Annotated in this window: 59 protein-coding genes and 2 pseudogenes (1 of these 61 running past the window's edge); 35 read left to right on the plus strand and 26 right to left on the minus strand. The window is 61.5% G+C overall.

Annotation, left to right across the window (positions count from 1 at the left end):
- Positions 1-60: 60 nt before the first annotated feature.
- Together HX818_RS07855 and HX818_RS07860 are read right to left on the minus strand one after the other, a co-directional pair.
- Positions 61-546, minus strand: a complete 486-nt coding sequence (locus tag HX818_RS07855) for a GFA family protein (RefSeq protein WP_087694984.1) — start codon at positions 544-546, stop codon at positions 61-63.
- Positions 547-580: 34 nt separating this feature from the next.
- The gene (locus HX818_RS07860; protein WP_003215044.1) at positions 581-1492 is read right to left on the minus strand and encodes a LysR family transcriptional regulator; all 912 of its coding nucleotides are present in this window, start codon (positions 1490-1492) and stop codon (positions 581-583) included.
- Positions 1493-1694: 202 nt separating this feature from the next.
- Between HX818_RS07860 and HX818_RS07865 the strand changes: the two genes are divergently transcribed.
- From HX818_RS07865 to dctM, 8 genes are all read left to right on the plus strand, one after another.
- The gene (locus tag HX818_RS07865) at positions 1695-2513 is read left to right on the plus strand and encodes a MaoC family dehydratase N-terminal domain-containing protein (RefSeq protein WP_177019773.1); all 819 of its coding nucleotides are present in this window, start codon (positions 1695-1697) and stop codon (positions 2511-2513) included.
- A 31-nt stretch (positions 2514-2544) separates the two neighbouring features.
- Positions 2545-3708 (plus strand): acyl-CoA dehydrogenase family protein, encoded by a 1164-nt coding sequence (locus HX818_RS07870; RefSeq protein WP_177019774.1) that lies wholly within the window; start codon positions 2545-2547, stop codon positions 3706-3708.
- A 10-nt stretch (positions 3709-3718) separates the two neighbouring features.
- Positions 3719-5068, plus strand: coding sequence for an MmgE/PrpD family protein (locus HX818_RS07875; protein WP_177019775.1), 1350 nt, complete (start codon positions 3719-3721; stop codon positions 5066-5068).
- Positions 5069-5077: 9 nt separating this feature from the next.
- Entirely contained in the window at positions 5078-6274 is a 1197-nt protein-coding gene (locus HX818_RS07880) for a CaiB/BaiF CoA-transferase family protein (protein WP_087694990.1), read from the plus strand.
- A 14-nt stretch (positions 6275-6288) separates the two neighbouring features.
- Positions 6289-7104 (plus strand): CoA ester lyase, encoded by an 816-nt coding sequence (locus tag HX818_RS07885; protein ID WP_003215055.1) that lies wholly within the window; start codon positions 6289-6291, stop codon positions 7102-7104.
- A 222-nt stretch (positions 7105-7326) separates the two neighbouring features.
- Positions 7327-8310, plus strand: a complete 984-nt coding sequence (locus HX818_RS07890; RefSeq protein ID WP_177019776.1) for a TRAP transporter substrate-binding protein — start codon at positions 7327-7329, stop codon at positions 8308-8310.
- Positions 8311-8485: 175 nt separating this feature from the next.
- A complete protein-coding gene (locus HX818_RS07895; RefSeq protein ID WP_003215060.1) occupies positions 8486-9118 on the plus strand; it encodes a TRAP transporter small permease in 633 nt (210 codons plus the stop codon).
- Complete coding sequence (gene dctM, locus HX818_RS07900) at positions 9118-10398, plus strand: C4-dicarboxylate TRAP transporter large permease protein DctM (RefSeq protein WP_003215062.1); 1281 nt, start codon at positions 9118-9120, stop codon at positions 10396-10398. The genes HX818_RS07895 and dctM overlap by 1 nt, the downstream gene beginning before the upstream one ends.
- Positions 10399-10534: 136 nt before the next feature.
- On the opposite strand, the gene ampC is transcribed toward dctM, so the two are convergent.
- Complete coding sequence (gene ampC, locus HX818_RS07905) at positions 10535-11689, minus strand: class C beta-lactamase (protein ID WP_177019777.1); 1155 nt, start codon at positions 11687-11689, stop codon at positions 10535-10537.
- Positions 11690-11822: 133 nt separating this feature from the next.
- Here ampC and HX818_RS07910 point away from each other — a divergent pair, with 133 nt between their 5' ends.
- Together HX818_RS07910 and HX818_RS07915 are read left to right on the plus strand one after the other, a co-directional pair.
- Positions 11823-12698 carry a LysR family transcriptional regulator gene (locus HX818_RS07910; protein ID WP_177009468.1) on the plus strand — a complete coding sequence of 292 codons (876 nt, stop codon included), beginning with the start codon at positions 11823-11825 and terminating at the stop codon, positions 12696-12698.
- Between the two features lie 191 nt (positions 12699-12889).
- Positions 12890-13783 (plus strand): LysR family transcriptional regulator, encoded by an 894-nt coding sequence (locus HX818_RS07915; protein WP_087694998.1) that lies wholly within the window; start codon positions 12890-12892, stop codon positions 13781-13783.
- Here HX818_RS07915 and HX818_RS07920 read toward each other — a convergent pair whose 3' ends face one another.
- The 3 genes from HX818_RS07920 to HX818_RS07930 form a co-directional block, all read right to left on the minus strand.
- On the minus strand, positions 13784-14359 hold the full coding sequence (locus HX818_RS07920) for a DUF1349 domain-containing protein (protein WP_177019778.1): 576 nt from the start codon (positions 14357-14359) through the stop codon (positions 13784-13786). It lies immediately after the preceding gene.
- Between the two features lie 72 nt (positions 14360-14431).
- Positions 14432-15934 carry an APC family permease gene (locus HX818_RS07925; protein WP_087695002.1) on the minus strand — a complete coding sequence of 501 codons (1503 nt, stop codon included), beginning with the start codon at positions 15932-15934 and terminating at the stop codon, positions 14432-14434.
- Positions 15931-17193, minus strand: coding sequence for an aspartate aminotransferase family protein (locus tag HX818_RS07930; RefSeq protein WP_177019779.1), 1263 nt, complete (start codon positions 17191-17193; stop codon positions 15931-15933). Before HX818_RS07930 ends, HX818_RS07925 begins: the two co-directional genes overlap by 4 nt.
- Positions 17194-17417: 224 nt before the next feature.
- On the opposite strand from HX818_RS07930, the gene HX818_RS07935 reads away from it, so the two are divergent.
- Positions 17418-18602, plus strand: coding sequence for a DUF2252 family protein (locus tag HX818_RS07935; RefSeq protein ID WP_177019780.1), 1185 nt, complete (start codon positions 17418-17420; stop codon positions 18600-18602).
- A gap of 140 nt (positions 18603-18742) precedes the next feature.
- Here HX818_RS07935 and yghX read toward each other — a convergent pair whose 3' ends face one another.
- Positions 18743-19630, minus strand: a complete 888-nt coding sequence (gene yghX / locus HX818_RS07940) for a YghX family hydrolase (protein ID WP_063029644.1) — start codon at positions 19628-19630, stop codon at positions 18743-18745.
- A gap of 44 nt (positions 19631-19674) precedes the next feature.
- Positions 19675-20169 (minus strand): PaaI family thioesterase, encoded by a 495-nt coding sequence (locus tag HX818_RS07945; protein WP_087695007.1) that lies wholly within the window; start codon positions 20167-20169, stop codon positions 19675-19677.
- Positions 20170-20287: 118 nt separating this feature from the next.
- Here HX818_RS07945 and HX818_RS07950 point away from each other — a divergent pair, with 118 nt between their 5' ends.
- Positions 20288-20842, plus strand: coding sequence for a YceI family protein (locus HX818_RS07950; protein WP_102369216.1), 555 nt, complete (start codon positions 20288-20290; stop codon positions 20840-20842).
- A gap of 3 nt (positions 20843-20845) precedes the next feature.
- Here HX818_RS07950 and HX818_RS07955 read toward each other — a convergent pair whose 3' ends face one another.
- Positions 20846-21736, minus strand: a complete 891-nt coding sequence (locus HX818_RS07955) for a DMT family transporter (protein ID WP_177019781.1) — start codon at positions 21734-21736, stop codon at positions 20846-20848.
- Between the two features lie 91 nt (positions 21737-21827).
- On the opposite strand from HX818_RS07955, the gene HX818_RS07960 reads away from it, so the two are divergent.
- Positions 21828-23156 (plus strand): PLP-dependent aminotransferase family protein, encoded by a 1329-nt coding sequence (locus tag HX818_RS07960; RefSeq protein WP_177019846.1) that lies wholly within the window; start codon positions 21828-21830, stop codon positions 23154-23156.
- A 138-nt stretch (positions 23157-23294) separates the two neighbouring features.
- On the opposite strand, the gene HX818_RS07965 is transcribed toward HX818_RS07960, so the two are convergent.
- Positions 23295-23726 carry a nuclear transport factor 2 family protein gene (locus tag HX818_RS07965; protein WP_177019782.1) on the minus strand — a complete coding sequence of 144 codons (432 nt, stop codon included), beginning with the start codon at positions 23724-23726 and terminating at the stop codon, positions 23295-23297.
- Positions 23727-23981: 255 nt separating this feature from the next.
- Between HX818_RS07965 and HX818_RS07970 the strand changes: the two genes are divergently transcribed.
- Positions 23982-24452: a RidA family protein gene (locus HX818_RS07970; protein ID WP_003215091.1), complete on the plus strand. Its 471-nt coding sequence runs from the start codon at positions 23982-23984 to the stop codon at positions 24450-24452.
- A gap of 6 nt (positions 24453-24458) precedes the next feature.
- A complete protein-coding gene (locus tag HX818_RS07975) occupies positions 24459-25181 on the plus strand; it encodes a CPBP family intramembrane glutamic endopeptidase (protein WP_003215093.1) in 723 nt (240 codons plus the stop codon).
- A 6-nt stretch (positions 25182-25187) separates the two neighbouring features.
- On the opposite strand, the gene HX818_RS07980 is transcribed toward HX818_RS07975, so the two are convergent.
- A complete protein-coding gene (locus HX818_RS07980) occupies positions 25188-25553 on the minus strand; it encodes a hypothetical protein (protein WP_003215095.1) in 366 nt (121 codons plus the stop codon).
- 288 nt (positions 25554-25841) lie between these two features.
- On the opposite strand from HX818_RS07980, the gene HX818_RS07985 reads away from it, so the two are divergent.
- Positions 25842-26258 (plus strand): hypothetical protein, encoded by a 417-nt coding sequence (locus tag HX818_RS07985; protein ID WP_003215097.1) that lies wholly within the window; start codon positions 25842-25844, stop codon positions 26256-26258.
- Between the two features lie 18 nt (positions 26259-26276).
- Here the strand turns inward: HX818_RS07985 and HX818_RS07990 are convergent, their stop codons facing one another.
- Positions 26277-27086, minus strand: coding sequence for a helix-turn-helix domain-containing protein (locus HX818_RS07990; RefSeq protein ID WP_177019783.1), 810 nt, complete (start codon positions 27084-27086; stop codon positions 26277-26279).
- A 116-nt stretch (positions 27087-27202) separates the two neighbouring features.
- Here HX818_RS07990 and HX818_RS07995 point away from each other — a divergent pair, with 116 nt between their 5' ends.
- Positions 27203-27520 carry a DUF2834 domain-containing protein gene (locus HX818_RS07995; RefSeq protein WP_003215101.1) on the plus strand — a complete coding sequence of 106 codons (318 nt, stop codon included), beginning with the start codon at positions 27203-27205 and terminating at the stop codon, positions 27518-27520.
- On the plus strand, positions 27520-27942 hold the full coding sequence (locus tag HX818_RS08000) for an MAPEG family protein (RefSeq protein WP_177019784.1): 423 nt from the start codon (positions 27520-27522) through the stop codon (positions 27940-27942). Before HX818_RS07995 ends, HX818_RS08000 begins: the two co-directional genes overlap by 1 nt.
- Here the strand turns inward: HX818_RS08000 and HX818_RS08005 are convergent.
- From HX818_RS08005 to HX818_RS08015, 3 genes are read right to left on the minus strand one after another with little or no spacing between them, the layout of a single operon-like run.
- Positions 27932-28855 carry a sugar ABC transporter substrate-binding protein gene (locus HX818_RS08005; RefSeq protein WP_008436286.1) on the minus strand — a complete coding sequence of 308 codons (924 nt, stop codon included), beginning with the start codon at positions 28853-28855 and terminating at the stop codon, positions 27932-27934. The genes HX818_RS08000 and HX818_RS08005 overlap by 11 nt on opposite strands.
- Before the next feature lie 48 nt (positions 28856-28903).
- Positions 28904-30046, minus strand: a complete 1143-nt coding sequence (locus tag HX818_RS08010; RefSeq protein ID WP_003215107.1) for a phytanoyl-CoA dioxygenase family protein — start codon at positions 30044-30046, stop codon at positions 28904-28906.
- Entirely contained in the window at positions 30046-30891 is an 846-nt protein-coding gene (locus tag HX818_RS08015; protein ID WP_177019785.1) for an SDR family oxidoreductase, read from the minus strand. The genes HX818_RS08010 and HX818_RS08015 overlap by 1 nt, the downstream gene beginning before the upstream one ends.
- A gap of 123 nt (positions 30892-31014) precedes the next feature.
- On the opposite strand from HX818_RS08015, the gene HX818_RS08020 reads away from it, so the two are divergent.
- Entirely contained in the window at positions 31015-32040 is a 1026-nt protein-coding gene (locus HX818_RS08020; RefSeq protein ID WP_003215111.1) for a LacI family DNA-binding transcriptional regulator, read from the plus strand.
- 36 nt (positions 32041-32076) lie between these two features.
- The gene (gene iolG / locus HX818_RS08025; RefSeq protein WP_102369211.1) at positions 32077-33081 is read left to right on the plus strand and encodes an inositol 2-dehydrogenase; all 1005 of its coding nucleotides are present in this window, start codon (positions 32077-32079) and stop codon (positions 33079-33081) included.
- Positions 33082-33123: 42 nt separating this feature from the next.
- Here iolG and HX818_RS08030 read toward each other — a convergent pair whose 3' ends face one another.
- Positions 33124-34290 (minus strand): cystathionine gamma-synthase, encoded by a 1167-nt coding sequence (locus HX818_RS08030; protein WP_177019786.1) that lies wholly within the window; start codon positions 34288-34290, stop codon positions 33124-33126.
- Positions 34287-35663 carry a cystathionine beta-synthase gene (locus tag HX818_RS08035; RefSeq protein ID WP_003215116.1) on the minus strand — a complete coding sequence of 459 codons (1377 nt, stop codon included), beginning with the start codon at positions 35661-35663 and terminating at the stop codon, positions 34287-34289. The genes HX818_RS08030 and HX818_RS08035 overlap by 4 nt, the downstream gene beginning before the upstream one ends.
- A 265-nt stretch (positions 35664-35928) precedes the next feature.
- Here HX818_RS08035 and atzF point away from each other — a divergent pair, with 265 nt between their 5' ends.
- Both atzF and HX818_RS08045 read left to right on the plus strand, forming a co-directional pair.
- Positions 35929-37728 (plus strand): allophanate hydrolase, encoded by a 1800-nt coding sequence (gene atzF, locus HX818_RS08040; RefSeq protein ID WP_177019787.1) that lies wholly within the window; start codon positions 35929-35931, stop codon positions 37726-37728.
- Positions 37729-37730: 2 nt separating this feature from the next.
- Positions 37731-38417 (plus strand): GntR family transcriptional regulator, encoded by a 687-nt coding sequence (locus HX818_RS08045; RefSeq protein ID WP_008436291.1) that lies wholly within the window; start codon positions 37731-37733, stop codon positions 38415-38417.
- 148 nt (positions 38418-38565) lie between these two features.
- On the opposite strand, the gene dapA is transcribed toward HX818_RS08045, so the two are convergent.
- The gene (gene dapA, locus HX818_RS08050) at positions 38566-39429 is read right to left on the minus strand and encodes a 4-hydroxy-tetrahydrodipicolinate synthase (RefSeq protein WP_177019788.1); all 864 of its coding nucleotides are present in this window, start codon (positions 39427-39429) and stop codon (positions 38566-38568) included.
- Positions 39430-39552: 123 nt separating this feature from the next.
- Complete coding sequence (locus HX818_RS08055; protein WP_177019772.1) at positions 39553-39774, minus strand: hypothetical protein; 222 nt, start codon at positions 39772-39774, stop codon at positions 39553-39555.
- A gap of 96 nt (positions 39775-39870) precedes the next feature.
- Here HX818_RS08055 and HX818_RS08060 point away from each other — a divergent pair.
- A pseudogene (locus HX818_RS08060) lies at positions 39871-40352 on the plus strand (VOC family protein).
- A gap of 13 nt (positions 40353-40365) precedes the next feature.
- Here the strand turns inward: HX818_RS08060 and HX818_RS08065 are convergent.
- Both HX818_RS08065 and HX818_RS08070 read right to left on the minus strand, forming a co-directional pair.
- Positions 40366-41529: a GGDEF domain-containing protein gene (locus HX818_RS08065; protein ID WP_177019789.1), complete on the minus strand. Its 1164-nt coding sequence runs from the start codon at positions 41527-41529 to the stop codon at positions 40366-40368.
- A gap of 70 nt (positions 41530-41599) precedes the next feature.
- On the minus strand, positions 41600-42220 hold the full coding sequence (locus HX818_RS08070) for a LysE family translocator (RefSeq protein ID WP_177009454.1): 621 nt from the start codon (positions 42218-42220) through the stop codon (positions 41600-41602).
- A 241-nt stretch (positions 42221-42461) separates the two neighbouring features.
- Between HX818_RS08070 and HX818_RS08075 the strand changes: the two genes are divergently transcribed.
- Entirely contained in the window at positions 42462-43028 is a 567-nt protein-coding gene (locus HX818_RS08075) for a hypothetical protein (RefSeq protein ID WP_003215135.1), read from the plus strand.
- A 176-nt stretch (positions 43029-43204) separates the two neighbouring features.
- Here the strand turns inward: HX818_RS08075 and HX818_RS08080 are convergent, their stop codons facing one another.
- Positions 43205-44350, minus strand: a complete 1146-nt coding sequence (locus HX818_RS08080) for an EstA family serine hydrolase (protein WP_008436310.1) — start codon at positions 44348-44350, stop codon at positions 43205-43207.
- Positions 44351-44421: 71 nt separating this feature from the next.
- Complete coding sequence (locus HX818_RS08085) at positions 44422-45489, minus strand: fatty acid desaturase (protein WP_177019790.1); 1068 nt, start codon at positions 45487-45489, stop codon at positions 44422-44424.
- A 315-nt stretch (positions 45490-45804) separates the two neighbouring features.
- Between HX818_RS08085 and HX818_RS08090 the strand changes: the two genes are divergently transcribed.
- On the plus strand, positions 45805-46368 hold the full coding sequence (locus HX818_RS08090; protein ID WP_177019791.1) for a recombinase family protein: 564 nt from the start codon (positions 45805-45807) through the stop codon (positions 46366-46368).
- Between the two features lie 43 nt (positions 46369-46411).
- Here HX818_RS08090 and HX818_RS08095 read toward each other — a convergent pair whose 3' ends face one another.
- Together HX818_RS08095 and HX818_RS08100 are read right to left on the minus strand one after the other, a co-directional pair.
- On the minus strand, positions 46412-47470 hold the full coding sequence (locus HX818_RS08095) for an FAD-binding oxidoreductase (protein ID WP_177019792.1): 1059 nt from the start codon (positions 47468-47470) through the stop codon (positions 46412-46414).
- Positions 47471-47482: 12 nt separating this feature from the next.
- A pseudogene (locus tag HX818_RS08100) lies at positions 47483-47707 on the minus strand (AAA family ATPase); the annotation flags it as partial.
- 165 nt (positions 47708-47872) lie between these two features.
- Here HX818_RS08100 and HX818_RS08105 point away from each other — a divergent pair.
- Entirely contained in the window at positions 47873-48244 is a 372-nt protein-coding gene (locus HX818_RS08105; protein ID WP_177019793.1) for a hypothetical protein, read from the plus strand.
- Between the two features lie 39 nt (positions 48245-48283).
- On the opposite strand, the gene argC is transcribed toward HX818_RS08105, so the two are convergent.
- A complete protein-coding gene (gene argC / locus HX818_RS08110; RefSeq protein WP_177019794.1) occupies positions 48284-49216 on the minus strand; it encodes an N-acetyl-gamma-glutamyl-phosphate reductase in 933 nt (310 codons plus the stop codon).
- 112 nt (positions 49217-49328) lie between these two features.
- On the opposite strand from argC, the gene HX818_RS08115 reads away from it, so the two are divergent.
- From HX818_RS08115 to HX818_RS08155, 9 genes are all read left to right on the plus strand, one after another.
- Positions 49329-50222, plus strand: coding sequence for a LysR family transcriptional regulator (locus HX818_RS08115; protein WP_177019795.1), 894 nt, complete (start codon positions 49329-49331; stop codon positions 50220-50222).
- A 111-nt stretch (positions 50223-50333) separates the two neighbouring features.
- Complete coding sequence (locus HX818_RS08120; protein WP_256346334.1) at positions 50334-51410, plus strand: helix-turn-helix domain-containing protein; 1077 nt, start codon at positions 50334-50336, stop codon at positions 51408-51410.
- A gap of 188 nt (positions 51411-51598) precedes the next feature.
- Positions 51599-52096, plus strand: coding sequence for a DUF2589 domain-containing protein (locus HX818_RS08125; protein ID WP_008436324.1), 498 nt, complete (start codon positions 51599-51601; stop codon positions 52094-52096).
- Between the two features lie 19 nt (positions 52097-52115).
- The gene (locus HX818_RS08130) at positions 52116-52730 is read left to right on the plus strand and encodes a DUF2589 domain-containing protein (RefSeq protein WP_008436325.1); all 615 of its coding nucleotides are present in this window, start codon (positions 52116-52118) and stop codon (positions 52728-52730) included.
- Positions 52731-52817: 87 nt separating this feature from the next.
- Complete coding sequence (locus HX818_RS08135; RefSeq protein WP_008436326.1) at positions 52818-53090, plus strand: hypothetical protein; 273 nt, start codon at positions 52818-52820, stop codon at positions 53088-53090.
- On the plus strand, positions 53090-53392 hold the full coding sequence (locus HX818_RS08140) for a hypothetical protein (protein ID WP_008436327.1): 303 nt from the start codon (positions 53090-53092) through the stop codon (positions 53390-53392). Before HX818_RS08135 ends, HX818_RS08140 begins: the two co-directional genes overlap by 1 nt.
- Positions 53393-53399: 7 nt before the next feature.
- Entirely contained in the window at positions 53400-53615 is a 216-nt protein-coding gene (locus tag HX818_RS08145) for a hypothetical protein (protein ID WP_238544246.1), read from the plus strand.
- 26 nt (positions 53616-53641) lie between these two features.
- On the plus strand, positions 53642-54034 hold the full coding sequence (locus HX818_RS08150; protein ID WP_177019796.1) for a hypothetical protein: 393 nt from the start codon (positions 53642-53644) through the stop codon (positions 54032-54034).
- Positions 54035-54136: 102 nt separating this feature from the next.
- Position 54137 carries a 1-nt sliver of a glycoside hydrolase family 19 protein gene (locus HX818_RS08155; protein WP_177019797.1) on the plus strand. Its footprint extends 782 nt past the window's final position, so a 1-nt sliver of its 783-nt coding sequence is all that appears in the window; its start codon straddles the right edge of the window (only 1 of its three bases is visible, at position 54137); its stop codon lies off the right edge, out of view.

Genomic DNA, 54137 nt, shown 5'->3' on the forward strand with positions numbered 1-54137 from the left:
GGAACCAATCTCAGCCATCACCCAAATAACGGATATTCACTCACTCACTCACTTAATCAATCAACCCAGCCCCAACCGCTCATGCCACTCGGCAATCGACTCCTCTGGATACTCCTCAAACTCCAGGTCCCCCGCGCGAACACTCACCTCAACCCACGGCGCCTTCGACCCCAGCATCAAATGCGTATGCTCCGGCGGCACCGGCAACGGCGTATCAATCGCCGAAGCAAACGGATGAATCAACTCCGGCCACTGCGGACTGAACAACCACAACCCCGACCCACACTGCGAACAAAAATGCCGCTCAGCCGTACTCGCATGCGCCCGGCTATCCCCCGGCTCTTTCATCCGCGCGTGATAAATCGAAATCAACTTGCGCCCCCGCACCTTGAGGCTCCTGGCATCCCCCCCAAGGTTGATCGCATACCCGCCACCCCCCTGGGTCTTGCGACAAATCGAGCAATAACACCGCTGATAAGGGTAGGGATGCGCACTCTCAAGACTGAACGAAACCGCGCCGCAATGGCAGGAACCTTCAAGCTGCATGACCAGATCTCCTTCGCAAAAGGGCAACCTTAGCTTAGGCGCCCGGCAACCGTGGCGGTTCCATCTCGGGCATCAAGGTCGCGATCAACGCCCGAATCGTCCCCGGCAACGCCTCCAGTTCCCGCACCAGAATACTGCGCTCGCGCACTGCCCAAACTTCATCCAGCTTCACCGTCACCAGTTGCATGGTCCGGCTGTGCCGCACGGCGGCCGACTCGGGAATGATGCCGATCCCCACGCCCGCCTCAACCATCCGGCAGATCGCCTCGAAGCTCGACATTTGAATGCGCAACGACAAGTGCTTGCCCAGCCGCTCCACATGCTCACGCAGGAAACTCAGCAACGTGCTGCCGTCATGCAAGCCGATATGCTGATAAGCCAGGGTTTGCTCCAGCGTCACCGAAGGCAGGCCCGCCAGTGGATGCCCCTCCGGTACCGTCAGCACCAGGTGGTCGGTGCTGAAGTGCAGCACCTGCAAACCCGACGCTTCCACAGGCCCGGCGATGATGCCCATGTCGCTGGTGCCATCTAGCACGCCCCGCACGATATCCCGCGACAGCCGCTCCTGCAGGTCCACCGTCACGCCGGGGCGCTGGGACAGGAAGCCGGCCAGCACCTCCGGGAGAAATTCGGTCACGGCGGTGGTGTTGGCAAAAATGCGGATATGCCCGGCCGAGTCGATGCCGTATTGGGTGAACTCGCTTTTCAGGTAATCCACCTGGCGCATGATCAGCCGCGCATGGTGCAGCAGCCGTTCGCCCGCCGGGGTAATTTCCACACCACGGCTGTCGCGGTACAACAGGCGGGTGTCGAGCTGGCCTTCCAGGGCCTTTATCCGCGCACTGGCGGCGGCCGGCGAAAGGAACGCGCGCTTGGCGCCCTGGGTCAGGCTGGGGGATTCGGCGATATGGATAAACAGGCGTAAGTCAGCCAGATCAAAGTGCATGCAAGGCTCCGGGGCAGCGACGAAGAACCCATGTGGGAGCAGGCAAGCCAGCTCCCACATTGATCATCCGGGTTCTTGAGATCTTTTTATGGGCGATGGCATTCAGCATAGCCGAACGCTGCTTTATTGAAATGCAAATTCTCAGAACGGCCAGGGCCCAGCATGATCCGGTTCAGATTCCCTGCCCGAGGACATGCACCTGATGAGCGCCACAGACTGGATCGGCCGTAGCGAAACAGCCCACGACCACTTGAGCCACAACCTGCTCAAACGCATCGCCGCCACCTTTGGCGAAGCGGCACCGGCAGATGGCGAGCCGGTTCCGCCCTTGTGGCAATGGTGCTTCTTCCAGGACCCGCTGCCCGAGTCCGCCCTGGGCGGTGACGGTCATCCGGCCCGTGGCGGCTTCCTGCCGCCGGCCGATAATCGCAACCGCATGTGGGCCGGCGGGCGTATCGAGTTCTTCCATGCATTGCGTGCCGGTGAGGCCGCCACCCGCGTTTCGACCATCACCCGGGTGGAAGAAAAAACCGGTCGCACCGGCTCGTTGTTGTTCGTCACCGTGCGCCACGACTATTCCCAGGACGGCCGCCTGGCCCTGCGCGAAGAACAGGACATCGTCTACCGCGAACCCACGCCGCCCAAGCAGGGCAGTGGTGACGCGCTCCCCGAAGGCGCCTGGCGTGAAGCGGTCGACCCGACGCCAACCCTGTTGTTCCGCTACAGCGCCGTGACCTTCAACGGCCACCGCATTCACTACGACTACCCCTATGTCACCGGCACCGAAGGTTATTCGGGGCTGGTGGTGCACGGTCCGCTGATCGCCACCTTGAGCCTGCGCGCATTTTGCCGCGCCAACCCCGCGGCCACGTTGCGCCGTTTCTCGTATCGCGGCGTGCGTCCGTTGATTGCCCCGCAAGCCTTTGAAGTGGGCGGGCACATCACCGCGCCGGGCGTCGCGGAACTGTGGGCGGGCAACGCCGACGGCCTGGCCCAGCGCGCCGAACTGCATTTCGAATAAACCTCCAAGAACAACAGGCGGAGAGCCGTTAATGAACCCGAATGACAACGAAGAACTGAATGCCATCCGCGAAGGCGTGCGCGCACTCTGCGCCGAATTCGACGCCGCCTACTGGCGCAAGGTCGATGAAGAAAAGGGCTTCCCGGAAGCCTTCGTCAAAGCCCTGACCGACGCCGGCTGGCTGTCGGCAATGATCCCCGAAGAATACGGTGGCTCCGGCCTGGGGCTGGCGGAAGCCTCGGTGATTCTGGAAGAAGTGAACCGCTGCGGCGGCAACTCCGGCACCGTCCACGGCCAGATGTACAACATGTTCACCTTGCTGCGTCACGGCAGCGAAGCACAGAAACGCTTCTACCTGCCCAAGCTCGCCAGCGGCGAATTGCGCCTGCAGTCGATGGCCGTGACCGAGCCCACCACCGGCACTGACACCACCAAAATCAAGACCACCGCAGTCAAGCGCGGCGACAAGTACGTGATCAACGGCCAGAAAGTCTGGATCTCGCGGGTGCAGCATTCCGACCTGATGATCCTGCTGGCCCGCACCACGCCGTTGGCCGAGGTGAAGAAAAAATCCGAAGGCATGTCGATCTTCCTGGTGGACTTGCGGGAAGCCATCGGCAACGGCCTGACCGTGCAGCCCATCGCCAACATGGTCAACCACGAGACCAACGAACTGTTCTTCGACAACCTGGAATTGCCGCTGGACAGCCTGATTGGCGAGGAGGGCAAGGGCTTTCGCTACATCCTCGACGGCTTGAATGCCGAGCGGACGCTGATTGCCGCCGAGTGCATCGGCGATGGCCGCTGGTTTATCGAGAAAGCCAGCGCCTATGCCCGCGACCGCGTGGTATTTGGTCGGCCCATCGGACAGAACCAGGGCGTGCAGTTCCCGATTGCCGAAGCCCATATCGAGATCGAAGCGGCCGACTTGATGCGCTGGCGTGCCTGTGAGGAATACGACAGCGGCGCCAATGCCGGGGCCAGCGCGAACATGGCCAAGTACCTCGCGGCCAAGGCTTCCTGGGAGGCGGCCAACGCCTGCCTGCAAACCCACGGCGGCTTCGGGTTTGCCTGCGAATACGACGTGGAGCGCAAGTTCCGCGAAACCCGCCTGTACCAGGTTGCGCCGATCTCCACCAACCTGATCCTGTCCTACGTGGCCGAGCATCTGCTCGAACTGCCACGCAGCTTCTGAGGGCCCGACCATGAGCCATACCCAAGCGCTGTGTCGGTTCCTCGCCGAGTTGAATTACGCACAATTGCCGGATGCCGTACTCGCCCGCACCGAAGACCTGTTCCTCGACTGGCTCGCCTCGGCGCTGGCCAGCAAGGGCGCGCATCCGATCCCGCTGTTCGAACGTTATGCCCGCAGGATGGGCCCGGCTGATGGCCCGGCGCAGATCATCGTCAACGGCGGCAGCAGCAGTGCCTATTTCGCCGCGCTGGTGAATGGCGCGTCGTCGCACCTGGTGGAGCAGGATGACCTGCACAACAGCTCGGTATTGCACCCGGCGACCGTGGTGTTTCCGGCGGCATTGGCGGCGGCGCAAGACCTGGGCAAGTCCGGTCGCGAACTGCTGCTGGCCTCGGTGGCCGGCTACGAAGCCGGGATTCGCATCGGCGAATTCATGGGCCGCTCCCACTACCGGATCTTCCACACCACGGCCACCGTCGGCACCCTCGCGGCGGCGGTGGCCGTGGGCAAATTGCTCGACTTCAACCAAGAGCAATTCATCAACCTGCTGGGCAGTGCCGGCACTCAGGCGGCCGGGCTGTGGGAGTTCCTGCGGGACGCCGCCGACTCTAAGCAACTGCACACTGCCAAGGCCGCTGCCGATGGTTTGCTGGCGGCGTATCTGACAGCGGACGGGCTGACCGGTGCGCGCAATATTCTGGAAGGCGATCAGGGGATGGCGGCGGGCATGTCCACCGACGCCGACCCAGGCAAATTGTCCGATCGCCTCGGCAGCCGCTGGGCGCTGCTGGAAACGTCGTTCAAGTTCCATGCTTCATGCCGCCACACCCATCCGGCCGCCGATGCGCTGCTGGATCTGATGCAGCGCGAAGGGCTGGGCCATGAGCAGATCGCCCATGTGGAAACCCGCGTTCACCAAGGCGCCATCGACGTGTTGGGCCGGGTGACGCTGCCGCAGACCGTGCACCAGGCCAAGTTTTCCATGGGCACCGTGCTGGGGTTGATTGCCGTGCATGGCAAGGCCGGGCTGACCGAGTTTCACGAGCTGGCGCTGAGCGACGGGGACGTGGCGGCGTTTCGCGACAAGGTCTCCATGACCCTCGACGCCGAAGTCGACGGTGCCTATCCGCAGCGCTGGCTGGGCCGGGTGATCGTGACCACCGCCGATGGTCGCACCCTGCACGGCGCCATCGACGAACCCAAGGGCGACCCGGGCAACACCCTGAACCGCTTGGAGCTGGCCGACAAGTTCCAGCGCCTGACTCAATTCAGCGGTGCCCGCACACCCGCGCAAACCACCGGGCTGATCGAAAAGGTCTGGGACCTGCGCAACGCCGCGTCCCTGGCTCACTGGCTTTAAGGAACTGTCATGACCGCTAATCAACGACCGCTGGACGGCATCACCGTTGTCAGCCTGGAACACGCGATTGCCGCACCGTTCTGCACCCGCCAGTTGGCCGACCTGGGCGCGCGGGTGATCAAGATCGAACGTCCCGGGGCGGGCGACTTTGCCCGGGGCTATGACGAGCGCGTGCGCGGCCTGGCCTCGCATTTCGTGTGGACCAACCGTTCCAAGGAAAGCCTGACCCTGGACCTCAAGCACGACGATGCCGGGGACATCCTGGAAACCCTGCTGGCCGATGCCGATGTGCTGGTGCAGAACCTCGCACCGGGCGCGGCCGCGCGCATGGGTTTGTCATTCGAGGCGCTGCATGAGCGCTTCCCGCGGCTGATCGTCTGCGACATCTCCGGCTATGGCGAGGGTGGCCCGTATGAAAAGAAAAAGGCCTACGACCTGCTGATCCAGAGCGAAGGCGGCTTTCTCTCGGTCACCGGTGGCCCGGGTGAAGACCAGATGGCCAAGGCCGGCTGCTCCATCGCCGATATCTCCGCCGGGATGTACGCCTACAGCGGCATCCTCTCGGCGCTGCTGCTGCGGGGCAAGACCGGGCAGGGCAGTCGCATCGACGTCAGCATGCTGGAAAGCCTGGTGGAGTGGATGGGCTACCCGATGTATTACGCGTTCGACGGCGCGCCCCAGCCACCGCGCGCGGGTGCGGCGCATTCGACGATCTACCCCTACGGGCCGTTTCCCACCGGCGACGGCGGCACGGTGATGCTCGGGTTGCAGAACGAGCGCGAGTGGGCGGCGTTCTGCGACAAGGTGTTGCTCACCCCGGAATTGGCCACAGACGAGCGTTTCTCGGCCAACTTCAAGCGTTCGGAAAACCGCGACGTGCTGCGCCAGATCATCGTCGACCGTTTTGCGCAGATGAGCGCCGAGGGCGTGATCCAGCGCCTGGAAGACGCGCAAATCGCCAGTGCACGAGTCAACGACATGCAAGGCGTGTGGGACCACCCGCAGCTCAAGGCCCGGGACAGTTGGCGTGAAGTCGACAGCCCGGCGGGCAAATTACCGTCGTTGCTGCCACCGGCGCGCAATGCCGCGTTCACCCCGCGGATGGATGCGGTGCCGGGGCTGGGGCAGCACAGCCAGGGGATTCTCGACCAGCTGGGTTACTCCGCTGAAGCCATCGACGGCCTGCGTATCCGCGGCGTTATCTGACAAGGAATCGAACGATGCCAACCTCTCTTGTGCGCTCTGCGCTGTTTGTACCGGGCAGCCGACCGGAACGTTTTGCCAAGGCCCTGGCCAGTGGCGCCGATGCGGTGATTGTGGATTTTGAAGACGCGGTGGAAGAGCCGCTCAAGCGTCAGGCCCGGGACAACCTCGGGGTGTTTTTGCAGGCGACGCCGGCGGCGCGGGTGTGGGTGCGGATCAACGCGCCGGAGCATCCCGAGCATTTTGCCGATGTGGCGTTCTGTCAGGCCCACGCCGGGGTCGCGGGGGTGTTGCTGCCCAAGGTTGAAAGTGCGGCCCAGGTGGCCGTGGTGGCTGCAACGGGCAAGGCTATCTGGCCGATTATCGAGAGTGCGCGGGGTTTGCTGGCGGTGGCGGAAATCGCCCATGCGCCGCTGGTGGAGCGCCTGTCGTTTGGTGGCCTGGACCTGGCGCTGGACTTGAACCTGAGCAGCGGCTCCCCGGCCGCGCAATTTGCCCTGGACCAGGCTCGCCTTGCCTTGATCGTGCATTCCCGCGCCGCCGGGCTGGTGGCGCCGCTGGACGGCGTGCACCCGGCCATCGACGACCCCGAAGGCCTGCGCCGTTCGATTCGGCATGCCTATGAAATGGGCTTTGCCGGCGCGCTGTGTATCCATCCCAAGCAGGTGGCGGTGATTCACCAGGCGTTGGCCCCCAGTGCCGAGGATCTGGCCTGGGCCAAACGGGTGGTGGATGCCGGTGCCCATGGGGCCGGGGCGTATCAGCTGGACGGGCAGATGGTGGATGCACCGGTGTTGCTGCGGGCCCAACGATTATTAGCCGCGCAACCGTAGAAATGTGGGAGCGGGCTTGCTCGCGAAAGCGGCGGGTCAGCCAGTGCATCCGGTGACTGGCACACCGCTTTCGCGAGCAAGCCCGCTCCCACATTGGATCTCTGTCGTTTGCAAAATCGGCGTTCGTCCACGCCGAACGCAGGTATCTAAAATTCGAAATTCTCTATACGCGTGACATCAGGCACCTTGCCCTATAACACAACAATAAGAAGGTGATTTTCCATGCTCAAGCTTTCTCGGGCGCTGTTCTGCGCCGCCACCTTGTTTGCCGCGGGCCTGGCCCAGGCGGCCGACCCCATCGTGATCAAGTTCGCCCACGTCGTCGCGGAAAACACCCCCAAAGGGCAGGGCGCCTTGCTGTTCAAGAAGCTCGCTGAAGAACGCCTGCCCGGTCGGGTGAAAGTCGAGGTGTACCCCAACTCCTCGCTGTTCGGCGACGGCAAGGAAATGGAAGCGCTGCTGCTGGGCGACGTGCAGATGCTGGCGCCGTCCCTGGCCAAGTTTGAGCAGTACACCAAGCAAGTACAGATCTACGACCTGCCGTTCCTGTTCAACGACCTGGCGGCGGTCGACCGTTTCCAGGCGGCCCAGGGCAAGGCGTTGCTGACCTCGATGCAAGACAAGAACATCCTCGGCCTGGCCTATTGGCACAACGGCCTCAAGCAACTGTCGGCGAACAAGGCATTGCGTGAGCCCAAGGATGCCCGTGGCCTGAAGTTCCGCGTGCAGGCCTCCAGCGTGCTGGAAGAGCAGTTCAAGGCGATCCGCGCCAACCCGCGCAAGATGAGTTTTGCCGAGGTGTACCAGGGCTTGCAGACCGGCACCGTCAACGGCACCGAGAACACCTGGTCGAACTATGAAAGCCAGAAGGTCAACGAAGTGCAGAAGTACTTCACCGAATCCAACCATGGCCTGATCGACTACATGGTGATCACCAACGCCAAGTTCTGGAACGGCCTGCCGCCGGATGTGCGCACCACCCTGGACCAGGTCATGGTTGAAGTCACCGTCGAGGTGAACAAGCAGGCCGAGGCGCTGAACCAGTCGGCCAAGCAGAAGATCATCGACGCCAAGACCAGCGAAATCATCGAACTGACGCCGGAGCAACGCCAGCTCTGGCGCGAAGCCATGCGCCCGGTGTGGCAGAAGTTCGAAGGTGAAATCGGCGCTGACCTGATCAATGCGGCCGACGCGTCGAACCAGTAATTTGGAGAGCACCGAGATCAAATGTGGGAGCGGGCTTGCTCGCGAATGCAGTCTTTCAGTTGATGCATTCGGTGACTGACACACCGCCTTCGCGAGCAAGCCCGCTCCCACATTTTGATCCGGTTCCCGCCTCCAAGCCTTGCACACACCTATCTCCGCTTCGCGAGGTTTTGCCATGCAAACGCTAAGGCGCGTCTGGGAGCACCTGGAGGAAGGCTTTATCGCCATCCTGCTGGCCGCCATGACCCTGGTGACTTTTGTCTACGTCATGCTCAACAACATCTACACCCTGTTCTTTGCCCTTGCCGACAAGTGGGCGTGGAGCAGCGGTTTCTTCAACGCCCTGGGTGACCACACCATGGGCTGGGCCCAGGACATGACCTGGAGCGTGGCGCTGACCAAGGCCATGTTCGGCTGGCTGATTTTCTTCGGCATCTCCTACGGCGTGCGCACCGCCGGCCACTTGGGCGTGGACGCGCTGGTCAAGCTGACGCCGCGCCGGGTGCAGCGCCTGCTGGGCATGCTGGCTTGCCTGTGCTGCCTGGCCTACGCCGGGTTGTTCATGGTTGCCAGCTACAAATGGCTGAGTGCGGTCACCACCGCGCACATCGGCGCCGAAGACCTCGACAAGTTCGGCATCGACGTCGACGACATCGTGGTGATCGTGCCCATCGGCTTTGCCCTGGTGTTCATCCGCTATCTGGAAATTTTCTACCGCATCTTCACCCACCGCCAAACCGGGCTGGGCCTGGCCGACGAAGCCGGTGAAGCCAGCAAGTTGGCCGGCAGCCATGAGGAGCGTCACTGATGGCCGTTCTGTGTCTGTTTTTGCTGCTGTTCGTGTTCATGTTCCTCGGTGTGCCCATCGCGATTTCCCTGGGGTTGTCGGGCGCGGTGTCGATCCTGATGTTCAGCCCGGACTCGGTGAGTTCCCTGGCAATCAAGCTGTTTGAAACCTCGGACGCCTATACCTTCCTGGCGATTCCGTTCTTCCTGTTGTCGGGTGCGTTCATGACCACCGGTGGCGTGGCGCAGCGGCTGATCGACTTTGCCAACGCCTGCGTCGGGCATATCCGCGGCGGGCTGGCGATTGCGGCGGTGCTGGCATGCATGCTGTTTGCCGCACTGTCGGGCTCCTCGCCCGCGACAGTGGCGGCGGTGGGTTCGATTGCCGTGGCGGGCATGGTGCGCTCGGGCTACCCGAAGGAATTCGGCGCCGGGATCATCTGCAACGCCGGTACCCTGGGCATCCTGATTCCGCCGTCGATCGTGATGGTGGTGTACTCGGCCGCCACGGAAACCTCGGTGGGCAAGCTGTTCATGGCCGGGGTTATTCCGGGCCTGCTGCTGGGCTTGATGTTGATGGTCGCGATCTACATCGTCGCGCGCATCAAGAAACTGCCGGCCCAGCCACGGGCGACCTTTCGCGAGTGGCTGACCTGCGCCCGCCGGGCATTCTGGGGCCTGTTGCTGCTGGTGATCATCCTGGGCGGGATCTACAGCGGCATGTTCACCCCGACCGAAGCGGCGGCGGTGGCGGCGGTGTACTCGGCGTTTGTCGCGCTGTTCATCTACAAGGACATGAAGATCAGGGATTGCCCCAAGGTGCTGCTGGAGTCCGGGCGCCTGGCGATCATGCTGATGTTTATCATCGCCAACGCCATGCTCTTCGCTCACGTGCTGACCACGGAGCAGATTCCCCAGGAAATCACCGCGTGGGTGATCTCCGAGGGCCTGACGCCGATTGGTTTCCTGATCATGGTCAACGTGGTGCTGCTGGTGGCGGGCAGCTTTATGGAGCCGTCGGCGATCGTGCTGATCCTGGCGCCGATCTTTTTCCCGATTGCGATGAAGCTGGGGATCGACCCGATTCACCTGGGGATTGTGATGGTGGTCAATATGGAGATTGGCCTGGTGCATCCGCCGGTGGGGTTGAACCTGTTTGTGACCTCGGCAGTGACAGGGCTGACCCTGGGGCAGACCATCCGCGCGGCGTTGCCGTGGCTGATGATCCTGCTGGTGTTCCTGATCATGGTGACCTACCTGCCGTTCATCTCCCTGGCCTTGCCGCACTGGCTGGGGATGTAAACCCAACTTGAATCACGCCACAAAACAATGTGGGAGCGGGCTTGCCCGCGATGAGGGCGTGTCAGCCAGCACATGTGCCGACTGATACACCGCCATCGCGGGCAAGCCCGCTCCCACATTTGAGGTGTGCAGGGATTTATTTATCCATCGCACTCAAGATCGCATGGGCCACTTTCACCCGTTCGGCATTCGGGTAGTTCTTGTTCGCCAGGATCACCACCCCCAGGCCTTTGCTCGGCACGTACGCCACATAGGCGCCAAAACCACTGGTGGCGCCAGTCTTGTTCACCAGCGTGTCGGCATGGGGCGCTTGCGGTGGTGTCAGCCAGTTGACCTTGTGGGGCTGAAAGGCCATTTGCGCCGAGTTGCCTTGGGTCAATGCATCCAGCGTGATCGGGTAGGGGTACATCTCCCAGCCGAGGCCCTGGGTCATGCCATCCACCGTGTAGTAGCCGGTGTGGGTTGCGGCAATCGCCTGTTGCAGCGGCTTCTCCAGCTTCGCCGGGTGCATGTTCACTTCAACGTACTGAATCAGGTCCGAGGTGCTGGTCTTGATGCCGTAGGCCTCGGCGTCCAGGGCGCCAGGCCCGACGCGCACCGGTTTGCCGGACTTGTCGTAACCCTGGGCGTACAGGTTCATTTGTGACTTGGGTACGCTGATAAAGGTGTGCTTGAGGCCGAGTTTCGGCAGCAGGGTCTGCGCCATCAACCGGTCAAACGGCTGGCCCAGGCTTTGCGCTGCCAGGTGGCCGAACAAGCCGATGCTCGGGTTGGAATACAGGCGTTGGGTGCCGGGAGCGAAGTCCGGTTTCCAGTGCTGGTAGTAGCTGATCATCTTGCCGGCGTTATCGGACTCATCGGGGAATTGCAGGGGCAAGCCACCTGCGGTGTAGGTGCCGAGGTTGAGCAGGCTGATGTGGTCAAACGTGTCGCCGCGCAATGCCGGCAGGTATTGGCTGGCCGGGTCCGACAGCTTCAGCTTGCCGTTGGCCAGGGCATAGCCGGCGAGGGTGGCGGTGAAGGTCTTGCTCACCGAGCCGATTTCAAACAGGGTGTTTTCGGTGACGGGCTGCTTGCTCTCCTTGCTGGCAACGCCGTAGTTAAAGTATTGCGCCTTGCCGTTCTGTACGATCGCCACCGACAGGCCGGCGATGTCCTGTTGGTGCATCAGGGGCTGGACAGTACTGTCCACGACCTGGCGCATGTCGGTAGCCGCCATGCAGTTGCCTGCGCCGAGCAATAAGGCGAATATCGCGGTGTTGCGCACGGTTGGAAAAAGGGATGTGTACATGATGACGTGACTTCCATGAAGGTGATCGGGTGAATACCGTTGCCTGCGCAGGCGCCGCAAATCTAGGCAGTTTGTGATCCCGCAGCAAACGATGATATCTCGCAACAGCCATTAGAAAAATTAGGGTCAAGCCATGCTCCGTTCCCATTTGCCACTCAACGCGCTGCGAGCCTTCGAGGCTTCCGCACGGCATTTGAGTTTTACCCGGGCGGCGATTGAATTGTGCGTCACCCAGGCGGCGGTCAGTCACCAGGTGAAAAGCCTGGAGGCGCAGCTCAATGTCACGCTGTTCAAACGCCTGCCCCGGGGCCTGATGCTCACCAGCGAGGGCGAGACCCTGCTGCCGGTGTTGCGCGAATCCTTCGACCGGATAGCTCAAACCTTAGGCCAGTTTGAAGGTGGGCATTACCGCGAAGTATTGACGGTAGGCGCGGTGGGCACCTTTGCGGTGGGCTGGCTGTTGCCGCGGCTTGCGGATTTCCAGGCGCGCTACCCGTTTATCGACTTGCGCCTGTCCACCAACAACAACCGCGTCGACGTGGCGGCCGAAGGCCTGGATTACGCTATCCGGTTTGGTTCCGGCGCGTGGCACGGCACCGAGGCGTGCCAATTGCTGGAGGCACCGCTGACGGTGCTGTGCGTGCCGCAACTTGCTCGGCAATTGCAGACTCCGGCGGACCTGTTGAAGCACACGCTGCTGCGCTCATATCGTGCGGATGAGTGGACGCAATGGTTCCAGGCCGCGGGCTTGCCTGCCGACACGCTGGTGCCGCGCAGTATCGTTTTCGACTCGTCCCTGGCGATGATGGAGGCGGCGCTGCAAGGGGCGGGGGTGGCCCTGGCGCCGGCGATGATGTTCAGCCGGCAGTTGGCGACGGACGTGATTCGCCAGCCGTTCGAGATCGGTATCACCACCGGCAGTTATTGGCTGACGCGCTTGCAGTCACGGGCCGAGACGCCGGCGATGCTGGCGTTCAAGACGTGGTTGCGTGAAGTGGTCATGCACTGAGGTTGGGTCGACGCTGTGGCGAGGGAGCTTGCTCCCGCTGGGCTGCGTAGCGGCCCCAAAGAAGCGACGGTGTTAGTTCAGCAAGAACGCGGCGGATGGTTTCAGGGTCGCTGTGCAACCCAGCGGGAGCAAGCTCCCTCGCCACAGGTTATTCTCCCACTCGGTCTGCCCATTGATCATAAGAGGCTGCAATGCAAACTTCCGGCGTAGACATCCGTCAACTCAAGGCCTTCGTGGTGGTGGCCGAGGAGCTCAGCTTCGTGCGCGCCGCGACCCGTCTGCATGTCTCGCAACCGGCGCTGTCCCAGACCATCCGCCAGTTTGAGGCGCTGCTGGACGTACAACTGTTCCAACGCAACACCCGCAACGTGGCACTGACCGAAGCCGGCCTGGCCTTGCTGGTAGAGGCGCGGGAAATCGTCAATGGCGTAAGCCGCCTGGTACGCACCGCCCACGAACATGCACGCGGCGTACGCGGCTCATTGAATATCGGCTTCCTGATCGGCGCGGGTGTGGACTTGATGCCGCAAATCCTCAGCGTGTTCGCCAGGCGCTACCCGGAGATCGAACTGGTGGTGCGCGAGTATGACTTCGGCTCGCCCCATGCCGGGATCGACGAGGGCATGGACGTATCGGTGCTGCGCCCGCCACTGGGCCTGCCGGACATCGAGTTGCACACCCTGGTGACCGAACCCTGCGTGGCGTGCCTGGCGTCCAGCCACCGGTTGGCCGGGGAGAGCAGCGTGAGCATCTACGATGTGCTGGATGAGCCGATCATTGCTGCACCGGGAGTGGGCGTGTGGCGCAGTTTCTGGACCGCCGACGCGTACCGCGATGGCCAGCCGGCGCGGATCGTCCATGAAGCTTCGACGGTGGAGACCGAGTTGCAGGCGGTGGCGTCGGAGCGCGGGATCAGTATCACCGCGCTGTCCACCGCACGTTTTTATGCACGGCCCGGCCTGGCCTTCCCGGTGATCAGCGATATGCCGATGTGTGAAGTGGCGGTCGCCTTGCCGCCACAACCGAGTGTGGCGGCGCGCAACTTTGCCGAGTTGGCGATGGAAGTGGCGAGCAGCCGGGGTTAGTCAGGACAGGTCGTGCAGGGATTTGCCGTTGGGCGCACTTACCTGAAGCTCGGAAAACTCCACCTCCAGCCCGCCACGTTCCGGCGTGCAGCAATAAGGCCCCACCCGATACGACGCAGCCACGGGGAACGGCGCCAGGCGCACCAATGGCCAACTCACACCATCCACCGACACCTGCACGAGCAGCACGCCCTTGGCCACGGTGGCGCGAATCCAGAACGCCTCGGGATCACCCGGGAACACACCGGTGGCCCAGTCCGACACGCCATCGGTCAATACGCTGCTCAACAGCGTCACACCGTCGGACAGCTCTGCACCGATCTTCACCCAATGCGCTTCATCCACCCGCACCATCAACCCGGCCTGGTCATACAGGTGGGTAAACGCGCTGTGGATTTTGACTTGGGCGGTAAAGTCGCCGTCGGTTTCAACAAACAGGAAATGCCCGTTGTCGCGCACAAAACCATAGTGGGTTTCGCGCCAGAAATCGGTGCTGGCATCGGTGCGCACCTTGAGGCGCTGGCCTTCTCGGCTCCATTGCTGGGGTTGATTGAGCCAACTGGCCTGTTCAAACATCGGGAAGCTCCTTGACGGTAACAAGACAAAACCCCGGCGCCCGGGGTTTTGTTGTTTGGCTGCAATCAGCGGCTAGTGGTCGAGCAATTTGCCGCTCGGCCCGGCGGTGCCATTGTTAAGGCGCGTGCGCAGCGAAAACAACCACCACAGCACGCCGACCCCGAGTGTAACCCCGGTGGTGATGGCGCCGGTGTGGCTTTCTTCGGGCACGCTCAGGGTCAGGATCACCGCGATGGCCCACAGGCCACCGAGGACGATCATCGGCAACAACCACTTGCCCAGGCTGAACACCCCCGCAGGCGCCCCCGGCATCCGGCCATTTTTATAGGCCAGGTACGCGGCAATCAGCGTCAGCAGGTAGGTGCAGTAGTAGGTCAGGCCGACCATCGAGTAGATCGCCGTGACAAACCCGCCGCTCGCCAGGTTCAGCAGCACGGCAATGGCGGTGATCAGCACGATGGCGGCGACCGGCGTACCGAAGTGCGGGTTGATCTTCGCCAGCACCTTGGAGCCCGGCAGCATGTTGTCCCGGGACAGGGCGAAGGTCATACGCGTGGCCACCGCCATGTTGGCGATCAGGCAGGCGAGGATCGAGGCGAAGGCGATCACGATCATGCCCACGCCGGCGGCGTTGCCCAGTTGCAGGCGCACGATATTGATCACCGGGTTTTCGCTGTGGCTGAGCAGCTCGCTGACCGACCCCGGGATCGCAATGCTCAGCAAGGCGAACACCACGAAGCCCAATACACTGGACACCAGCACCGCACGAATCATCGCCCGGGGCGCGGCGCGGCGTGGGTCCTTGGTTTCTTCGGACAAGTCGGCGGCGCCTTCCCAACCCAGCAGCACCGAGACCGGCAGCAAGGTGGCGAGGGCGAGGGTGGTGAAGCTGAGGGTGCCGCCGCTGACCGGTTGTGCCGAGGTCAGGATCGCCACGCCCTGGGTGTGCTCGAAGAAGAAAAACACCCCGAAGAACAACGCAATCGCCAGCAGCACCGTGCCGATGATTTCGATGATCGCGCCGATGTCGTTGATCCGCGTGGCCAGGCGAATCCCGCAGATGTTCAGCAGGCCTACCACCAGCGTGGCACCGATGCTCAGGCCCTGGATCTGGCCCTGTGTCGGGTTGGCCCAGATCTCCGGCGCGAACACCGTGCCGATGGCCGCCGAGGTGGCGGCTGTACCGGCGACAAACGAGGTGAACGCGACCCAGCCGGTAAACCAGCCGAAGTGATTGCCCGCCAACCGGCTGGACCATTGGTAGGCGTAGCCGGTAAGCGGAATGCGCCCGGCCAGGTGGCAGTAGACCATGACGATACAGCACACCAGCGGGATCACCAGCAGCCACAAAAGGATGCCGATACCGCCGACGCGGTTGAACGGGTCGGCGAACAGCGTGACCACCCCGGTGTTGATCGAGACCATGGAAAAGGCCAGGGCAAACGAGGTGAACGAACTCATGGTGCGGTGCATCTTTTGCTCGTAGCCGAGGCTGGCCAGGTCGGCGTCGTCGCTGGACAGCGGGGCCTGGGCATTCGGCGGGGCGGTCACGGTGTTTTCAACGAATGTGCTCATGGCCGTTGCTCCTCGATGATGCCGATCACCTCGTCCAGCACATCGAGGGCCTTGGCCAGCAACGGGCGTTCGATATCCAGCGGAGGCTTGACCTTGATCAGGTTACCCAGCCCGGCGTAGCGGCTTTCGCCAAACAATACGCCGCGCTCCACCCCAAGGCGATACACCTCCTGGGATTCGCGGCAGGCCGGTTCCTTGGTGGTGCGGTCCTTGACCAGCTCGATGGACGCCATCAGCCCGGGGCAGCGCACGTCGCCGATCAGCGGGTGGCGGGTTTGCATGTCCTTGAGGCGTGCGGTGATGTAGTCGCCGGAGTCGCGGGCTTTTTCGCAGAGGTTGTCGGCGACGATCGCTTCCACCGTGGCGTAGCCGGCGGCCAGCGAGACCGGGAAGTGGCCGAAGGTCAGGGCTTCTTCACCTTCGTCGAACCACTTGAGCTTGTCATCGGCGAGGATCCCGGCCAGCGGGAAGCCGCCGCCGACGCCTTTGCCGAACACGATGATGTCGGGCAGCACGTCGTAATAGTCCGCAGCGAACATCGTGCCCATGCGCCCGAAACCGGTCTGCACTTCATCAAAAATCAGCAGCACGCCGAGGCGGTCGCAGATCTCGCGCACGCCTTTGTAGTAGGAGCGGGGGAACTCGATATGCCCGCCATTGCCCTGGATCGGTTCCATCATCACTGCTGCCACGCCACCGTCGACGCCCTTGAGGATGGTTTCTTCCAGCAGGCCAAGGCACAGCTGCGACTCGGTTTCCGGGTCCATGCCCAGGCGCGTGCGGTACGGGTTGGGGTGGGGGACGCGGGTGGAACGTGGCTGGATCGCCAGGAATGGATTGTTCGGGTGCGGCCAACTGGCGCCGAGGGTGGCCAGGGAGCGGCCGTGGTAGCCGTCCTGCAGCACCAGCAAGTTCTGTGCACCGGGGCGGTTCTTGAAAGCCAGTTTCATCGCCATTTCACCGGCGAGGCTGCCATGCAGGGCAAAGCCCATCTGGTTGAGGGCGCCCGGGGAGACCTCCCGCAGCTTCTTCACCAGCCGGGTGTGGGCCGGTGAGCCAAAGTTGGGGCGGATGTGAGTCATTTCGCGCAATTGCGCAACGGCGGCTTCCACCACCCGGGGGTCATTGGCACCCAAATTGTTCGACCAGGCCTGGGCGGTACAGTCGATGTATTCCTTGCCCTGATCGTCCCATACCAGCGAGCCTCGGGCCTTGACCAGGTTGATCTTGGCGGGTGCGGTGTTCATCACTTCATTCATCTGCGTTATCTCTTTTGTTAGGGCGGCAGTGTTTGGGGATGTGTGCAGTTAGGGTTGTGACTCGCTGCATCGAGTTGACCCGATGCTAGTCCCGGGGACGGGAGGAATAGAAAGACCGATTGCAGTGGGATTGATTGGCGTGGCTTATTAATAGAATCCTCTGAAACAAAATGAAACATTTGTCGCGGGCCAGCCTCTACCGTATCTCCACGACGAGTACCTCTATGAAAATTCCGCGTCCCTCTTCGCGAATGCCCCACCTCACGCAACTGCGCAACCTGAAGATGGCGCGCTCCGCCCACGCTTATGTGCGGGGCAGTACGGTTCAGTTTTACGAGTGGCTGCACAGCCAGCGCGGCCGGCGCTTGCCCCACGGACCGGAGATCTGGATCTGCGGCGACTGCCACGCCGGTAACCTTGGGCCCACGGGCGATACCAAGGGCCGGATCGATATGCATATCCGTGACCTTGACCAGGCGGTGATCGGCAATCCGGCCCATGACCTGGTGCGCCTGGCGTTGTCCCTGGCCACCGCTGCGCGGGGTTCGGACCTGCCGGGGGTGACCACCGCCCGCATGCTTGAAGAGATGATGGTGGGCTACGCGCAGGCGTTCAAGGACAAGCCCGACGAGGCACCGCCGCGCCCGTCTCAGGTCAAGTCCGGGATGCGCAGTGCGGTGGAGCGCACCTGGAAGAATCTGGCTCGCGAACGTATTGAAAACACCCGGCCGACGATTCCGCTGGGCAAGCATTTCTGGTCGTTGTCGCGGGCAGAAAAGTCCGCCCTTGAAACGTTGTGCGCGTCGGATGAAATCCACCGGCTGGTGACTTCGCTCAAAGGCCGCTCCAACGACGCCGAGGTTGAGCTGCTGGACTCGGCCTATTGGGTCAAGGGTTGCAGCTCCCTTGGATTGCTGCGTTATGCGGTGTTGCTGGGAGTAGGTGACAAGTCTGATCAGGAATACTGCCTGCTCGACATCAAGGAAGCGGTAGGCGCTGCGGCGCCGCGTGCGGCCCGGGCAAAAATGCCTCGGGATAACGGCCGGCGGGTGGTGGAGGGCGCGCGGCACCTGTCACCGGCGTTGGGGGAGCGGATGTTGGCCACGCGGTTTCTGGATCACGGTTTTTTCATTCGCGAACTGCTGCCCCAGGACATGAAGCTGGAGCTGGATGAGCTGAGCGAGATTGATGCGATGCACGCGGCCGGGTACCTGGCGCGGGTGGTCGGCGTGGCCCATGCGCGGCAGATGGACCGGGATACGCGCAAGGACTGGATGGCGCTGTTGCAAGAGAATCGCTCCAGGCAACTGGATGCGCCTTCGTGGCTGTGGACCAGTGTGGTGCAGTTGGTGGGGAGCCATGAGGAAGGGTATTTGAATCATTGCCGGCGGTATGCGCTGGAGCACTGACCTCAAGAACGCTGAAAGTCCCCTGTGGGAGCGGGCTTGCTCGCGAAAGCGGTGGATCAGTCAAACATCAGCTGACTGACACACCGCGTTCGCGAGCAAGCCCGCTCCCACATGAGTTGGGTGGTGTTTTGGAGGGCGGGTTACACCAGGTATTTCTTGAACCAGCCCAACGTCCGCTCCCACGCCAGATTCGCCGCCGCCTCGTCATACCTCGGCGTCGAATCGTTGTGGAAGCCGTGATTGGCGCCCTTGTAGATAAACGCCTCATAGGTCGTGCCGGCCGCCTTCAACGCTTTCTCATACGCCGGCCAGCCCTCATTGATCCGCGTATCCAGCTCACCGTAATGCAACATGATCGGTGCCTTGATCCGTGGCACATCCTTGGCTTCCGGCTGGCGCCCATAAAACGACACCGCCGCACCCAGTTCCGGATAAGCCACGGCCGCCGCATTCGTCACGCCGCCGCCATAACAGAACCCGGTAATGCCCACCTTGCCGGTGCTTGCATCGTGGTGCATCAACCATTCGATGGCCGCGAAAAAGTCGTTCATCAGCTTCTCGGGATCGACTTTCTGTTGCAACTCCACACCTTTCTCATCATTGCCGGGATAGCCACCCACCGAGGTCAGGCCATCCGGCGCCAGGGCAATGAATCCGGCCTTGGCCAACCGACGGGCGACGTCTTCGATATACGGGTTCAACCCCCGGTTCTCATGCACCACCACCACCGCCGGCACCTTGCCGCTGGCCTTGGCCGGGCGCACCAGGTAGCCGCGCACCGTGCCGTTGCCCTTGGGTGACGGGTAGGTGATGTAGTCGGCGACGATATCCGGGTCGGTGAATTTCACCTGCTCGGCCAGGGCGTAGTTGGGGCTCAGGGCGGCGAGCAGGGCGGAGGCCGTCAGCCCGCCGAAGGTGAACAGTGCTGCGCGGTCGAGAAATTCCCGGCGGTTGATCTTGCCGTGGGCGTAGCCGTCGTAAAGCTCCAGCAGTTCAGGGGCGAAGTCTTTGGCGGTCAGACGAGTCATCGGTAGCTTCCTCGATTAGCGGTGGGACTGAATGTAGACCAGTATCAGGCTTCCCGGCCATGGGCCGCGGCGGCCAGTTGCCCGGTGTCGACCCGCACGAAGACCGAATCGCCAATCGCCGTCAGCACGCCATCGGCGTACACCTCGCACACCACGCGGCTTTTGCGCCCCACGTCACCTTCAACTTTCGCACGCAGGGTCAGCGGCACGCCCATGGGTGTCGGCTTGATGAATTTGATTCCCAGGTTGCCGGTGACGCAGTCGATACGCGGCAGGCTGCCGGGTTCGCGTTGCTCGGCCCGGTAGTGGTAGGCCATGGCGGTCCAGTTCGAGTGGCAGTCCACCAGCATCGCGATCAGACCGCCATAGACCAGGTCTGGCCAGCCGCTGTATCGGGCGTCGGGCTGGTGCTCGGCGATCACGTGGATGCCGTCGGCGTCCCAGCGGCTCTTGATGTGCAGGCCGTGGGGATTGCTGCTGCCGCAGCCATAACAGACGCCTTCGGGGGCGGTGGTGTCTTGCAGGGAAAGCGCGGGCATCGTGGCTCCTTGTTGTTTGGGTTCCGTCGAGGCACGAGCCTAATGCCAGGCGCGTGAATAAATCCAGCGCCTACGCTGTTAGCAGTGCACAGCGTGTTCATTCCCGGTTGAGAATCCCATGAAATCTCGATTGCCAGCGGTCTTCCTTGCCTTCGCCACCTTGTCTAACGCGTACGCCGTGGAATACACCGACGTGAATCCGACGGCCAGCACCATCAGCTTCACCTATGACCAGATGGGCCAAGAGGTGTACGGCACGTTTGGCACCTATTCGGCGACCCTGAATTTCGACACGCAAAACCCGGCTGCCGCCAGCACCGTACTGACCATCCAGCTGCCGAGCATCAATGCCGGCAGCGACGACGCCAACACCGAGCTGCCCAAGCCCGGCTGGTTCGACATGACCACCTACCCGGTGGGCACCTTCACCTCGACCCACATCACTGACCTGGGCGACAACCGTTACCTGTTCAGCGGCAACCTGACCCTCAAGGGCCAGACCCGGCCGGTGGAGGTCAAGGTGGCCCTCAAGGAGCAGAGCGGCATTGGCGTGTTCGACGGCGAATTCGTGCTCAAGCGCGATGACTTCAGGATCGGCGCGGGGGAGTGGGCGGACAGCGTGGTGTCCAATGCGATTGTCATCAAGTTCAAGATGGTTGCGCCTGAGCGCTGATGGCTAGCGGGCGAACTTCTTGGCCCCCGCCACGCACGCAATCACCGCGACGGTCACCCCCAGCATGCCCAGGCTCACCTGCTCATGCAGCAGCGTGGCCGCCAGTGCCAGGCCGAAAAACGGTTGCAGCAACTGCAATTGCCCGACGGCGGCAATGCCGCCCTGGGCCAGCCCGCGGTACCAGAACACAAACCCGATCAGCATGCTGAACAGCGACACATAGGCCAGGCTCAGCCAGGCCGGCAGGCTGATGCTCACGAAAGTGCCCGGGGCGAGGATCGCCGTCAGCGGGGCCACAATCGGCAGCGCGATCACCAGCGCCCAGCAGATCACCTGCCAGCCGCCCAGGGTGCGCGAGAGTTTGGCTCCTTCGGCATAACCGAGGCCGCACACCAGGATTGCCAACAGCATCAGCAAATCCCCGGCGGGCGCAGCGCTCAGGCCCTGGGCAACCGCGTAGCCCACCACCAGCAGGCTGCCCAGGATCGAAAACAGCCAGAACACCAACTTGGGCCGCTCGCCGCCGCGCCATACGCCGAAGACCGCAGTGGCTAACGGCAGCAGGCCGACAAATACGATGGAATGGGCACTGGTGACGTACTGCAAGGCCAGTGCGGTGAGCAAAGGAAAGCCGATCACCACGCCCAGCGCGACGATTGCCAGGGACAGCAACTGACTGCGGGCCGGGGTTTTTTCCTTGAACAGCCACAGCAGGCACAGGCCGAGCAGGGCGGCGATGGTGGCGCGGGCGACGGTCAGGAATACCGGATCGAACTCCAGCACCGCCAGGCGCGTGGCCGGCAGCGAGCCGCTGAAGATCACCACGCCGATCAAACCGTTGATCCAGCCGCTGGCGTTGTTTTCCCGGGTGTTGAGGTGGGTGGTTCGTTCCATGGGTGTAGGGCTCGATAGGGATAAGTTGCGTCCTGCGCATCCTATGATTCACTATCAAGACAATCAAAGAATTGTCATGGATACATCGCCTATGCCCCGCGCCCGCTACAAGACATTGGTGGACACCTTCGCCCGGGATATCCGTTCGGGCGCGCTGGCGGCGGGCACCCGGTTGCCGACGCACCGCCAGTTGGCCGCCAGCCATGGCCTGGCGCTGGTCACGGCCAGCCGGGTATACACCGAGCTTGAGGCCATGGGCCTGGTCAGTGGTGAAACCGGGCGCGGAACCTTTGTGCGGGAAATCGCGTTGTCGCCAGGGCAGGGCGTCGGCCAGATCGCGGTGGCGGCGGGCATGATCGATCTCAACTTCAACTACCCGTCGCTGCCGGGCCAGACCGACCTGCTGCGCACCGCATTGCGCCAGTTGGCGTTGTCCGGCGACCTGGCGGCGCTGCTGCGCTATCAGCCTCACGCCGGTCGGCTGCATGAGCGGGCAGCGGTGGCGCGTCATCTGCTGAGTCGTGGGTTGACGGTGCAGGCCGAGCAGGTGCTGATCGTCAGCGGTGCCCAGCATGGGCTGGCGGTGACCATGATGTCGCTGCTCAAGCCCGGCGATGTGGTGGCGGTGGATGCGCTGACCTATTCCGGGTTCAAGGTGTTGGCCGAGACGCTGCACCTGGAAATCGTCGCGATCCCGGTGACCGCGACGGGCCCCGACTTGGCCTTTCTTGAACAACTCTGCGCCCGGCGCCCGGTACGCGCCGTGTACAGCATGCCGACGCTGCATAACCCGTTGGGCTGGGTGATGAGCATAGAGCAGCGCGAGCACCTGGTGGCGATTGCCCGTCGGCATGACCTGATCCTGATCGAGGATGCTGCCTACGCGTTTTTAGCCGAGGACGCGCCACCGCCCGTGGCCGAACTGGCGCCGGAACGCACGGTTTACGTGTCGGGGCTGTCCAAGAGCGTCGCCACCGGCCTGCGGGTGGGTTACGTGGCTGCGCCGTTGCCGTGGATGGCGGCGCTGGAACGTACGGTCATGGCCACCACCTGGAACACTCCGGGGGTGATGACTGCGGTGGCTGCCGCGTGGATCGACGACGGCACGGTGCTGCAGCTTGAAGCGCAAAAACGTAAGGACGCCCAGGCGCGCCAGGCGGTGGCCGATGAGGTGTTGGCGGGCTTGAATGTTATCCGCCATCCGTCTTCGTATTTCTTGTGGTTGCCGTTGCCGGAGGATGCCCGCGCCGACCAGATCACCATGGCGCTGGCCCGGGAGAATATCTCGGTGTCCACCGCCGAGCCGTTTGCCGTTTCGGCCCACGTGCCCCATGCCTTGCGTGTGGCGCTGGGTTCGGTGGACCGGGAGGTGTTGCGCGAGGCGTTGGTGAAAGTGCGCTGGGCGGTGGAGGCGTGCTAGGGGGCCGGATCGTTCCCACGCTCTGCGTGGGAACGCCGCCTTGGACGCTCCGCGTCCCGCTGTAGATTTGCGCGATAGTGACGCAGAGCGTCACCGGATGCATTCCCACGCAGAGCGTGGGAACGATCCAGGCGGGACTCAGAACTTGTAGGCCTGGCGCCCGATCAGCAGCCATTTGCCTTTCTGCTTCTGCCAGACCTGGAAGTTTTCAATTTCGGTGGGCACCTCGACGCCACTGTTCACCGCCTGCGCGGAAAAGTGGTTGCGCACCAGGGCGGTGTCGCCATTGAGGGTGATGGTCTGTTTCTGCATTTCCAGGGTCTTGAAACCGCTTCTGCCGGTTTCAATGTCGGCGATAAATTCCTGCTTGTTCTGGACCTTGCCGCTGGAATGGCCGTAGGTGAGGTTGTTCGCGGTGAGGGCCTGCAGTTGCGGGATGTCCTTGTGCAGCATGGCCTGGGTCAGGTGATCGACCGCAACGGCTACATCCTTGTCAATTGCGGCGGGCGCGGCGGCCGCGTAGCCGCTGAACAGGCACAGAAAACCAATCAGAACCTTGACGTTTTGCATGGGTGTTTCCTTGTTGTTGTGGGTACCGGGACGACTCGGATTGTGTTTTTAAGTCGTCGTACAACCATGCCGTATTTACCGGGATCAAGGAAAGTGAAATTTGTTCTTGGCTAGAAGATAAGCGCTGTTTGCCAGTATTGGTTGTCGTATCACTTGCGAAATAGCGGTCGGCACTTCCCGTGGAAATGGCACATGGCTATGCTGTGGCCGGCGACTTCATGGCGTGGATTCGCAACGACTGAGGAAAACAAAAAAATGACACCGGATCAAAAGTACGCGGCGGCCATGGTGCGCCTGGGTTATCAACTCAACGAGTTCAAGATCGGCGGCAACTACACGCCGCTGCTGAGGGACGGCAATCACGTCTACATCAGCGGCCAGATTCCGCGGGTGGGTGACGCCATCGTGTTGCCCGGCAAGGTCGGCGAAAGCCTCAGCCTGGCCGACGCACAGATTGCCGCGGGCGTCAGCGCACTGCGTTGCCTGGGGTTGCTCAAGCAGGCGCTGGGTTCGCTGGACCAGGTCAAGGCGATCCTCAAGATCAATGTGTACGTGCGCAGCGCGGATGACTTCGACCAGCAAAGCGAAGTGGCCAACGGTGCGTCGGACCTGTTGAACGAGATCCTGGGGGCCGCAGGATCCCATACGCGCACCTCGGTGGGCGTGCTGCAATTGCCCAAGGGCGCGGCCGTGGAAATCGACATGATCGCCGTGGCACGGGACTGAAACCGGGTGATCGCCGAGGCGTTTGCGGTACTGGTCCACTATGGAATCTACCTGCTCCCGGGACTGATCCTGTTTGGCCTGTGGTTCGGTCTCACGCCGAAAACATTGCCGGGCTTGCGCATCGTTATCCTGCTGCTGGCCTTTGTGCTGATGCGCGATGCGATGACGCCACTGGGCATGTGGTCGCTGAGCCGCGAGGTGCAGATCGAATTCACGGCCAACCCGTGGGTGCTGGCCGCGCTGGGCGGGTTATCCCTTGGGCTGATTGCCCTGCTCGCGCGCCTGGCACCGGAGTTGTGGCAACTGACGGTGCTGTTCAAGGGCAATCGTTGGGCTGGCCTGGCGGTGGGACTCGGGGCCGGGTGTCTGATCGGCCTGCCATTGCGGCTGTATCAAGGCATTGAGCCGGTTTACTGGGCCTGGCTGATGGGCATGCTGGTGCTTGCCTACTGCGCCAATGCGCTGGAAGAGGTGCTGTTTCGCGGCTTCCTGCAGGGCTATCTCGAACAGCACGTTACGCCGCTGCGCGCGGCGTTGCTCAGCGGGTTGGCGTTCGCCGCGTGCCATTCATTTCTGGCGTTGAGCGTGACGCAACTGGGCTGGCCAGTGTTGGCCTTTACCCTGATTGAAGGCGTGGCCTGCGGGCTGGTGCGGATGCGCTACGGTGTGGTGGCGGCGACGGCCACCCATGGCACGGCGATCTTGCTGATTGCCGTGCCGATGGTGTGAACCGTCTCAGGCCTGTACATCAACGCCGATGTGGGCCTGGAGCCAGTCTTTGTAGACCGCGATGTTATCGGTCGACTGGTCGCCATTTTTCGCGGTGACAGTCTTGCCGTCCAGGCGCCCGATATCGAGCAGGTACTGAAGACCGTTGGCCACATGGGTGGCGTCGCTTTTGCTGAGTGACTGAACATCGGGCAGTTCGACGGCGTTGCCTTTATCGTCGAAGGTCGCCCATGAAGGGTTGGCCCTGGCGGTGGCAACGGTTTGCGCGGTCGAGCGCACTTGCTCCTGATAGCTGGCTTCCAGCTTGGTCTTGATCTCGGGCGTGGCGTTGGTGACTTCAATCCTCCCAGCCCGCAGGGTGCCGTTTTCCATGGATTGTGTAAAAGTCTTCTGTCCCAGCGCTAACAGACTTGTCGTGCTTCCTATCATGGTGCCGCTCCCTTATTGGTAGCAGCAACAGAGCAAAACCCGGGCCATGTGCTGCATGCCTTGTGCGGCGCGGGCTGGGTGGTATTGCCGGGGCAGGGCGCAGGCCAGGAGTTGCCGGGGCTGGCAAAGGGTTGCCACGTCGGCTCGCGCGAGCGCATTTCAGAACGTTGGAAACTAAGTTCAGAATCTCCAGTCTGTAATAGCGTATCGCCACCTCTACAAGGAATTAACATGAAGCTTAAGGTCGTTTTGCTGGGCACGGTTTTGTTGGCTGCGCCGCTTTACCAAGCGGTTGCCGAGACGTGCAGGGCGAACAGTTATGGTGGGTCCGATTGCGAATACGACAATGGCACCTCTTCCAAGAGTCGCGCCAATAGCTACGGTGGGCAAGACACCCAATACAGCGATGGTACTTCCTCCAAGAGCCGCTCCAATAGTTATGGCGGGCAGGATATCCAATACGGCGACGGCACCTCGGCCAAGACCCGTTCCAACAGCTATGGTGGGCAAGACACTCAATACAGCGACGGCACCTCAGCCAAGAGCCGCTCCAATAGCTACGGCGGGCAAGACACCCAATACAGCAACGGCTCCTCCTCCAAGAGCCGCGCCAATAGCTATGGCGGGCAAAATACGACAAATAACTAATGGCCCCGCCGCGGCTTTCTACCTCACCAATGACCGCTCATACGCCGCGGTCATCACCTGCCACGTCTGCGCATCCGCCGGAATCAAATGCTCGATGCGCAACGACGTTACCGTGATGTCCTGAGGCATGCCGAAGGTGGTGAAGGTCGACATGAAGTTCAGCTCACCTTCACGGGAGTTGACGCGTGTCAGCACCAGTGGCGGCGGTTCATTGACCAAGGCTTCGGTACTTTGCGGGGCCGGCAGGCTGTCCAGAAGCCTGGCAAGTTCGGAGTTGCCCAACGCCTCGCGCGTCGCCCGTTGCCAGGCGACGGTGCGGATTTCGTCAGCGTTGATCAAGTGATCACCCAGCCCACCAGGCTGCAGCAGGGTGACCAGCAAATTCAGCTCTTCAGCCGCTTCCGGCTTGATCCCCACCAGATCGAACAGCACGTGGGTACTGGCATTGGCGGCGAGCACTTCCCAATGGCTGCCCAGCACGATTGCCGGTGCAGGATTATTGGCGTGCAGCACATGGCTGATTGCCTCGCGAATAGCCTCCATGGAGGGCGAGGAGAGCGGGGTTGCCTCATAGCGCGGGGCGAAGCCGGCAGCGAGGAACACGCTGTTGCATTGCTCCAGCGGAACCTCCAGCGCCATCAGCAAATTATGCAAGGTGCCCGGGCTCGGCTTGGCGCGCCCGGTCTCGATGCAGCTCAGGTGGCGTTGGGAAACCCCGGTGATCAGCGCCAGTTCCAGCTGGCTCAATCTGGCGTGCCGACGCAGCACGCGCAGTTGCGTGCCGGCGGTAGTGTCGGGGTTGGCGCGGGGGAAAGGTTGGCTGCTCATGGGTTGACTCTGGCCGTGCGGGTCGGTGGTGTCGATGACCTTCGAGGTCATTGAGAGGGGAACGACGTTATCACTAATGTGCAGCTTCCCGAACCGTTGTCTCCAAGGAGGAGAACATGCGCAGACCCTGGATTGCCCTGGCCGGGCTGTTGGCTTTTGCCCTGTACACATTGATCACGATGCTGATCGCCGAACAATCGCTCATGGCGTTCGGACGTGAATTGATATCGAGGCCGGATACTGCCCAGGTGGTGATTGATTTGTATCTGATGGCGGCCTTGGCGGGCGTATGGATGTACCGGGATGCGCGGGCCAGGGGCAAATCCCTGGCGTCGGTGTTGCCCTATTTACTGGTAACGGCGGTTTTCGTATCCATCGGTCCGCTGCTGTATATCGTGGTCAACGGGTTCCGCGAACCTTCAGGGGGCCGGTGATGGAGGTTTATGCGTTGTGCGTACTGGTGCTGTTCTTGAAGATGCTGGCGATCTCCTGTTACCAGGGTTTCTTTCGACTCAGATTCCGTGCATTCACTAACCACGAGGATGCAGCTTTCTTCCATCGCGATGCGAATCCCCAGGAGTTACCGCAAGTCTCCCGGGCCGAAAAGGCTTGGGCCAATGATCTGGAAAATATTCCGTTGTTCTTCATTTTGGGTGGCCTGTGCCTGGCGATGGAAACGCCAGGCACCGCTACCGCGGGGTTGTTCTGTCTGTTCACCGCTGCCCGTGTGATGCATACGGTGATGTATCTGAGCGGCCGCCAGCCCTGGCGCACCCTCGCTTATGGAGTGGGAGTGCTCTGTTTGTCGGGGCTGGCCGGTCTGCTTGGCGCTGGGCTGATAACAATCAAGGCGTGAGAAAGGCCTGATAGTTGTCCTTGGTGATCTGTTGATAGGGAATGGTCAGCTCCGCCGTGTAGGGCTGCTTCCTGATCATCTTCAGCGCCAGGTCAATCGAGCCGACGGCCTGGCCCTTGTTGTCCTGATAGGCCGTGACTACCAATAGATCTTTCTTGATCGCATCCAGGCCGGCGGGGCCGCCGTCGCTGCCGCCCACCAGGATGTCCTTGCCAGGGTGCATGCCGGCCTGGGTAATCGCCATCGCGGCACCGATAGCCATTTCATCGGCATTGGCCGCCACGGCGTCGATTTTCTTGCCCGAGACGATCCAGTTGTTCATCAGGTCCATGGCCTTGCTGCGCTGCCAGTCGGCGCTTTGTTCTTCGACGATATGGATGTTGGGGTAATCCTTCAGTACGTTTTTCACGCCCTGTGTGCGGTTGTGGGTGGCGTTGTTAGAGAGCAAGCCGAGCATGATTGCGAGGTTGCCCTTGCCGTTCATTTTTTCCGCGAGGTAGCGCATCTGAATCTCGCCCGCTTTGATCTCGTCCGAGCCGACATAACCCACCCCGGCCGGTAAGCCGGGGATGTCCGGGCGACGGTTGACGTACACCAGCGGGATACCCGCCTGCTGGGCATTCACAGTCATTTTCTGGGTAGCGGCGGTGTCGACCGCGTTGACGATAATCGCGTCCATGCCTTGGGCAGAAAAGCTCTGCACCTGGTTCAGTTGGCGCACCACATCGCCTTGGGCGTCTTCGAATTGCAGGGTCACGTCGGTGAGGTCCCTGGCGTGGGCCGCCATGTAGTCACGCATCTGGGCGAGGAACACGTCGTCCACCTGGGCGATGCTGACGCCGATGCGTGTCTCGGCGAGGGCTAGCGGGGTAACGATGAGGGTCAGGAGCAAGGTCAGCAGCTGTTTTTTCATGGTGTCAGTCCGTTTTTTTGTTGTTTTGAAAGACGTTGAAAACATTCCTCAGCCTTGGCGTTTGGCGTGTAGTTGCGCAACGCGTTCGGCAAAGGTCTCGCAGGGCCAGCGTTCGTTCAGTGCCTGCAACATCAGTTGCTGCCCGGTTTGCGGAGCCAGGCCCTGTAAGGGTGGGTCGGTATCCAGGTTGGTGGGAAAGGAATAGCCATCGGCGGTGCAGGCGATCACCGCGTGCAGCGCCTCGCCATCCATGACGTTGTCCGCCAGGCGCTCCAACAGGCAGGGGTACAGCGCCAGCATCATCCGGTCGCGGTCCACAGCCTCCATCGTTTTGCCGAACGCCGAGGAGATTTGCAGCAGGTTGGCCATGCGCTGGCGGTCCGGTGTGCGATTGGTGCCAGCGGCGTGAAACAGGGCCGGGTTGAAGAACAGCAGGTCACCTTTGTTCAGCGGCAATTGCACGGCATGCTGCTGGAAGTACTCGATGAATTCAGTGCGCCTCCAGGCCAGGTAGCCCAGCGGGTATTGCTGGGAAAACGGCAGCAGTTGGGTCGGGCCGGTTTCCAGGGGCATGTCGCTGTGGGCCACGGCCCCTTGCAGCGTGAGGTATTGGGACAGCGTGTGCAGGGGCAACGGAAAGCGCTCCACCACGTCGATGGTCTGGAACCCGAGGTGATAATCACGGTGCGGTTGCTGGGCTTGGCCACCGGGGTGCACCACGTTGACCTGGGCCGTGACTTGGTAGCCCGGGCCGAGCCAGGCTTGTGCGATCAACCCCAGCAGTGGGTTGGCGTAATATTCGACAAAGGATGCCGGCGACTGCAGTGCGGCCTTCTGTAATGAGTTCCAGATACGTCCGTTACTGCCGGCCTTGGCGAAGTGGTCGGCGGCCACACCTTGCGCAGCCTCTTGGGCAAAGATCGCTTCGAATACCTGGCTGTGACGGTCGACCACGTCCAGGTCGGCGTAGCCCTGGCGCACCACCATCACTCCCGGCCCCTGGCTGAACAGGCGATGCAGTTCGTCCAGCACGGCGTGACGATCGCCGTTGCGCAGTGCCTGGGCCTGATAGATCGGGATGTTGCTGCACACTTCGGCGCAGTGCGGGTAGTCCTCGGCAGCAGCCTGCTGGGCACAGATCGAGTGAAAATCTTCCAGTTGCACCGCATCGGCGCTGACAAAGGCAGGCATCACGCACCCTCCACCAGGCTCAGGGCCTGATCGGGGCGTGGGGTGCCGCCGTCGCCACAGCCGATGACGCCTTGCTCCAGGTCGATCACCGTGCCGGTCATCATTCCCGACTCGCGTGACAATAGAAATGCCACGCTCCGGGCCACCTCTTCAGGTTTGAGCAGGCGGCCGAAGGGCTGCGCGGCTTCGGCGGCCTCCAACCAGCCATCCCCGGCGCCGTGGTAGTGCCGCTGGATTTCATCCTCGTGAGGTGTGTCCATCCAGCCGATGTTCAAGCCGTTGACCCGAATCCGGTTGCGCAGGGCGCTGAACGCCACGTTTTTGGTCAGAATCGCGAGAGCGCCCTTGGACGCCGCGTAGGCACTCAAGAACGATTGCCCGCCGTGGCCGGTGACACTCTGGATATTGACCACTGCACCTTCAACCCTCTGGCTGATCATCAGCTTCAAGGCTTCCTGCATCAGGAAAAACGGCGCCCTCACATTGACCGCAAACAGTCGGTCAAACAGTTCGGGGGAGGTGTCGAGAATGGTGCCGCGATCCGACATCCCGGCGCAGTTGATCAGCCCGTGGAGGGTGCCGAAGTGGGCACGGGCCGCCTCGATCACGGCGCGGCAGTCGCCAATCTGTTCCAGGTCCGCCTGGACAAACACCGCGCGGCAATCGAGCGCTGCCAACTGCCGTACTTGCTCCTGGCCCTGGTCCGGACGGCGTCCGCAGATGATCAGGCCGGCAGCACCGCGCCGCGCCAGGGTATGGGCGACGGCAGCCCCCAATCCCTGGGTGCTGCCGGTGACGACAAAGTATTGGCCTTTGAAGGTATGGCTGAGGTCGGTTGAAGGCATCGGGGTCTCCTGGGTTTTTGTTGTTTTGAAGGCCGGGCTCGACGCCGGGCAAAACTGAGACTAGCATTGCGGTCACCTCAACGAGTCTCAAAAAGACCTCAAAAAAACCTCAGGCTCAACGGCATGCTCGAACGCGCTAAACACTTTTCCATCAAGCAACTGGCCACCCAGGCGGGCGTCAGCAAGGCGACGGTCGATCGCGTCTTGCATGAGCGCGGCAGCGTGCACGCCCAAACCCGGCGGCGTATCGAACAGGCTCTGGATGAGCTGGAATCCCAGGAAAAAAATGGCTTGGCAGTAGGCCGGACCTTTCATGTCGATGTGATCATGCACACGCCCAAGCGCTTCAGTGCGGCGGTGCAGGCCGCCATCACCGCCCAACTGGGCAGCCTGGCACCGTTTCGTATCGCCCCGCGGTTTCATGTGTTCGAAGAGATCGAGCCTCAGGCGATGCACGACCAATTGCTGCGCTGCCTCGAGACCGGCAGCCAGGGTGTGGTGCTCAAGGCCGCGGACGAGCCGGCGGTGAATCTGGCGGTCAAGCACCTGGCGGCCGCAGGTATTCCGGTGGTGACCCTGGTCACCGATCTGCCCCACAGCGAGCGCATCGGCTACGTAGGCATGGATAACCGCACCGCCGGACAAACCGCCGCGTACCTCCTGTCCCGCTGGCTGTCACCCCAACCCCAGGAAGTGGCGGTGGTGATTGGCAGTGAATTGTTCCGGGGCGAGGAAGAACGCGAAATGGGTTTTCGCATGTGGCTGCGCGGCCGTGCGACGCACCTGCGGGTACTGGATATCAGCGGTGGGTACGGCGTGTATGACCGAACGTTTGCCCGGGTCACCGATGCGTTGAAGCAGCATCCGGAACTGAAGGCGGTGTACAGCGTCGGCGGTGGCAACCGGGCAATTGTCGACGCCTTCGCGGCTCTGGATCGCCCGTTGGACGTGTTTATTGCTCACGACCTCGACGAAGAGAATCGCCAGCTATTGGCTGAAGAAAAAGTCGCCGCGATTATCGATCACAACCTGCAGATCGATGCGCGCCATGTGTTTCTGCACATCCTGCAATTTCATCGGCTGTGGAAGGCTGGGCCGATTGCGCCGTCACAGGTACAGATCGTCACACCGTTCAACCTGCCGGACTGAATCTCCACACCCAATAACAATCCCAGGAGTTCGACCATGCTACGTATCGCTGTCCTTGGTGCAGGGCGCATCGCCAACATTCACGCGGCCAATGTCGCGGCCCATCCTGATGCCACTCTGGTGGTGGTCGCCGACCCCTGGCGGGAGGGCGTCGATGGCTTGGCTGCGCAGCTGGGTTGCGAGGCGGCCTATGACTGCGCAGCAGTGCTAAGTCGGGACGATATCGACGCGGTGGTGATTGGCACACCCACCGACACTCATATCGATTTGCTGCTGGCGGCCGTGTCCCAGGGCAAGGCCGTGCTGTGCGAGAAGCCCATTGACCTGGATTTCGCCAAGGCGCGGGCGGCGGCGCAAGCTGTGGAGCGCGAGGGCGGCAAAGTCATGCTGGGCTTCAACCGCCGCTTCGATCCCGACACGCTGCGCCTGCGCCAGGCCATCGACGCGGGGCAAATTGGTGCTGTGCGGCAGGTGATCATCACCAGCCGCGACCCGGGGTTGGCGCCACGGGATTACCTGGCACATTCCGGCGGCATCCTGCGGGACATGACCATTCATGACTTCGACATGGCGCGGCACCTGCTGGGTGAAGAGCCCATTGAAGTCGGCGCGATAGCCAGCCGGCTGGTAGATCCGAGCCTGGCGCAGATTGACGACTTCGACAGCGTGATGGTGCTGCTGCGCACCGCATCCGGGAAACAGTGCCATATCAACTGCTGTCGGGAGGCGGTCTACGGGTATGACCAGCGACTTGAGGTATCCGGGGCCAAGGGGGTGCTGCTCACGGATAACCATCGACCCAGCACCTTGCGCCATTGGAACCACGAGCACACCGAGGCGTTGGAGCCGTTGCAGCATTTCTTCCTGGAGCGTTATGCGGATGCCTACCGCAATGAGTTGGGGCAGTTTATCCAGGCACTGAGCGCGGGGCGCGCGCTGCCCACCAACATGCGCGATGGGCTGTATGCGTTGCACTTGGCGGACTGTGCGCTGGAGTCCATCAAGACCGGGCGAATGGTTGAGGTCAATTACGCTATTTAAGGTGTTGCCGGAGCGGGCATGCTCGCTCCGGCAGATTGCGCGTTAGATTTTTGCCAACGCCTGCGCCAGATCCGCCCGCAGATCCTCCACATCCTCAACCCCCACCGACAACCGCACCAACCCATCACCAATCCCCAGCTGCGCCCGGGTCGCTGCCGGGATGCTCGCATGGGTCATGATCGCCGGGTGCTCGATCAGACTTTCAACGCCCCCCAGGCTTTCAGCCAACGCAAAGATCTTCACGTTTTCCAGGAAGCGTGTCGCTCCTGCCAGGCCGCTTTTCAGGTCCACCGAAATCATCCCGCCAAACCCGCGCATCTGCCGGCGTGCCAGCTCATGCTGCGGGTGTGATGCCAGGCCTGGGTAATAAACCCGCGCCACTTGCGGCTGTTGCTCCAGCCACATCGCCAGTTCCAGCGCATTGCTGCAATGGCGCTCCATGCGCAGCGCCAGGGTCTTCACCCCGCGCAAGGTCAGGAATGCGTCGAACGGCCCGGCAATCGCGCCCACGGAGTTCTGCAGGAAGCCCAGGCGCTCGGCCAGTTCAGGATTCTGGCCGACCACCGCAATGCCGCCGATCACATCGGAGTGGCCGTTGAGGTACTTGGTGGTGGAGTGCACCACGATGTCGAAACCCAGCTCCAGCGGGCGCTGGATCCACGGGCTGGCGAAGGTGTTGTCGGCCACGCAGATGATGCCCCGGTCCTTGCAGATGCGGGAGATGGCACTGAGATCGGTCAGGCTCAGCAGCGGGTTGCTCGGGGTTTCGACCCAGACCATCCGCGTGTCGTCCTGCAACGCGGCTTCGAAAGCCGACAGGTCGGTCAGGTCGACGAAACTGAAGCGATGCCCGGCGCTGCGTTGGCGAACTTTGTCGAACAGGCGGAAGGTGCCGCCGTACAAGTCATTGCCGGAGACCACGTGGGAACCGGCGTCGAGCAGTTCCAGCACGGTGGAAATCGCCGCCAGCCCGGAGGCGAACGCGAAGGCCTGGGTGCCGCCTTCCAGGTCGGCCACGCAGCGTTCCAGGGCGAAGCGCGTCGGGTTGTGGGAGCGCCCGTAGTCGAAGCCTTTGTGAACGCCGGGGCTTTCCTGCAGGTAGGTGGAGTTGGCGTAGATCGGCGGCATCAGCGCCCCGGTGGTCGGGTCCGGGGATTGCCCGGCATGGATCACGCGGGTGGCGAAGGCGCTTTTATCGTGCTGGGTCATGCAAGGGATCTCCGTAGGTGATTGAGCAGGTCGACGCGGGTGATCAGGCCGTGAAAGCCCGAGGCGTCGGCAATGATTGCCACCAGCCCGCGATCCAGCTCGGCCTGCAATTGCGCAAGGCTGGCGCTGGGTGCGAGGGTGTGAAGGGCGTTGGTCATGGCGCTGCCCACGGTCATGGAAAAGTGCGCGGCGTTCTGATGCAGGCCGAGCAATACATCCGACTCGTCGAGCACCCCCACCAGTTGCTTGCCGTCCACCAGCACCGGCAGCTGTGAGACGTCGGCCAGGCGCATGCGTTGGAAGGCGGTGAGCAGGCTGTCGTCGGGGCCGACGCTGATCACCCGGCCATCCTCGAAACGACGGGCGATCAGGTCGCGCAGGTCGCCGTAGTGTTTGTATTGCAGCAGGCCGGCGTCGTTCATCCATTGGTCGTTGTAGACCTTCGACAGGTAGCGCGTGCCGGTGTCGCAGACGAAGGTGACCACGCGCTTGGGCTCGGTCTGTTCGCGGCAATAACGCAGGGCGGCGGCCAGCAGGGTGCCGGTGGAGGAGCCACCGAGAATGCCTTCGGCCCGCAGCAGTTGGCGGGCGTGGTCGAAGCTTTCTTCGTCGCTGATGGAATAGGCGTGGCGCACGCTGGAGAGGTCGGCGATCGAGGGGATGAAGTCTTCGCCGATACCTTCCACGGCCCACGAGCCGGGCTCGGTCATGGTGCCGCTGCGGCTGTACTCGGCCATCACCGAGCCGACCGGGTCGGCCAGCACCATGGCCAGGTCAGGTTGCACGCGCTTGAAGAAGCGCGTCAGGCCAGTGAGGGTGCCAGCCGAGCCGACGCCAACCACGATGGCATCCAGGTCATGTTGGGTCTGGGCCCAGATTTCCGGGGCGGTGCTGGTCTCATGGGCCAGGGGGTTGGCCGGGTTGTTGAACTGGTCGGCGAAGAACGAATCGGGAATGTCCTTGGCCAGTCGCGCCGCCACATCCTGGTAATACTCGGGATGGCCCTTGCCGACATCCGAGCGGGTGATGTGCACCTCGGCGCCCATGGCTTTCAGGTGCAAGACTTTCTCGGTGGACATCTTGTCCGGCACCACCAGCACCACCCGGTAGCCTTTGGCGCGTCCCACCAGGGCCAGGCCGAGGCCGGTATTGCCGGCGGTGGCTTCGATGATGGTGCCGCCGGGGCGCAGGCGGCCATCCCGCTCGGCGGCGTCGATCATGGCCAGGCCAATGCGGTCCTTGATGGAGCCGCCGGGGTTCTGGGATTCAAGCTTGAGGAACAGCGTGCACGGGCCGGTATCGAAGCGGCTGACCCGCACCAGCGGGGTATTGCCAATCAGTTCGAGCACGGCGGGGCGGGAAGCGGTGGGCATGTCGTCACCTGGCTACGGAAAGGGCGTATGGGATGGACAGCAGCGTTTACAACATGGTTTCGAACATAGGCCGGTATCGGGCCGCTCGCAACCGCGCGGCCGCCAGAATGTCTTTTTTTGGCGCATTGCTGCTTCATGACGGAGCACGGCTGGAGGCGATCCATCGGTGGGTTTTCTGTCAACCTCACGTATTCATTGGCTTGCAGCTGATTGGCCCAGGGTTTGCTAAAAGAAATCCAAACTTGGATACAAGATGGAATCCTCAATGCGCAACGAACAACTCGGCTGGACCCTGGGTGAATGGCAAGCTGCCTACCGCAGCCAGGCGCTGACTCCCGACATCCTGTTGACCCTGGCGAGCACGTTTCCCGCCGAGGACAACGCCTGGATCAGCCAGGTGCAACCGCAGCAGTTGCGTGACCAGTTGGCGCAGTTGGCCGAGCGGCTTGCGGCGGTCAATGGCGATATCGACCAGTTGCCGTTGTATGGCGTGCCGTTTGCCATCAAGGACAACATCGATGCGGCGGGTTGGGAAACCACGGCGGCGTGTCCTGAGTTTGCCTATACCGCCGCGGCGGATGCCTCGGTGGTGGCGCGGTTGCGGGCGGCCGGGGCGATCCTGATGGGCAAGACCAACCTCGATCAGTTCGCCACCGGCCTGGTCGGTACACGCTCGCCCTACGGCGCGGTGAGCAACAGTTTTAACCCGGACTATGTCAGCGGCGGTTCCAGCTCGGGTTCGGCCTCGGTGGTTGCCCGCGGGCTGGTGGCGTTTTCCCTGGGCACCGACACCGCCGGTTCCGGGCGGGTGCCGGCGGGCTTCAACAATATCGTCGGGTTGAAGCCGACCAAGGGGCGCTTGTCCAACACCGGACTGGTGCCGGCCTGTCGTACCGTGGACTGTATTTCGGTGTTTGCGCTGACGGTTGAAGATGCCGAGACGGTTGCGGGCCTCGCTGCTGCTTACGACGCCAGCGACGCCTATTCACGCGTCAATCCTAACACTGCTCCCGTAGCGGTCGGCGCCACAATCAAGCTGGCGGTTCCGGCCAGCCTGGAGTTTTTTGGCGACGCGCAGAACCAGGCCGTATTTGAACAGGCGCTGCTCAGGTTCCAGTCCCTCGGCGCCGAAATCACGGCGGTGGATTTCAGCCCGTTTCAGCAACTCGCCGAGCAGCTCTATTACGGCTCCTGGGTTGCGGAGCGCACGGTGGCACTGGAAGGCATGCTCGCCAGCAACGCCGAAGCGATCAACCCGGTGGTGCGTGGCATTGTGGAAAACGGCCACACGTACAGCGCCTGCGATGCCTATAAAGCCGAATACCTGCGCGCCGAACTGAGCCGCCGCATCAACGACACCCTGGCCGGTTTCGACGCCTTGCTGGTGCCGACATCGCCGACGATCCGCACCCTGGCGGAAATGGCCGTGGAGCCGGTGCTCTACAACTCGCAGTTTGGCTTCTACACCAACTTCACCAACCTGGCCGACCTCTCGGCACTGGCCGTGCCCGCCGGGCTGCGGAGCGACGGCCTGCCGTGCGGCGTCACCCTTATCGCACCGGCCTGGCACGACGCCGCCCTGGCGCATCTGGGCAAGCGTTGGCAGGCCGGCCTTGATCTTCCGCTGGGCGCTACCCAACGCAATCTGCCGCAACCGGCACCGGCGCGACAGGCGCCCGGCAGCGTGCGGGTGGCGGTGGTTGGGGCGCATCTCACCGGGATGCCGCTGAACTTCCAGCTGACCAGCCGCAACGCCGTGCTGGTGGAGCAAACCCTGACGGCGAGCAACTACCGCCTGCATGCACTGCCGGGCACGGTTCCGCCCAAGCCGGGGCTGGCCAGGGATGACTCGGGCCGCTCGATCATCGTCGAGCTGTGGGACATGCCTGTCGCCCGCTTTGGTGAGTTCGTCGCCGAGATTCCCGCGCCGCTGGGCATCGGCAACCTCACCCTGGCGGACGGGCGCAGCGTGAAGGGTTTTATCTGCGAGCCCTGGGCCCTGGCAGGCGCCACCGACATCACCGAATTCGGCGGCTGGCGCGCCTACATGGCGAGCAGGAACTAGGCATGCAGCTCTCAACCACGAGAAAACCCGGCGAACGGCCGGACAGCCTGGCGGAACGGGTCTACCAGCAGGTGAAGGACGACATCTTCGGCTTTCGCCTGCTGCCGGGTGATCGCTTCAGCGAAGGTGACGTGGCCGAGCGCATGCAGGCCAGCCGCACGCCGGTGCGCCAGGCGCTGTATCGGCTGGAGCGGGAAGGGTACCTGGAGGTGTTTTTCAGGAGTGGCTGGCAGGTGCGGCCGTTCGACTTCAACTATTTCGAAGAGCTTTACGACGTAAGAATCGTGCTGGAGTTGGCCGCCGTCAGCCGCTTGTGTGGCATGGCGGAGCAGGGGCTTGAACGGCTTGAAGCGATCTGGCGGGTGGACGAAAGTGCCCGGCTGGATGACGCACAGGTCGTCTGCGCGCTGGATGAGGAGTTCCACTGCGGGTTGGTGCAGGCCACGGGCAACGCTGAAATGGCGCGCATGCATTACGAGATAACCGAGAAAATCCGCATCATTCGGCGGCTGGATTTCACTCAGCAATCACGTATTGCAGCGACCTATGAGGAACACGCAAGCATCCTCGATGCGATCTCGGCACGGCACCGCGATCTGGCGCAGCAACTGCTCAAGACTCACATCGAGGTGAGCAAGCAGGAGGTGCGCAAGATCACGTTGCATCGGTTGGCGGTGGCGAGAGGATAAGCAGCCCGTGCCCTGTGGCGAGGGAGCTTGCTCCCGCTGGGGTGCGAAGCGCCCCCAAAACCGGTCACCCCATTTTACCTGGCGAAAACGCGGTGCCTGAATTGGGGCTGCTGCGCAGCCCAGCGGGAGCAAGCTCCCTCGCCACGGGTTATTGCCGCACGCCTAATACTTGCTGCAACCGATTTGTCACCGTCTCACTCGCCCCCAACATCGGCGCCCGCAACTCACTGCCGATCAAACCCTCCATCGCCAGCGCGGCCTTCACCGGCGCCGGATTGGGCTCCACGAACAGTGTGTGAATCAACGGCAGCAGCCCGAAAAACGTCTCGCGAGCCGCCAGCAACCGGTTGTCGCGAACCTGTCGATGCAGCGCCACAAAATCTGCGGTACGCACATGCGCCGACGCGGCAATCGCGCCGGTCGCTCCCAGGCACAGCGCGTTGAATATCTGCACATCCTCGCCACACAACACCTCCACATTCCCGCTGGCCAGCAGCGCAAGGGTATTGGCCAGGTTGCCGCCACAATCCTTGATCGCGACGATCCGTTCATGGGCGACGATGTTCAGCAACGTCGCCTGTTCGAAGGCGATACCGGTGCGGTAGGGAATGTCATACAGAATGATAGGCACACTGGACGCATCGGCCACGGTGCGGAAGAACGCTTCAAGGCCCGCCTGGGACGGGCGGATGTAGCTCGGCGGCGGTACCAGCAAACCGGCCACCGCGCGTTGCAGGATTTCACTCTGGAACTGCAGCAGCTCAATCTGGTTATACCCTGCCAGGCCCATCACCACCTGCTGCGGCGGTACCAGTTCCAGTACGGCATCCAGCATCGCCAACTGCTCACGGCGGCTCAGTGCTGCGGCTTCGCCGGTGGTGGTGCAGACCATGATCCCGGCCACGCCTTGTTCCAGCAGATGGCAGACCAGGCGGCGCAAGCCGATGAAGTCGATGGCGCCGTTATGAAACGGTGTAACGACGGGAACCCAGATACCTTGAAACGATGACATGCGCTTTCTCCTGATGGTTGACCGATTTCGTCACCGTCAGAAGGGCAGAGGGAAGTAAGCAAGAGGAGGGGGCCTTCGCGCTCAATGTCCTGTCAGCTCATCTGACGGGACAGCGCGCCCCGGTCACATGAGCGACTGTTTCTTCGATTTGAGGGCGTGCGCAACGCAACCTTGCGCCTTGGCAATCAAGCCAATGACGGAAAAGTTGAAGGTGGTTGCAGACATTGAGGACACACCCTGAAGAAGGCGCTTATCTTTATGGATTATTACAGGGTGTGTCAACTCACGGCGATCAGTTTGCGGAACCGGGATGATTCGCGGGTCGATCCTTACACCATTACTCATTCTCTGCACCGTTTGGGTTCATGTCAGGACGCGAACGCATTCTTGTCGGTAGCGGTACTACACTGCAAGTCCGAACCTCCACGCTGGAGAACACTCATGCTCAGCAAAAACACGGTGTGCCTTTGGTACGACGGCAGTGCACTGGACGCTGCCAACTTCTACGCCAGGACCTTCCCGGACACCGCAGTGACTGCGGTCCATCACGCCCCCGGGGATTATCCGGCGGGCAAACAGGGCGATGTGTTGACCGTGGAATTCACCGTCATGGGTATTCCTTGCCTGGGGCTGAACGGTGGCTCCGGCGTGCAGCACAACGAGGCGTTCTCGTTCCAGGTGGCCACCGACGACCAGGCGGAAACCGACCGTTTGTGGCACGCGATTGTCAGCCATGGCGGCCAGGAAAACGTCTGCGGCTGGTGCCAGGATAAATGGGGGGGGTGAGATGGCAGATTACCCCGCGTGTACTGAGCGCGGCGATCACCCATCCCGACCCGGCAGCGGCCAAGCGGGCGTTTGATGCGATGATGGGGATGACCAGGATTGATATAGCGGGGATTGAGGCGGCGCTCAAAGGTTGATGCACCGATTGAGTCAATCGGCGCCCACCGCCGTCCGGTCCACCAGACGAATCCGGTTGCGTCCACCGCGCTTGGATTCATACAGCGCCGCGTCGCCTTGTTCGATCAAGGCCGCGAGGCTGGCGGGCGGCGTGTCGAACAGGCTGGCGCCGATGCTCAATGTCACCGCTTCGGGCGTGGCGAACGCCTGCGAGGCAGCCTGATGAAACTGTTCGCGCAGGGAACTGCCCAGCGCGACAATGCGCGCGTTCGAGGTGTCATTAAGCAGGATCACGAACTCGTCGCCACCCAACCGCGCCGCCAGCGAATCATCGGGCAACTGCGCGCGAATCATCTCGCTCAGGGCCACCAGCAGCCGGTCGCCCGCGGTATGGCCGTACAGGTCGTTGATCAGCTTGAAATTGTCGATGTCGATCAACAGCAGGGCACCTGGCCGGGCCTGCGAGACCTCGCTCAGCAGGCTCGGCGCGCGCATTTCAAGGGCGCGGCGGTTGTACAGCGCGGTCAACGGGTCGCGGGCGGCCAACCGTGCAATCTGTTCCTCACGGCGGTAGCGCTCGGTGCCGGTCATCGACAATGCAATCAGCATGATCGCCATGGCGCCTTCCACCAGCGACACCTGAATGATCTCGCCACGAAACGCCGTCAGGTCGATCAGTGTCCCCGGCACGATCGCCACCAGCGACTTGGCCAGATAGAACAGCCCGTGGGCCAGCAGCACATAGCGCAGTTGCACCGCGCCCACGCTGAGTGATCGGCCATGGGGGCGCAACAGGAAACTGGCCCGCAGGGTCGGCAGGGCAACCAGCAGCGAGTTGGCCAGCAGCATGGCCCTGGACCACGACTGTCCTTCCGGCAACAGCAGCATGGCAAACCAGGCCACGAACATCAGGTACCAGGCGCGAGACAGGCGCACCTGGGTGAAACGCGCAACGCCCAGCAGGAACAGCCAGTGTGCGGTGATCAGCAGCCCGTTGGCGAACCAGATGCCGATCAACAGCAGGCCGCTGGCCCGCAACAGCGCCAGGGTGCTGCCCACGCTGATGATGGCGAAACCGGCAGTCCAGTACAGCAGCGATGGCTCGCGGACATTGCGCCACTCGACGGCCAGGTACAGCGCGGCGGCGCCTGCCAGTGCGATGGTGAGGACCAGTATGGTGATGGGGTCGAGCGCCATGGGCGAACTGGCCTGCCTGAGTTGCGGTGAGACGGCGATTGTAAGCGTTTTCGCCGGTTTTTCGCAGTGCTCAGGCCCTGCGCGCCATCAGCAATACCGTCGCGGCGGCCGACAACAACCCCGCACAGCAGCGGTTGAAAATCCGCTTGCCCCGAGGCTGCGCGAACCAGCGGCGCATATGCAAACCCATATAGGCGTAGGCGCTGATGGCGAACCATTCCAGCGCCAGGAACATCGCTCCCAGCAGGGCGAATTGCGGCGTGATCGGACGTGCCGGGTCGACGAATTGCGGCAGGAAGGCGGTAAAAATCAGGATTGCCTTGGGATTGCCGGCGGCCACCAGGAACTCCTGTCGCGCCAAGGCCCACAAGCCCGCCTTGGGCGCCGTCGACTCAGCCTCCGCGTGCGGATTGGACCGCCACAGTTGATACGCCAGATAAAATAGATACGCCGCCCCCAGGATCTTGATCCCGTAGAACAGCAACTCCGAGGTTTGCAGCACCACCGCCAGCCCGGCGGACGCGAGGGCGATCATCCCGGCAAAGGCCAGCAGTCGCCCGACGCCTGCCAGGCACGAAGTGCGGTAGCCGTAGCGGGTGGAGTTGCTCACGGACAGCAGGTTGTTCGGGCCTGGCGCCATGTTCAGGGCGAAGCAGGCCGGGAGGAAGAGGGTGAGGGTGGCGAGGTCCATGGGGGGCTCCGGCGGGCGCTGGCAGGTAAGGCCACGAGGATAAGGGATGTGAGGCGGTTGAACAATTTGCGCTAATGGGTAGAACCGATGGCGCTCTGGCCATGTCTGTGAGTCGTGGGTAAATAGATCGGTCACCATGACGCTCATATCGTTAATATGTCCGGCATGCCAATCGGGTAAAGGAAGTTGGCGTGAAGCACGAAGCGCTTTTCCCGGGAATTAAAAATAGAGTAGGCAGGGAATGGAATATCCTTCATTTGAAAACAAATCAAAGAAAAGAACCTTGTTGTTGGTGGTGTGTCTGTTATTTGGAGCATGGATTGCTTATACGCTCTGGGCCGGTCGCATTGTAATGCGAACGGTTTTAATGCCATCGATTCCCGAGTGGACGACCTATATAGTCATTGGTTGTCTGGTTGGACTCTTTTTTGCTGCAAGGGCCACCTACTATCGTCCGGCTGTAAGAAACCCGAACCGTGTTGGAGAATCTTTTTTTGGTGGTTTTTGCCTGGGTCTGATTTTGTCCTTGCACAGTTATGACGTCGTTACGTACCTGTTGCCCGGCGACATTGTTCAGTATGCGTCACCTTACGAGCTGGTGACTCCGGGGCCCTACGTTGGAAAGTTCAGTCGTTGTGAGGCGGGCCTGCGGATTAAGGATTTAAAGACTGAGCGCTGGGTTGCGCTTTGTACCACTCAGTCGGAATTCAACGATCAAAGAAAGACAGGCATGAATGCAGTGTGGGTGACTGCTCATTCAAACGAGATAGGTTCTTATATCGAGGCGTATGAATTTATTTATAAATAAATCATGTCGTCGTTGTACCAGCCTTCGTTCATAAGCCAATGACTCATTGTTGGCCGGGAGGGGAATGTTTCGGTTTGCCATCAGCCACTTGTGTCTTGCCACAAACTTGCTGCGTTGCATTCGGCAGTATTGCGCCCCCTTGAAAGCCTCAGATGAACAGATCCGCCCCTTGCCTCTCAAAGCGCCGCATAGACAAGGGATGAAAGTCGGCGGGGGCGTGGATCAATCATCGAATGGCTGCCCGAAGTCGTGGTGACAAAACCGAAGCTCACTTGTTTTTCGGGATCTGCGAAACTGATCGGGCCACCAAGCCCGATATGGCCAAAGGTGTTCGGGCCCATTGCATGGGAAGCCGTCGGGTCGCGTTGCTGCTCGAGCATGCAACCCAATCCATAACGCATGGGGCGCATCCATACTCGATCCATGCCATGACTGTGCTCACGGCTGAATTCAGTAAGCAGCTCGGGACCGATAAAGTTTCCTGCCATCAATGCACTGTAGAAACCGGCCAGGCCGTGAGCCGAACCGTGTCCACACACGGCGGGTTGCCGGTAGGCCCACCAGCGAGGGTCACTGGTTCGTCTGGGCACCATTCCGGGGTTGGTGAAGGCGAGCGTCGCGATATGCGACGGCTCGTTTTTCACCACGGTTCGCAACGCCTGCGAGTAAGGGTCACCGACTCGTCCCGTGGCACTGTCGAAACGCGCGATACGATGAAAGTGTTCTTCGTTCACGCCAAGGTGCACGTCCAACTCATGGGGATCGAGAATCTCTTCGTGGATAAACACACAGGGATCTCGTCCGTCCACCCGGCGAATCAACTCACCGAGGATCCAGCCAAACGTGGTGGTGCCGTAGCCCAGGTCCGTTCCCGGTTCCCACCACAGCGGCTCGGCCTCCAGCAGTCGCAGCATGTGCTCCCAGTCATACATCATGGGGTTGTGGTCGGGCCCCCGCAGCGCCGGCAGGCCTGCGGTATGGTTCATCACCTGGCGCAGGGTGACCTTTGCTTTCCCGCTCCGGGCGAACTCGGGCCAGTAACGGGCCACGGGTGCATCCAGCTCCAGCTTGCCCGCCTCAACCAACATCAGGACGGCCACCGCGACATAGGGTTTTATTACGCAGAAGGTATTGGCCAGCGTATCGCGGGTCCAGGGTTTCGTGCCCGCCTGGTCTGCCATGCCGGCCCACAGGTCGACAACGATCTCTGCGCCTACCTGCACGCACAGGCCGGCCCCACGTTCCTGCGGATCATCGAACATGTCCTCGAAGGCCTGCTTGACCGCTTCAAACTGCTTCGCACATATCCCTTGCGCTTTCATACCTCAACGTCCTCGTATTTGAAGTGCGGCCCTTGATACTTGCCGAACACGGATAATGGTTGTGGAGGAATTCACCCACGAGACCGAGTTTGGGAGTGCTCCATGGAAAAGCGATTGGCTCGTTTGTAGGTGCCGAAGTCATTGAACCTGACACCGGCCTGGGCCATGACTTTATGAGCATGAGGTGCCGTCATCTGACGCAGATAAAACGGGTCTCTCACCACGAAGTGATGGATGCTGTGAGTGCTGCCAAAGTTAAAACAGAACAACTGGAACGGCCACAGCCACCAAGGGTTCATCACCTGGGTTTGTTGTAATGCGTTACGCGGGGCAACATCGCCGTAATAGTGCATATTTGAACTTATAAAGAACAGGCAGAACTGCCGTATCATATTGGGCGCTATAAGAATAACCACTGCGCTATTGACGATATCCATTAATTCCAGCGTCGTAGCTGAACTGTGAACCTCCATCCCGGTAATTGACCCAAGCCAGACATACAGGTGGTAGCCGAGGAACACATACCAGCACCCCCAATACAGAAGCCCGAATGGTGTATTGAGCCGAATGATCTTGCCTAACAATTTTACCTTTTGCCGCCATCCAGGGGCAAACACCGCATTTAGAAAACCAAATACAAATCCGTCCACCAGTTTGAGTAATCGCAGTATTCCCCAAGGACTGCCGCTCGTGGTGATCCAGGCTTCAACATCAGAATCAGTTCCGGACTGCTTATGGTGATGAAAGTGCAGACTGCGTCTTAGCCACGGGCTGGGCATACCCGGGCGTGCCAGCCAGCAGAAGAGCATCATGGCATTATGGGCCAGCGGCTGTTTTCTAAAATAAAGGCGATGAATCAGGTCATGTTCGATTTCATGAATGAACGAAGTCAGCAGCGCATTGACCAGAATACACATCCATGCGGGGATAAAACCCTTTAGATAGAGCCCTCCCGTAATGACCATCCCTATCAGGGAAAACGCCATGACACTCGCGCCCAGAGCATCCTGGTGCTGCAGGATCGGATAACGCTTTCGCAGGTAGTTCCCATGATCGGTAATACTGCGGGTTACCTTATCAATCTTTTCCTGATCGGTAGTTGGGCGATCAATTTCGATGGCGCCTTCCAAGACATTCATCCATTCATCCTCTGATTGCATCGAGAAATTAACAGCCGCGTCAAGCCGGTCATGTCAATTGTTGGAGCTGTAAAACAGTAGATACTCATATGGGTTGCTTGAATTGCACGGGGCATTCAAGGAATACGAAATCGACTTTTTTGCGAAAAGCTTGTTAGAATTCCATGCTTCAAAATGATAAGGGAAGTTCAACTTTTTGCAACTGTGTATTTTGGGTGGGTTCAGTGTTACAAGTGCGGTGTAAGGAATTGATGATTTAGTTACAGTTTGTACAAGTATAAAATGACGCTGTACAAGTATTGCCAAGGAGGCACCATGAGATTGCATCGCATCAAATATTTCCGGCGCGCTCTAAAAGAGCCCGAGGGTGGCGTAGAGAAAATAACAAGCGACGATGTATTTGATGCCGTGTTTTGCGATGAGCCGGCAGACAATGCCGCGAATCCTGCAGGCCTGGAAAGGCTACTCCGCTACCTGCAGTGCGGGGATACCGTGGTGGTGGACAGCATGGCAGCGCTGACTTCAAGCACGGAGCAGCTGTGCGCCATCATTCGCCGGCTGATTGAAAAGCAGGTCACGTTGGAGTGTTTGAACGAAAACCTGGTTTTCCGGCATGACTGTCTTGAAGTCGTGGAGTCGATCATTGCGGTAATGGAGCTGATTGCAGAGTTCGAGCGCGCTGCGATGAGGGAAAGACAGGCGGCGGGAATTGCCAGTGCAAAGAATCGTGGGACTTATAGAGGTCGCAAGAAAAAGCTGTCTGACAATCAGGTTGTAAACTTGATTGACCGGGCCACTGCAGGAGAAAGTAGATCCAAATTGGCGCGTGATTTTGAAATCAGTCGGCAGACGCTCTATCGGTACCTGAGGTCCAGATAGGGGCTTCTTCAGGTCGCACGAGGGAGCGGCTGCCAACAAGATCCTACAGTTGAAAAAACCTGTCAGGACGGCATGGCCCGAAAGCGGTGGAAGTCTTGCCATCATTGATTTCTTCACTGGCAAGACGTCCCACTATTGCGGCCAACGCAACCCCAGGGTGCATCACACATATGTACACGCCCTCCACGTTGGGTAGATAACCAATGATGGGGAGGTTGTCTGCGGGAATGGGCCTGAGTCCGATACATGCCAACTCCGGCTCAATCGAATCAACGCCATGGAGCTCGTGCCGAATGGTGTTGGCCGTGCGTAGCGCGATTGCCATCGGCTGGTTTTCCACGGCATCGCCCAGGTAATCCTCTGCCGCCAGCAACGTACCGTCGGCCGCTTGCCTGACTTCCATTTCCGGGCTGGAGATAAGTGTCTGCACCAGGTTGGATTGCGCGGTGTAGCGGATGAAAATGGAGGGCGACGCGTGTATGGGAAGGGGCGCCCCAAGCATGTCTGCCAGCGTCGAGATGCCCGTCCCGGCGGCCATTACCACAACGTCGGCATCGATGATGCCCTTGGCGGTTTCGACGCCCGTCACCCGGCCGTTCGCGGTTTTGAAACCGAGAACCTGGGTCTGCGTGAGTACCTTCGCCCCTAGCGTCTGGGCGCCACCGACCAACGTATGGGTGGCGTGCACCGCATCCAGGGCGCCTTCTTCCGCGACATACAGGGCATGCTCAGGAGGGTTTTTCAGGTTGGGCTCAAGGTCGAGAATCTGCGAGCGCGACAACCGGTGCGCCGAAGGCTGCTGCAACGCCCTTGAGTTCGCGCCGTAAGACAGGGCGCCTGTCCAACGAATGTTCAGGCCCGGCAGTTGGGTTTCAAGACGGTGATATTCGTTGATGGCCTCGCCACGCAAGGCGGCGATCGGGTCCGGCCCTCGGTGTGAAGTGGTGATCCAGGCAAATGAAGTGGCCGTCACGCCGGAGGCGACTTCTGCAGCCTCGACCAAGGTCACGCTCGCGCCTTTGACGGCCAGGTGATACGCCAGTGAAGCGCCGACGATGCCTGCGCCAATGACCACGACGCGCTTTTCTCCTTGCTCTTTCATATCCTGCTCCATTTATTCAAGGCAGCCTGCAGAGGCTGCGGGCAAACCGTCGAGGAATTCGGCGATCTGCTGGCCACCGCGCGAGTGCACCACGGGCACCAACGGACCTGCTGCCAGGCGCACCGCCTCGATACTGGGCCGGTTGCTGCGATCAAACGTCCATACGTACTTCAGGAATGTCAGGAACTCCCGGTCGGGTTTCTCGGTACAGCCTGCGGGAATGTCCGGGCGCGGGTGGATTTTACGCTGCCGGCATTGCCGAGAATCACGATGCGTTGCATGAGGGACGTCCTGTCGCGGAAAAGCCCGCAATTGTGCAGGTTTTGCATGACCGGTTAAAGCCATATGCGGTAGGTTGACCACCCAGAGAACGGACCCTGTCGACCAAGGAAGTGCCTTCATATGCCAACCGCCTTTCCCCAAATCAGCGAACGCCTGAACAATCGCCGCTTTGTCGTAGCGGGCAATACTCACGGGCTGTCCGGTACGGGCACCGTGTTTGAATATCACGTCGATGGAAATGCCATCTGGGGCACTTACCAGGGCGGCCGGATTCGCATGGGCAATCAGGTCGGGCGCGCCACAGGCCCCGATACCATCGAGTTGCTGTATCAGTGCCTGACCAGCGAGGGCGAGATTCTTGCCGGCTGGTCTCGGGGTACCGTAGGCGTTGATGACTCCGGGCATACCACTCTGGCCTTCGTGTGGGGTTGGCTGTCAGGCGCGGAGGGCGGCGGGGAGTCCAGCTACGTCGAGCTTGTTGCACAGTCGTGACGGATTACGCCAGTTGGCCCCTGGAACAATCGGCGCCGGCTATTGTTTTGCCCTGATCATCAAATCCAGGTTTTGCACGGCGGCACCTGCGGCGCCCTTGCCGAGGTTGTCGAATATCGCCGCCAGCAGGACCTGGCCCGTCTCGTGGTTTTCACACACGATCAGGCGCACATCGTCCGTGCCGTTCAGCGCTTGAGGGTCAAGGTAGGTCAGCTCCTTGGCGGCCTGCATCGACAGCACCTGGACGTGATTCGTATCGCGGTAGTGCTGAGTCAAACAGTCATGCAACCGCGAGCCATTCACACCCGGCGCCAATAACCGAAGTTGCAGGGGGATGGTCAATACGATCCCCTGGCGAAAAGCCCCGTAGGCCGGCACAAAGGTCGGCCTTTCCGTCAGCCCGCTTTGCTGCTGAATCTCCGGCACATGCTTGTGTGCCATTCCCAGCCCATACACCAGGAACGCGGGCGCCTGCGAGGCGTCGGTGCCCTCATGTTCCTGCACCCCGGCGCGGCCCTTGCCGGAATAGCCCGAGACCGCATGAATGGTCGTCGGGTAGTCCCCGGGCAGCAGCCCGGCCTCAAGCAACGGGCGCAACAGACCAATCGCGCCGGTGGGATAGCAACCGGGATTGCTCACCCGCTGCGCCGTGGCAATGCGTTGTGCCTGTTGCGGGTTCATCTCGGCGAAACCGTAGGTCCAGTCGGGATGAGTGCGGTGTGCCGAACTCGTGTCGATCACCCGCACGGCCGGATTGTGGATGCTGGCGACTGCGTCCCGTGCGGCGTCGTCGGGCAGGCAGAGAATCGCGATGTCGCAGGCGTTGATCATCTCGGCGCGCTGCTGCGGGTCCTTGCGGTGTTCAGGGCTGAGGGTGATCAGTTGCAGATCGGTGCGGTCGCGCAGGCGTTGATGGATCTGCAGCCCGGTGGTGCCTTGGTCGCCGTCGATGAATACAAGAGGGTTTGCCATGGGATGCACTCGCAGTGGAAATCAGGTGTTCCAATCTTCGGAGAGCCGCTAGGATAGGAAAAGTTGAATTTCCAAACGATGAAGTTCAGTTTTTATGAACGAGGATTGACCCATGCGCGAAATCAGCCTGGACCGCCTGCGTACGTTGGTGGCGATTGCCGACCTCGGTTCGTTCGCCGAGGCCGCCCGCATGCTTAACCTGGCGCCACCCACCGTCAGCCTGCACATCGCCGACCTGGAGGCGCGAGTGGGCGGCAAGCTGCTATCGCGTACCCGTGGGCGGGTGCAGCCTTCAGCGATTGGCGAAACCCTGGTGGAGCGCGCCCGCCGCTTGTTGGCGGATGCCGAGCAGGCGCTTGAAGACGTGGAGCGACAGGTGCAGGGGCTGGCGGGGCGGGTGCGTCTGGGAGCCTCAACCGGAGCCATCGCACAGTTGCTGCCGCAAGCCCTGGAAACCTTGAGCCAACATCATCCCGCCATTGATGTGCAGGTGGCGGTGCTCACGTCGCAGGACACATTGAAGAAGCTGGCCGAGGGCGCCCTGGAGATCGGCCTGGTGGCGCTGCCCCAGGCACCGGTGAAGGGCTTGCGGATCGAGCCCTGGCGGCGCGACCCGGTCATGGCGTTTTTGCCGGCGCGCCGGGAATGCCCCGAGGTGGTAACACCCGCCTGGCTGGCTGCCCAGCCGTTAATCCTGAATGACAACACCACTCGGCTTTCGCGCCTGACCGCCGAATGGTTTGCCAGTGAAGGATTGCAGCCCACACCGCGTATTCAACTGAACTACAACGATGCGATCAAAAGCCTGGTGGCCGCCGGTTATGGCGCGACGTTGTTGCCCCATGAAGCGTCCACGCCGTTGACCGACAGCCGGATTGTGATGCGGCCATTGCAGCCGTTGTTGTGGCGCCAGTTGGGTATCGCGCATCGTGCCGGAAACGTCGAACGGCCGACGCAGCACGTGCTGGATGTGTTGTGGGGTTTGAGCGCCGGTCATACGGATTGACAGGGCCCGACTATGGGATTTTATTTCTATGAGCGTGATGCCAAATTAGTGGCGACTTCCCGATTCCCCTTCTAAGCCCTTTACCGACTCAACTATGGATGGGTCGGTACGATGGAGTTTTATTCTGCTAAGGGTTCTAGCGACAACGAAGGACAGGGTTTCACAGCAATTCCGAGTTTCCACAGTACAACGCTGGGCTCTCCCGGCAATCAAGGCTTCCTGATTTGGCGACAGACCATCGAACTCCTGTTTGATGCAACCGCTCTCGAAACTCATGATTTTTCAGCCTCAATGACGGTTTACCATTTCAACCGCTTTCTGTTTTGCAGTGGTCGCCTGGATGGCGCCCGCTACTGCCGGGACCGGGCACGATTGAAATGGTGTGACCTCGATCACTACCTGCTTCATCTGCCCTTGCACAGAGGCCTGGTGTGCGGCGACGGTTTGCGGGTGCGCCGGCTGGATGTGGTGGTGCTTGATCTGTCGCAACCGGCGGATTTTTCCATGGCGCAGGGTGAGGGCGTTAGCCTGCTGATTCCGCGTACGGCGTTGTCGCCCTTGCTGTATGACATGGACCAGTTGCATGGCCTGGTGCTGCGTCGGGAGAGCGCATCCGGTGCACTGCTGGCGCAACTGTTGTCTTCATTGGCGTTCGTTGTGCCGAAGCTTTCACTGGACGAGGCGTTCAGGCTCACGCTGCCCATACTCGGCATGGTCGCGGCTTGCCTGGCTCAGGTAGCAGCCCGCACAGCCGCGGCGCCGCGTTCCGGCCCCGCCCATCTTGGCCGCAGGGTACGCCTTTACATCGAGCAGAATCTGCAGCGCGATGACCTCACCCCGGGTGCGCTTGCCAAGGAGCTGGGCGTTTCGCGCAGCCAGCTGTACCGCGAGTTTGAAAAATTTGGCGGTGTGCGCCACTACGTCCAGCAACGTCGCCTGCGCCGGTGCCTGTTCGCACTCGGTGACCCGGGTAATGCCGCCCGGCGCATATCTGACCTCGCCTACGACCACGGCTTCGCCGATGAAGCGCATTTCAGCCGGCTGTTTCGCAAGGTCTTCGGCCTGTCGCCACGGGCTGCCAAAACCGCCATGCAGCGCGGCGATCTGCCGGGTTTTTCTCACTTGGTGCCACACGCTGGCGACGTGCCCGGGCTCGCGAAGTGGGTCCGGGAATTGATCAGCAGCTGAATCCGCCAGAGGCCGTTTAACCGAACGGCCTTTTTTTGGGACGAGCATCCAGGTTTTCGGGACGCACGTCCACAGACAGCACCGGGACTCCAGGCCTAACCTCGACTCACCAACCAACCCATCAGCAAGTGGCGTTGCCAGGCACAGCACTCTGCATTGGCACTGGCATCTGACAAGGAGCGTCTCACGTGGCGAACCAATCTCTGCACCTTCTCATCCAGAGCATCGCCGGGGCCGTCGCCGAGGCGCAGGACAAGATCCAGCGTTTCCAGGTGTCCACGGTGCGCCAGTATTTCGATGAAGATAACCGGCCGGTCAGTATCGAGGTCCGGTTGCCATCCACTTCCCCCGGCGCACTGGAAGGTGAGGAACGCGTGGTCTCCGTGCCGCTGCTTTCCCTCGTAGGCTCACGACTGCTCGCCGTGAAGGACATGGAAATCTCTTTCGAGGTTGGCCTCAACGCGGATGAGAGTGGTGCACTGAGCCCTGTGCAAAGCGAAGCGCCTGACTCAGGCGATGCCGATTCCCCATGGCCGACTGAATCCCACAAGCCTTTGAGCGTCGATCTTGGCGCTCGCCGTAATGGGGAAGGCGGGCCACTCGCGCGCGTCACCCTCAGAGTCGAAACCCAACCCTCGTCCGAGGGGATGGCTCGGCTGGTTCAAAACCTCGATAAATTGATCTGAGTACAAATGGAGATGACTTATGCCTAACTTCTCGATGGGTGACCAATTCCGCGGCCTTCCCATGGGTGACTTGATCGGCGGTCCCCTGACCGCCGCTTGCGATGCCCAGGTACGCCTGGCCAATGCCACCGCTGATTTCATCAAGGTGATTGGCTTTCTGCCGCCCGCGACCGACGACGATCCCAACGCGGTCGGTGGCGTGCGAACAGTGATGTTCCGTTTCGATCGACCTTCACAGACCAACCCGGGCACGGGCGGGGCCAACCCGATGGAAACGGTGGAGCTGGAAGTGCCGCTTCTGGCCGTGGTGAAGGTGCCGAACTTGTCCATTAACAAGGTCGACATCAGCTTCGACATGGAGGTTAAAAACTCCGAGCAATCCCGCGAGTCCAGCGACTCCGCAGCGGCGTTGTCGGCCGAGGCGAAGATCGGCTGGGGCCCGTTCAGCGCCAAGGTGAACATCTCGGGCTCGGTGTCTTCTCACAAGGAAAACACCCGATCAAGCGACCAGTCGGCCAAGTACCACGTCGAGGTGCATGCCAGTGACGACGGCATGCCTGAAGGCCTGGCCCGGGTGCTCGACATGATCGCCCAGTCCGTCGCGCCCAAGGCGATCACCCAGGCGGCGGCGTAAGCCGGCATCGCTAGTGCTTAACAGCCAGCGGCTATAGGGGATTAACCCGGCGCTGGTCGTCAGGCTTTTCCGGAAAGGAGACCCATCATGTTCGACCTGACGGACGTGGGATACGTAAAGCGCATCGTGGTCGGCAGTACCGATCCGGAAAAGCTGACTCCCGAAGCGGTGGTGCAGGCACAAGCCGCGCTGCTCAATCGCTGCCTGACCGAAACCCCCAAGGGGCGGATTGTCGGCATCGAAAAGAATTTCACGCTGCTCAATATTGGCGAGCACCAGGTGGTATTGCAGGCCCTTATCTACCACCTGGGTTTTGCCCGCAAGCCGTATTGGCTGCCCGATGACGAAGGGCAGTCGTGATGATCCGCCTGGAGGAGTTTATCCGGGCATTGGGCGGCGAAATGCACCTGGCGCAGGTGGCCTCCAGTCGATTGTGGCCGGGTACTTACGTGGCAGGCATGGAGGTGGTTGTGGCCGCCACGGTGGAGCGGGTTGCATGCGGGGCGCTGGCGCTGCGGATCGGGCGTGCACCGCGGGGTAAGGCAACCGCTCATGAACTGTGTATCGAGGTGCCGGGCGATGGGGCTGAAGCGATCACCGTTCGCCTCGATGGCAACCTGCTTGGGCGCTACCGGGGGCATGGCGATGAAGAGGCGCGCTGACCGTTCGATGTTGTTGACCCTGTCTGAACAGGAGACGAAGACATTGCGAGGCATCATCAAGCCAAACGTCGAGCCGCCAGCGGGCATGTTGATGCGCAAGCGCGTGTTATGCGGGCTGGGTGTTGCCTTCCTGTTCGCGGTGGTGGTGCTCGGGATGGTCAAGCCCGATTTGGCGAGGGAGATTGTGCAGCTGGCGAGTCGTTTGTTGGCGTTGTGGTTCTAGACAGTCACTTAACAAGGAGAGTCAAAATGAAAAAAACAGCATCCCTGTTCGCTGGCGCGATGTTGCTGGCAGGCATCCTGCCGGCTTCTGCCGATGAACAATTGGCGGGGACCATCCTCGACGGTAACAACTATGTTCGGGTTGCCCTGACGCTCCCCAGCGCCACACCGTCTGCCCCGGCTGGAGATCTGCGCGTCGCAGGCAGCTGGGCTTGCAATCTCACGCTCAATTTCGTCACGACGGATGAGCAGAAAGTAGATCTCTACGCCTTGGGCGGGCCGGCAAAGGGCCGTTGTGCGCCACTGGAAAATGGTTATCTGCACAGACGCGGCGCTGGTGGTGCTGTCGTCATTGAGTTGTTTAAACGCGGTGAAGAGAGCCCCCTCTACACCGTCAAGCTCGATCCCCCGGGCAAGTAGCGACAACGCCCGCTTCCTGAGTTCCACCTTCAGAACACACTGATGCAAGGCACGTTTCCCGTCGCCTGACGGGAAACGTGTGCCTGCAGCAAGGAGCAAACCA

The sequence above is a fragment of the Pseudomonas sp. F9001 genome (assembly GCF_013385435.1).
In the GTDB taxonomy this organism is placed as follows: Bacteria; Pseudomonadota; Gammaproteobacteria; order Pseudomonadales; family Pseudomonadaceae; genus Aquipseudomonas.

What these genes read in the sequence shown, in the direction of transcription:
- HX818_RS07855 (WP_087694984.1), bottom strand. Translation starts at nt 546, where the DNA reads ATGCAGCTTGAAGGTTCCTGCCATTGCGGCGCGGTTTCGTTCAGTCTT.
- HX818_RS07860 (WP_003215044.1), bottom strand. Translation starts at nt 1,492, where the DNA reads ATGCACTTTGATCTGGCTGACTTACGCCTGTTTATCCATATCGCCGAA.
- HX818_RS07865 (WP_177019773.1), top strand. Translation starts at nt 1,695, where the DNA reads ATGAGCGCCACAGACTGGATCGGCCGTAGCGAAACAGCCCACGACCAC.
- HX818_RS07870 (WP_177019774.1), top strand. Translation starts at nt 2,545, where the DNA reads ATGAACCCGAATGACAACGAAGAACTGAATGCCATCCGCGAAGGCGTG.
- HX818_RS07875 (WP_177019775.1), top strand. Translation starts at nt 3,719, where the DNA reads ATGAGCCATACCCAAGCGCTGTGTCGGTTCCTCGCCGAGTTGAATTAC.
- HX818_RS07880 (WP_087694990.1), top strand. Translation starts at nt 5,078, where the DNA reads ATGACCGCTAATCAACGACCGCTGGACGGCATCACCGTTGTCAGCCTG.
- HX818_RS07885 (WP_003215055.1), top strand. Translation starts at nt 6,289, where the DNA reads ATGCCAACCTCTCTTGTGCGCTCTGCGCTGTTTGTACCGGGCAGCCGA.
- HX818_RS07890 (WP_177019776.1), top strand. Translation starts at nt 7,327, where the DNA reads ATGCTCAAGCTTTCTCGGGCGCTGTTCTGCGCCGCCACCTTGTTTGCC.
- HX818_RS07895 (WP_003215060.1), top strand. Translation starts at nt 8,486, where the DNA reads ATGCAAACGCTAAGGCGCGTCTGGGAGCACCTGGAGGAAGGCTTTATC.
- dctM (WP_003215062.1), top strand. Translation starts at nt 9,118, where the DNA reads ATGGCCGTTCTGTGTCTGTTTTTGCTGCTGTTCGTGTTCATGTTCCTC.
- ampC (WP_177019777.1), bottom strand. Translation starts at nt 11,689, where the DNA reads ATGTACACATCCCTTTTTCCAACCGTGCGCAACACCGCGATATTCGCC.
- HX818_RS07910 (WP_177009468.1), top strand. Translation starts at nt 11,823, where the DNA reads ATGCTCCGTTCCCATTTGCCACTCAACGCGCTGCGAGCCTTCGAGGCT.
- HX818_RS07915 (WP_087694998.1), top strand. Translation starts at nt 12,890, where the DNA reads ATGCAAACTTCCGGCGTAGACATCCGTCAACTCAAGGCCTTCGTGGTG.
- HX818_RS07920 (WP_177019778.1), bottom strand. Translation starts at nt 14,359, where the DNA reads ATGTTTGAACAGGCCAGTTGGCTCAATCAACCCCAGCAATGGAGCCGA.
- HX818_RS07925 (WP_087695002.1), bottom strand. Translation starts at nt 15,934, where the DNA reads ATGAGCACATTCGTTGAAAACACCGTGACCGCCCCGCCGAATGCCCAG.
- HX818_RS07930 (WP_177019779.1), bottom strand. Translation starts at nt 17,193, where the DNA reads ATGAATGAAGTGATGAACACCGCACCCGCCAAGATCAACCTGGTCAAG.
- HX818_RS07935 (WP_177019780.1), top strand. Translation starts at nt 17,418, where the DNA reads ATGAAAATTCCGCGTCCCTCTTCGCGAATGCCCCACCTCACGCAACTG.
- yghX (WP_063029644.1), bottom strand. Translation starts at nt 19,630, where the DNA reads ATGACTCGTCTGACCGCCAAAGACTTCGCCCCTGAACTGCTGGAGCTT.
- HX818_RS07945 (WP_087695007.1), bottom strand. Translation starts at nt 20,169, where the DNA reads ATGCCCGCGCTTTCCCTGCAAGACACCACCGCCCCCGAAGGCGTCTGT.
- HX818_RS07950 (WP_102369216.1), top strand. Translation starts at nt 20,288, where the DNA reads ATGAAATCTCGATTGCCAGCGGTCTTCCTTGCCTTCGCCACCTTGTCT.
- HX818_RS07955 (WP_177019781.1), bottom strand. Translation starts at nt 21,736, where the DNA reads ATGGAACGAACCACCCACCTCAACACCCGGGAAAACAACGCCAGCGGC.
- HX818_RS07960 (WP_177019846.1), top strand. Translation starts at nt 21,828, where the DNA reads ATGCCCCGCGCCCGCTACAAGACATTGGTGGACACCTTCGCCCGGGAT.
- HX818_RS07965 (WP_177019782.1), bottom strand. Translation starts at nt 23,726, where the DNA reads ATGCAAAACGTCAAGGTTCTGATTGGTTTTCTGTGCCTGTTCAGCGGC.
- HX818_RS07970 (WP_003215091.1), top strand. Translation starts at nt 23,982, where the DNA reads ATGACACCGGATCAAAAGTACGCGGCGGCCATGGTGCGCCTGGGTTAT.
- HX818_RS07980 (WP_003215095.1), bottom strand. Translation starts at nt 25,553, where the DNA reads ATGGAAAACGGCACCCTGCGGGCTGGGAGGATTGAAGTCACCAACGCC.
- HX818_RS07985 (WP_003215097.1), top strand. Translation starts at nt 25,842, where the DNA reads ATGAAGCTTAAGGTCGTTTTGCTGGGCACGGTTTTGTTGGCTGCGCCG.
- HX818_RS07990 (WP_177019783.1), bottom strand. Translation starts at nt 27,086, where the DNA reads ATGAGCAGCCAACCTTTCCCCCGCGCCAACCCCGACACTACCGCCGGC.
- HX818_RS07995 (WP_003215101.1), top strand. Translation starts at nt 27,203, where the DNA reads ATGCGCAGACCCTGGATTGCCCTGGCCGGGCTGTTGGCTTTTGCCCTG.
- HX818_RS08000 (WP_177019784.1), top strand. Translation starts at nt 27,520, where the DNA reads ATGGAGGTTTATGCGTTGTGCGTACTGGTGCTGTTCTTGAAGATGCTG.
- HX818_RS08005 (WP_008436286.1), bottom strand. Translation starts at nt 28,855, where the DNA reads ATGAAAAAACAGCTGCTGACCTTGCTCCTGACCCTCATCGTTACCCCG.
- HX818_RS08010 (WP_003215107.1), bottom strand. Translation starts at nt 30,046, where the DNA reads ATGCCTGCCTTTGTCAGCGCCGATGCGGTGCAACTGGAAGATTTTCAC.
- HX818_RS08015 (WP_177019785.1), bottom strand. Translation starts at nt 30,891, where the DNA reads ATGCCTTCAACCGACCTCAGCCATACCTTCAAAGGCCAATACTTTGTC.
- HX818_RS08020 (WP_003215111.1), top strand. Translation starts at nt 31,015, where the DNA reads ATGCTCGAACGCGCTAAACACTTTTCCATCAAGCAACTGGCCACCCAG.
- iolG (WP_102369211.1), top strand. Translation starts at nt 32,077, where the DNA reads ATGCTACGTATCGCTGTCCTTGGTGCAGGGCGCATCGCCAACATTCAC.
- HX818_RS08030 (WP_177019786.1), bottom strand. Translation starts at nt 34,290, where the DNA reads ATGACCCAGCACGATAAAAGCGCCTTCGCCACCCGCGTGATCCATGCC.
- HX818_RS08035 (WP_003215116.1), bottom strand. Translation starts at nt 35,663, where the DNA reads ATGCCCACCGCTTCCCGCCCCGCCGTGCTCGAACTGATTGGCAATACC.
- atzF (WP_177019787.1), top strand. Translation starts at nt 35,929, where the DNA reads ATGCGCAACGAACAACTCGGCTGGACCCTGGGTGAATGGCAAGCTGCC.
- HX818_RS08045 (WP_008436291.1), top strand. Translation starts at nt 37,731, where the DNA reads ATGCAGCTCTCAACCACGAGAAAACCCGGCGAACGGCCGGACAGCCTG.
- dapA (WP_177019788.1), bottom strand. Translation starts at nt 39,429, where the DNA reads ATGTCATCGTTTCAAGGTATCTGGGTTCCCGTCGTTACACCGTTTCAT.
- HX818_RS08055 (WP_177019772.1), bottom strand. Translation starts at nt 39,774, where the DNA reads ATGAGTAATGGTGTAAGGATCGACCCGCGAATCATCCCGGTTCCGCAA.
- HX818_RS08065 (WP_177019789.1), bottom strand. Translation starts at nt 41,529, where the DNA reads ATGGCGCTCGACCCCATCACCATACTGGTCCTCACCATCGCACTGGCA.
- HX818_RS08070 (WP_177009454.1), bottom strand. Translation starts at nt 42,220, where the DNA reads ATGGACCTCGCCACCCTCACCCTCTTCCTCCCGGCCTGCTTCGCCCTG.
- HX818_RS08075 (WP_003215135.1), top strand. Translation starts at nt 42,462, where the DNA reads ATGGAATATCCTTCATTTGAAAACAAATCAAAGAAAAGAACCTTGTTG.
- HX818_RS08080 (WP_008436310.1), bottom strand. Translation starts at nt 44,350, where the DNA reads ATGAAAGCGCAAGGGATATGTGCGAAGCAGTTTGAAGCGGTCAAGCAG.
- HX818_RS08085 (WP_177019790.1), bottom strand. Translation starts at nt 45,489, where the DNA reads ATGAATGTCTTGGAAGGCGCCATCGAAATTGATCGCCCAACTACCGAT.
- HX818_RS08090 (WP_177019791.1), top strand. Translation starts at nt 45,805, where the DNA reads ATGAGATTGCATCGCATCAAATATTTCCGGCGCGCTCTAAAAGAGCCC.
- HX818_RS08095 (WP_177019792.1), bottom strand. Translation starts at nt 47,470, where the DNA reads ATGAAAGAGCAAGGAGAAAAGCGCGTCGTGGTCATTGGCGCAGGCATC.
- HX818_RS08105 (WP_177019793.1), top strand. Translation starts at nt 47,873, where the DNA reads ATGCCAACCGCCTTTCCCCAAATCAGCGAACGCCTGAACAATCGCCGC.
- argC (WP_177019794.1), bottom strand. Translation starts at nt 49,216, where the DNA reads ATGGCAAACCCTCTTGTATTCATCGACGGCGACCAAGGCACCACCGGG.
- HX818_RS08115 (WP_177019795.1), top strand. Translation starts at nt 49,329, where the DNA reads ATGCGCGAAATCAGCCTGGACCGCCTGCGTACGTTGGTGGCGATTGCC.
- HX818_RS08120 (WP_256346334.1), top strand. Translation starts at nt 50,334, where the DNA reads ATGGAGTTTTATTCTGCTAAGGGTTCTAGCGACAACGAAGGACAGGGT.
- HX818_RS08130 (WP_008436325.1), top strand. Translation starts at nt 52,116, where the DNA reads ATGCCTAACTTCTCGATGGGTGACCAATTCCGCGGCCTTCCCATGGGT.
- HX818_RS08135 (WP_008436326.1), top strand. Translation starts at nt 52,818, where the DNA reads ATGTTCGACCTGACGGACGTGGGATACGTAAAGCGCATCGTGGTCGGC.
- HX818_RS08140 (WP_008436327.1), top strand. Translation starts at nt 53,090, where the DNA reads ATGATCCGCCTGGAGGAGTTTATCCGGGCATTGGGCGGCGAAATGCAC.
- HX818_RS08145 (WP_238544246.1), top strand. Translation starts at nt 53,400, where the DNA reads ATGTTGTTGACCCTGTCTGAACAGGAGACGAAGACATTGCGAGGCATC.
- HX818_RS08150 (WP_177019796.1), top strand. Translation starts at nt 53,642, where the DNA reads ATGAAAAAAACAGCATCCCTGTTCGCTGGCGCGATGTTGCTGGCAGGC.